This is a genomic window from Leptolyngbya sp. PL-A3 (assembly GCF_039962325.1).
In the GTDB taxonomy this organism is placed as follows: Bacteria; Cyanobacteriota; Cyanobacteriia; order Elainellales; family Elainellaceae; genus Vacuolonema.
In genome coordinates this window covers 346,029-403,699 of sequence record NZ_JAMPLB010000001.1, presented here as the reverse complement: position 1 = coordinate 403,699, position 57,671 = coordinate 346,029, and the positions used below count along the sequence as shown (strand labels likewise).

The 57,671-nt window shown below is 51.1% G+C and carries 48 protein-coding genes and 2 tRNA genes (2 of these 50 cut by a window edge); 19 read left to right on the top strand and 31 right to left on the bottom strand.

The annotated features are described in order from the left end of the window. A protein-coding gene (gene argF / locus NDI52_RS01690) for an ornithine carbamoyltransferase (protein ID WP_190774114.1) crosses the window boundary here: on the top strand, positions 1-734 show its 3' portion. 190 nt of this gene lie to the left of the window's left edge; the window shows 734 of its 924 coding nt (coding positions 191-924); its start codon lies beyond the left edge, outside the window; its stop codon occupies positions 732-734. A gap of 97 nt (positions 735-831) precedes the next feature. Here the strand turns inward: argF and ispD are convergent, their stop codons facing one another. The 8 genes from ispD to murC all read right to left on the bottom strand — a co-directional run bounded on the left by ispD (position 832) and on the right by murC (position 10,906). Beyond that, positions 832-1,524 (bottom strand): 2-C-methyl-D-erythritol 4-phosphate cytidylyltransferase, encoded by a 693-nt coding sequence (gene ispD, locus NDI52_RS01685; RefSeq protein ID WP_190774088.1) that lies wholly within the window; start codon positions 1,522-1,524, stop codon positions 832-834. Positions 1,525-1,868: 344 nt separating this feature from the next. Beyond that, positions 1,869-3,050 (bottom strand): zinc-dependent alcohol dehydrogenase, encoded by a 1,182-nt coding sequence (locus tag NDI52_RS01680; RefSeq protein WP_190774087.1) that lies wholly within the window; start codon positions 3,048-3,050, stop codon positions 1,869-1,871. Between the two features lie 105 nt (positions 3,051-3,155). Then, positions 3,156-3,848, bottom strand: a complete 693-nt coding sequence (locus tag NDI52_RS01675; RefSeq protein WP_347280093.1) for an SRPBCC family protein — start codon at positions 3,846-3,848, stop codon at positions 3,156-3,158. A 282-nt stretch (positions 3,849-4,130) separates the two neighbouring features. Then, positions 4,131-5,777: an acetolactate synthase large subunit gene (locus NDI52_RS01670; RefSeq protein WP_190774086.1), complete on the bottom strand. Its 1,647-nt coding sequence runs from the start codon at positions 5,775-5,777 to the stop codon at positions 4,131-4,133. Positions 5,778-5,879: 102 nt separating this feature from the next. Continuing rightward, positions 5,880-7,271: an NAD-dependent succinate-semialdehyde dehydrogenase gene (locus NDI52_RS01665; RefSeq protein ID WP_190774085.1), complete on the bottom strand. Its 1,392-nt coding sequence runs from the start codon at positions 7,269-7,271 to the stop codon at positions 5,880-5,882. Between the two features lie 406 nt (positions 7,272-7,677). After that, the gene (locus NDI52_RS01660; RefSeq protein ID WP_190774084.1) at positions 7,678-8,031 is read right to left on the bottom strand and encodes a YbaB/EbfC family nucleoid-associated protein; all 354 of its coding nucleotides are present in this window, start codon (positions 8,029-8,031) and stop codon (positions 7,678-7,680) included. Between the two features lie 214 nt (positions 8,032-8,245). Beyond that, entirely contained in the window at positions 8,246-9,280 is a 1,035-nt protein-coding gene (murB, locus tag NDI52_RS01655) for a UDP-N-acetylmuramate dehydrogenase (RefSeq protein WP_190774083.1), read from the bottom strand. A gap of 186 nt (positions 9,281-9,466) precedes the next feature. Next, a complete protein-coding gene (gene murC / locus NDI52_RS01650) occupies positions 9,467-10,906 on the bottom strand; it encodes a UDP-N-acetylmuramate--L-alanine ligase (RefSeq protein WP_190774082.1) in 1,440 nt (479 codons plus the stop codon). Between the two features lie 285 nt (positions 10,907-11,191). Between murC and nadD the strand changes: the two genes are divergently transcribed. The 3 genes from nadD (at position 11,192) to NDI52_RS01635 (ending at position 15,012) form a co-directional block, all read left to right on the top strand. After that, positions 11,192-11,893 (top strand): nicotinate (nicotinamide) nucleotide adenylyltransferase, encoded by a 702-nt coding sequence (gene nadD / locus NDI52_RS01645; protein ID WP_190774081.1) that lies wholly within the window; start codon positions 11,192-11,194, stop codon positions 11,891-11,893. 597 nt (positions 11,894-12,490) lie between these two features. Beyond that, complete coding sequence (locus NDI52_RS01640; RefSeq protein WP_190774080.1) at positions 12,491-13,507, top strand: type I glyceraldehyde-3-phosphate dehydrogenase; 1,017 nt, start codon at positions 12,491-12,493, stop codon at positions 13,505-13,507. Between the two features lie 110 nt (positions 13,508-13,617). Next, on the top strand, positions 13,618-15,012 hold the full coding sequence (locus NDI52_RS01635) for a hypothetical protein (protein ID WP_190774079.1): 1,395 nt from the start codon (positions 13,618-13,620) through the stop codon (positions 15,010-15,012). A gap of 357 nt (positions 15,013-15,369) precedes the next feature. Here NDI52_RS01635 and leuD read toward each other — a convergent pair whose 3' ends face one another. The 5 genes from leuD to NDI52_RS01610 all read right to left on the bottom strand — a co-directional run bounded on the left by leuD (position 15,370) and on the right by NDI52_RS01610 (position 20,326). Beyond that, a complete protein-coding gene (gene leuD / locus NDI52_RS01630; RefSeq protein WP_190774078.1) occupies positions 15,370-15,969 on the bottom strand; it encodes a 3-isopropylmalate dehydratase small subunit in 600 nt (199 codons plus the stop codon). A 63-nt stretch (positions 15,970-16,032) separates the two neighbouring features. Next, positions 16,033-17,232, bottom strand: coding sequence for a signal peptidase I (gene lepB / locus NDI52_RS01625; protein ID WP_348256312.1), 1,200 nt, complete (start codon positions 17,230-17,232; stop codon positions 16,033-16,035). 81 nt (positions 17,233-17,313) lie between these two features. Continuing rightward, positions 17,314-18,126: an SDR family oxidoreductase gene (locus NDI52_RS01620; RefSeq protein ID WP_190774076.1), complete on the bottom strand. Its 813-nt coding sequence runs from the start codon at positions 18,124-18,126 to the stop codon at positions 17,314-17,316. Positions 18,127-18,140: 14 nt separating this feature from the next. Then, positions 18,141-19,544 (bottom strand): 3-isopropylmalate dehydratase large subunit, encoded by a 1,404-nt coding sequence (gene leuC / locus NDI52_RS01615; RefSeq protein ID WP_190774075.1) that lies wholly within the window; start codon positions 19,542-19,544, stop codon positions 18,141-18,143. Between the two features lie 347 nt (positions 19,545-19,891). After that, entirely contained in the window at positions 19,892-20,326 is a 435-nt protein-coding gene (locus NDI52_RS01610; protein ID WP_190774074.1) for a pentapeptide repeat-containing protein, read from the bottom strand. Between the two features lie 459 nt (positions 20,327-20,785). Here NDI52_RS01610 and NDI52_RS01605 point away from each other — a divergent pair, with 459 nt between their 5' ends. The 4 genes from NDI52_RS01605 to folE all read left to right on the top strand — a co-directional run bounded on the left by NDI52_RS01605 (position 20,786) and on the right by folE (position 24,650). After that, the gene (locus tag NDI52_RS01605) at positions 20,786-21,172 is read left to right on the top strand and encodes a hypothetical protein (RefSeq protein WP_190774073.1); all 387 of its coding nucleotides are present in this window, start codon (positions 20,786-20,788) and stop codon (positions 21,170-21,172) included. A 535-nt stretch (positions 21,173-21,707) separates the two neighbouring features. After that, on the top strand, positions 21,708-22,691 hold the full coding sequence (gene accA / locus NDI52_RS01600) for an acetyl-CoA carboxylase carboxyl transferase subunit alpha (protein ID WP_190774112.1): 984 nt from the start codon (positions 21,708-21,710) through the stop codon (positions 22,689-22,691). A gap of 477 nt (positions 22,692-23,168) precedes the next feature. Continuing rightward, positions 23,169-23,891: an SDR family oxidoreductase gene (locus NDI52_RS01595; protein ID WP_190774072.1), complete on the top strand. Its 723-nt coding sequence runs from the start codon at positions 23,169-23,171 to the stop codon at positions 23,889-23,891. Positions 23,892-23,933: 42 nt separating this feature from the next. Further along, positions 23,934-24,650: a GTP cyclohydrolase I FolE gene (gene folE / locus NDI52_RS01590; RefSeq protein ID WP_190774071.1), complete on the top strand. Its 717-nt coding sequence runs from the start codon at positions 23,934-23,936 to the stop codon at positions 24,648-24,650. A gap of 58 nt (positions 24,651-24,708) precedes the next feature. On the opposite strand, the gene NDI52_RS01585 is transcribed toward folE, so the two are convergent. Next, a complete protein-coding gene (locus NDI52_RS01585; protein ID WP_199308075.1) occupies positions 24,709-25,353 on the bottom strand; it encodes a phosphoribosylanthranilate isomerase in 645 nt (214 codons plus the stop codon). Positions 25,354-25,737: 384 nt separating this feature from the next. On the opposite strand from NDI52_RS01585, the gene psaK reads away from it, so the two are divergent. The 3 genes from psaK (at position 25,738) to bchD (ending at position 29,698) form a co-directional block, all read left to right on the top strand. After that, positions 25,738-25,998, top strand: coding sequence for a photosystem I reaction center subunit PsaK (psaK, locus tag NDI52_RS01580; RefSeq protein WP_190774070.1), 261 nt, complete (start codon positions 25,738-25,740; stop codon positions 25,996-25,998). A 218-nt stretch (positions 25,999-26,216) separates the two neighbouring features. Beyond that, a complete protein-coding gene (locus NDI52_RS01575; protein ID WP_190789576.1) occupies positions 26,217-27,425 on the top strand; it encodes a site-2 protease family protein in 1,209 nt (402 codons plus the stop codon). 194 nt (positions 27,426-27,619) lie between these two features. After that, positions 27,620-29,698 (top strand): magnesium chelatase ATPase subunit D, encoded by a 2,079-nt coding sequence (bchD, locus tag NDI52_RS01570; RefSeq protein WP_190774068.1) that lies wholly within the window; start codon positions 27,620-27,622, stop codon positions 29,696-29,698. 297 nt (positions 29,699-29,995) lie between these two features. Here bchD and NDI52_RS01565 read toward each other — a convergent pair whose 3' ends face one another. The 5 genes from NDI52_RS01565 to gshB all read right to left on the bottom strand — a co-directional run bounded on the left by NDI52_RS01565 (position 29,996) and on the right by gshB (position 35,792). Further along, a complete protein-coding gene (locus tag NDI52_RS01565) occupies positions 29,996-31,369 on the bottom strand; it encodes a cytosine deaminase (protein WP_190774067.1) in 1,374 nt (457 codons plus the stop codon). Positions 31,370-31,475: 106 nt separating this feature from the next. Further along, a complete protein-coding gene (locus tag NDI52_RS01560; RefSeq protein ID WP_190774066.1) occupies positions 31,476-32,360 on the bottom strand; it encodes an ABC transporter permease in 885 nt (294 codons plus the stop codon). Between the two features lie 142 nt (positions 32,361-32,502). Then, positions 32,503-33,312 carry an ABC transporter ATP-binding protein gene (locus tag NDI52_RS01555; RefSeq protein ID WP_190774065.1) on the bottom strand — a complete coding sequence of 270 codons (810 nt, stop codon included), beginning with the start codon at positions 33,310-33,312 and terminating at the stop codon, positions 32,503-32,505. A 50-nt stretch (positions 33,313-33,362) separates the two neighbouring features. After that, positions 33,363-34,460, bottom strand: a complete 1,098-nt coding sequence (locus tag NDI52_RS01550) for an ABC transporter substrate-binding protein (protein WP_190774064.1) — start codon at positions 34,458-34,460, stop codon at positions 33,363-33,365. 351 nt (positions 34,461-34,811) lie between these two features. Further along, positions 34,812-35,792, bottom strand: coding sequence for a glutathione synthase (gene gshB / locus NDI52_RS01545; RefSeq protein WP_190774063.1), 981 nt, complete (start codon positions 35,790-35,792; stop codon positions 34,812-34,814). Positions 35,793-36,101: 309 nt separating this feature from the next. On the opposite strand from gshB, the gene NDI52_RS01540 reads away from it, so the two are divergent. Continuing rightward, complete coding sequence (locus NDI52_RS01540) at positions 36,102-37,142, top strand: thiamine phosphate synthase (RefSeq protein WP_190774062.1); 1,041 nt, start codon at positions 36,102-36,104, stop codon at positions 37,140-37,142. Between the two features lie 127 nt (positions 37,143-37,269). After that, positions 37,270-37,593, top strand: coding sequence for a Grx4 family monothiol glutaredoxin (grxD, locus tag NDI52_RS01535; protein WP_190774061.1), 324 nt, complete (start codon positions 37,270-37,272; stop codon positions 37,591-37,593). Positions 37,594-37,889: 296 nt separating this feature from the next. Here grxD and NDI52_RS01530 read toward each other — a convergent pair whose 3' ends face one another. Beyond that, positions 37,890-38,138: a DUF6761 family protein gene (locus NDI52_RS01530; protein WP_190774060.1), complete on the bottom strand. Its 249-nt coding sequence runs from the start codon at positions 38,136-38,138 to the stop codon at positions 37,890-37,892. Between the two features lie 606 nt (positions 38,139-38,744). On the opposite strand from NDI52_RS01530, the gene NDI52_RS01525 reads away from it, so the two are divergent. From NDI52_RS01525 to NDI52_RS01515, 3 genes are all read left to right on the top strand, one after another. After that, the gene (locus tag NDI52_RS01525; protein WP_190774059.1) at positions 38,745-39,527 is read left to right on the top strand and encodes a response regulator; all 783 of its coding nucleotides are present in this window, start codon (positions 38,745-38,747) and stop codon (positions 39,525-39,527) included. 307 nt (positions 39,528-39,834) lie between these two features. After that, positions 39,835-41,082: a glycosyltransferase gene (locus tag NDI52_RS01520; protein WP_190774058.1), complete on the top strand. Its 1,248-nt coding sequence runs from the start codon at positions 39,835-39,837 to the stop codon at positions 41,080-41,082. Continuing rightward, positions 41,079-41,819, top strand: coding sequence for a 4'-phosphopantetheinyl transferase superfamily protein (locus NDI52_RS01515; protein WP_190774057.1), 741 nt, complete (start codon positions 41,079-41,081; stop codon positions 41,817-41,819). The genes NDI52_RS01520 and NDI52_RS01515 overlap by 4 nt, the downstream gene beginning before the upstream one ends. Before the next feature lie 229 nt (positions 41,820-42,048). Here NDI52_RS01515 and NDI52_RS01510 read toward each other — a convergent pair whose 3' ends face one another. The 5 genes from NDI52_RS01510 to NDI52_RS01490 all read right to left on the bottom strand — a co-directional run bounded on the left by NDI52_RS01510 (position 42,049) and on the right by NDI52_RS01490 (position 46,891). Next, positions 42,049-43,257, bottom strand: a complete 1,209-nt coding sequence (locus NDI52_RS01510) for a class I SAM-dependent methyltransferase (protein WP_190774056.1) — start codon at positions 43,255-43,257, stop codon at positions 42,049-42,051. A gap of 46 nt (positions 43,258-43,303) precedes the next feature. Next, positions 43,304-43,498, bottom strand: a complete 195-nt coding sequence (locus tag NDI52_RS01505) for a hypothetical protein (RefSeq protein WP_190774055.1) — start codon at positions 43,496-43,498, stop codon at positions 43,304-43,306. Then, positions 43,498-44,601, bottom strand: coding sequence for a transposase (locus NDI52_RS01500; RefSeq protein WP_190774054.1), 1,104 nt, complete (start codon positions 44,599-44,601; stop codon positions 43,498-43,500). The genes NDI52_RS01505 and NDI52_RS01500 overlap by 1 nt, the downstream gene beginning before the upstream one ends. Before the next feature lie 422 nt (positions 44,602-45,023). Further along, positions 45,024-46,031, bottom strand: a complete 1,008-nt coding sequence (locus NDI52_RS01495; protein WP_190774053.1) for a hypothetical protein — start codon at positions 46,029-46,031, stop codon at positions 45,024-45,026. A gap of 188 nt (positions 46,032-46,219) precedes the next feature. Continuing rightward, a complete protein-coding gene (locus tag NDI52_RS01490) occupies positions 46,220-46,891 on the bottom strand; it encodes an Npun_F0813 family protein (RefSeq protein WP_190774052.1) in 672 nt (223 codons plus the stop codon). A gap of 302 nt (positions 46,892-47,193) precedes the next feature. Between NDI52_RS01490 and NDI52_RS01485 the strand changes: the two genes are divergently transcribed. Then, a tRNA-Arg gene (locus tag NDI52_RS01485) sits at positions 47,194-47,267 on the top strand. Between the two features lie 455 nt (positions 47,268-47,722). Here the strand turns inward: NDI52_RS01485 and NDI52_RS01480 are convergent. Then, positions 47,723-47,794, bottom strand: a tRNA-Thr gene (locus tag NDI52_RS01480). Positions 47,795-47,965: 171 nt separating this feature from the next. On the opposite strand from NDI52_RS01480, the gene NDI52_RS01475 reads away from it, so the two are divergent. After that, a complete protein-coding gene (locus NDI52_RS01475) occupies positions 47,966-48,910 on the top strand; it encodes a pentapeptide repeat-containing protein (RefSeq protein ID WP_190774051.1) in 945 nt (314 codons plus the stop codon). Positions 48,911-49,607: 697 nt separating this feature from the next. Here the strand turns inward: NDI52_RS01475 and NDI52_RS01470 are convergent. The 3 genes from NDI52_RS01470 to NDI52_RS01460 form a co-directional block, all read right to left on the bottom strand. After that, positions 49,608-49,970 (bottom strand): ribulose bisphosphate carboxylase small subunit, encoded by a 363-nt coding sequence (locus NDI52_RS01470; RefSeq protein WP_190774050.1) that lies wholly within the window; start codon positions 49,968-49,970, stop codon positions 49,608-49,610. Between the two features lie 68 nt (positions 49,971-50,038). Further along, positions 50,039-50,437, bottom strand: coding sequence for a chaperonin family protein RbcX (locus NDI52_RS01465; protein WP_190774049.1), 399 nt, complete (start codon positions 50,435-50,437; stop codon positions 50,039-50,041). Positions 50,438-50,513: 76 nt separating this feature from the next. Then, positions 50,514-51,944: a form I ribulose bisphosphate carboxylase large subunit gene (locus NDI52_RS01460; RefSeq protein ID WP_190774048.1), complete on the bottom strand. Its 1,431-nt coding sequence runs from the start codon at positions 51,942-51,944 to the stop codon at positions 50,514-50,516. An 842-nt stretch (positions 51,945-52,786) separates the two neighbouring features. Between NDI52_RS01460 and NDI52_RS01455 the strand changes: the two genes are divergently transcribed. Next, positions 52,787-53,878 (top strand): hypothetical protein, encoded by a 1,092-nt coding sequence (locus NDI52_RS01455; protein ID WP_190774046.1) that lies wholly within the window; start codon positions 52,787-52,789, stop codon positions 53,876-53,878. Positions 53,879-54,145: 267 nt separating this feature from the next. Here NDI52_RS01455 and sigC read toward each other — a convergent pair whose 3' ends face one another. Further along, the gene (gene sigC / locus NDI52_RS01450; RefSeq protein ID WP_190774045.1) at positions 54,146-55,408 is read right to left on the bottom strand and encodes an RNA polymerase sigma factor SigC; all 1,263 of its coding nucleotides are present in this window, start codon (positions 55,406-55,408) and stop codon (positions 54,146-54,148) included. Positions 55,409-56,304: 896 nt separating this feature from the next. Further along, positions 56,305-57,671, bottom strand: the 3' portion of a protein-coding gene (locus NDI52_RS01445) for a hypothetical protein (RefSeq protein ID WP_190774044.1). The gene runs 226 nt beyond the window's last position; the window shows 1,367 of its 1,593 coding nt (coding positions 227-1,593); its start codon lies off the right edge, out of view; its stop codon occupies positions 56,305-56,307.

Sequence of the window (57,671 nt, the reverse complement as noted above, 5' to 3'; positions counted from 1 at the left end):
AGATGGGCGGTCAGGTTATTGACCTGAACACCAGCTTGACCCAGGTCAGCCGAGGCGAACCGACTCAAGACACTGCCCGTGTGCTCGATCGCTATGTGGATGTACTCGCCATCCGTACGTTTGAGCAGGCAGAGGTGGAGATGTTCGCCCACTATGCAAAAATTCCAGTCATCAACGCGCTGACGGATCTAGAGCACCCCTGTCAGGTCCTCGCAGATTTGCTGACCATCCAGGAGGAGTTCGGCCCCTCCCTGGAAGGACTAACTCTAACTTACGTAGGCGATGGCAATAACATGGCCCACTCTCTCATGTTAGGAGGGGCAATGATGGGGATGAATGTGCGGATTGCTTCCCCTGCCCAGTATCAGCCCCTTCCTGATGTTGTGGCGCAAGCACAGGCGATCGCCGGCGATCGCTCTCAGGTGATCGTGACGCAAGACCCAGTGCTGGCGGCGAAGGAAGCGCAGGTGCTCTACACCGATGTGTGGGCCAGCATGGGCCAGGAAGGGGAAGCCGAGGATCGCGTGCCGCTCTTCCAGCCTTATCAAATTAATGATGAGTTGCTAGCCGTAGCAGATCCAAAAGCGATCGTCCTGCACTGCCTCCCGGCTCACCGTGAAGAGGAAATCACTGAATCGGTACTGGAAGGGCCACAATCTCGCGTATGGGATGAAGCGGAAAACCGGCTCCATGCACAGAAGGCCTTGTTGGCCAGCTTGCTGGGTGTGAGCTAAACGTCTGGAGGCTGTGATGTGAAAGGCTGAAACGTTTGCGGGAGGGATGTTGTATACAATGCCCCTCCCACAAACGTTTCAGTCTTTTTGATCATCGTTAGCTGCGATCGAGGCGCTGTTGCAGAATGAAGTCGGCGATCGCTAAGTCCACTGGAGTTGTCACCTTCAAGTTTGTTTCCTCACCCGGCACGATGGTTACAGGCAGACCGCATTGCTCGAACAAAGCCGCATCATCGGTAACTTCCCAACCCTTGCGGATCCCTTCTTCGTGGCATTGCAGCAGTTTTTCCACCTCAAAGCCCTGAGGGGTTTGAGCGGCCCAAAGGTTCTGGCGATCGGGGGTACTTTCAATCACATGGGTACCCGCTTTCACGACTTTGATCGTGTCCTTGACGGGAACAGCCGCAATTAATCCCTGACAGGTCTGAATTGCTTCAGCACAGCGGTTAATTAAAGTAGGCGTGACCAGGCAACGAGCACCATCATGAATCAGCACATGCTCGGCAACTCCTGGCAACTCGCGCAGGCCGTTGTAAACCGACTCCTGCCGCGTCTTTCCACCCGGAATAAACCGGACTACTCGATTCAAAGACAGTTCTGAGACAATTTCCTTAAACTCAGGCCATTCCTCAGGCTGGGCCACAATACCAATCCAGTGAATGGATTCAGCGGCTTTAGCAGCCTTTAGGGTCCAGGCCATGATGGGTTTATTTTGCAGAGACATGAGCAGCTTGTTACGATCTCCGCCCATCCGTTTCCCTGAACCTGCTGCCGGAATTAAAAAATACAAGGTGTGGCCCTCCCATCACAGCCAATGCGTGCTCTATTGTCGGCCGTGGGATAAAAATTTACCGCCTCAGCCATTGCATTTCACGTTCAAATTTTATAGCCTTACGTCATCTGATTAAGACGGTTTAGTTTTTGAAAAACCACGCTCCACATGCTTTTTCAAAAACTAGATGGACGGATTCTGAGTGCGTAGCACTATACGCGGTTCATTAGCTTTCTAAGCAATGGCTTCAAGCCGCTCAAAATGAATGTTTGATTGAAGATGAGATCGCCAATACCCCCTAGCGACGAAAAAAAGTGCGGAGCGAAGCTCCGCACTTTTTCATAAAGACTTAAAGTTTGAATTTAGCTGGCGTTTTCCCAGGGTTTCAGCACGACTTTGATGCAGCTCTCCTGCTTGTCGCGGAAGATCTTGTACCCTCGGGGTGCTTCATCCAGAGGCATCGTGTGAGTAATGATGAATGACGGATCAATTTCACCATTCTGAATTCGTTCTAGCAAGGGGCCCATGTACTTCTGCATATGAGTTTGTCCCGATCGCATGGTCAGGGCTTTATTCACAAATGCTCCCATCGGCATCTTGTCGATGAAGCCGCCATACACGCCGGGAACGGACACCTTACCCCCCTTCCGACAGGCTACGATCACCTCCCGCAAAACGAGGGCGCGATCGGTTTCCATCCGGAAGGTCTGCTTCACCGCGTCATAGGCGGCCATGAATCCGGTACCGTGAGCTTCCATCCCTACCGCGTCAATGCAGCAGTCGGGGCCACGGCCTCCAGTCATTTCCTTCAGAGCAACGCCAGTTTCCACCTCTTCGTAGTTAAGGATTTCGGCACCACCGGCTTTTGCCAGTTCTAAGCGTTCAGGAATGCGATCGATCGCAATGACCCGCTCAGCTCCAAACATGAAGGCACTGCGAATGGCAAACTGACCGACTGGACCACAACCCCAAACGGCGACGGTATCCCCCGGCTCAATATCGCAATAGTCTGCTGCCATATAACCTGTGGGAAACACGTCCGTCAGGAAAAGTACCTGCTCATCGGTCATGCCATCGGGAACTTTCATGGGCCCGATGTCAGCATAGGGTACGCGGGCATATTGGGCCTGCCCTCCCGCATAGCCCCCCAGCAAGTGGGAGTAGCCAAACAAACCGGAAGGAGAATGGCCGTAAAGTTTCTCAGCCATCCACGCATTCGGGTTGGAATTGTCGCAGAGTGACCACAAGTCTTTCTGACAGAAGAAGCAGTTGCCGCAGGAAATGGTGAAGGGGACGACAACGCGATCGCCAATCTTCAAATTCTTCACAGCCGAACCCAACTCGACCACTTCCCCCATAAACTCGTGACCCAAAATGTCACCAGATTTCATGGTGGGAATGTAGCCATCATAAATATGCAAATCTGACCCACAGATGGCCGTCGAAGTAATTTTGATGATGGCATCCCGGGGGTTGAGAATTTTGGGATCTGGAACGTTATCGACGCGCACGTCTCCCGCTCCATGCCAGCACAATGCTTTCATAGAATGACTCCTGGAGTGTTTTGTGAAAATAATCAGTTTTGATCCCCCCAGTCCCCTCGTTAAGGGGGGTCGGATCTGACTCCCCCTTGGTAAGGAGTGAGGATCTTATGCACCTCGGGGCTGACCTTCATTCGTGGCAATTTCGCCCGCTTCCATCAGCATCTTGAAGCGAGCCAACTCATCGCCAATCTGCAGTTCGGGTTCTTCCCCAAAAAGGCGGGCCAACACTGCGGTTACCGCACCACCCGGAGGGCTGTATTCCATTACCACTTTCACCTCGGTGCCGCGATTCCCGGTAGCCGGCTGAAACCGCACAAATCCCGAGTTCTCGATATCGGCTCCAGGCAACGATGTCCAGGCAATTAGATGATTAGGCTCATCCGTAATAATTTCCGCGTCCCATTCCACTTCGGCATTGAGAGGCGCACTCGCCACCCAGTGAGAACGGTGCTCATCCGTTACGGTCACCGACTTCAGGTGCCGCATAAAGTGGGGCAAATTCTCAAAATTCCGCCAGAAGGAATAGAGCTCGTTGGCAGGGCGGTTGATGGTTACAGTCTTCTCGACACGAATAGCCTTATCTAAGCCAATGGCTTCTTGAATCTGGCCCAAAGCACTATCCCCTTTCGCACCCTGGTAGAGTAGTCCACCTCCAGCAACAGCGGTCAGCACGCCGCGCAGTGAGCGATCGCGCAATCCCATCAAGACCAGGGCTCCACCACCCAGTAGGGAAGCCCACCGTTCTACCTCACCCGCCTGCGGGTTTGTTGTCTGATTCTGCTTAACAGTCTCTTCCACGCGTTGTCTCCCATGTGGATGTTCGGGCGATCGCCCTGCTCACGAACACAGCAACGATCGTCTCTGCGATCACTATAGAAAGCCACTTATGGAGATACTTCGGTCAGAAGATAGAGAAAAGGTCATGCAGCGATCGCCACAGCTGTTCAGACAAAAACAGGACTTACACAAGCCAACTATACGTGGTGTATTTGTGTTGTGGGTGGGGTGCTTCGCACCCCACCCACAACACAAACGCGTAAGTCCTGAACTTTTTGTTCTAAGACAAAGCCCGAGTTGCTATTAAGTGATACAGCTCAGATCTCCAGCACGCTTGCTAAAACGAAGGTTCTCACTGTAATCAACGGGGCAGTCGATGATAGCAGGGCACTCATCCGCCAGAGCTTGCTTCAGTATGGGCACAAAGTCTGTGGCTGATTCCACCCGGTATCCTTTCACACCCATACTTTCCGCATATTTGACAAAATCGGGATTGCCAAACTTGATGAAAGACGACGAGCCAAAGTGGTTGTGCTGCTTCCATTCAATCAGGCCATAGCCGCCATCATTGAAGATGATGGTGACAAAGGGAGTTCCAACTCGCAAGGCCGTTTCAAGTTCCTGGGAATTCATCATAAAACCGCCGTCGCCCGTCACCGCAACAACCTTGCGATTAGGAGCCACCAGCTTCGCAGCGATCGCCCCGGGTATCGCAATTCCCATGGCAGCAAAGCCATTCGAAATGATGCAAGTGTTGGGGCGATCGCAATGGTAGTGTCGCGCCATCCACATTTTGTGGGCACCTACATCGGAAATCACAATATCCTCTGGCCCCATTACCTGACGCAGATCGTAAAGAAGCTTCTGCGGTTTTATAGGAAAGCCAGCGTCTTGGGCATGTTCCTCATAATCTGCCAGAATTTCGGGGCGCAGGCCAATAGCATAAGGTTCGGGACGACCGGAGCGATCGGCTCGCTTCAGGATTTCATTCAGAGAGTCGGTAATATCACCAATCACTTCTGCTAGCGGAATATAACTGCTATCAATTTCTGCCGGACACATATTGATGTGAACGATAGGAATATCGTGATTGGGATTCCAACGTTTTGGAGAATATTCGATCAGGTCATAACCAACGCAGATGACTAGATCTGTGCGATCAAAGCCGCAATTAATAAAATCTCGCTGTTGCAGACCCACCGTCCACAATGCCAACGGATGCGTATAAGGAATGACCCCTTTCCCCATAAAGGTATTCGCAACAGGAATATTGAGCTCAGTTGCAAAGGCCGTTAGCGCCTCGCTGGCGTTGCCCCGAATGGCTCCATTCCCGACCAGAATGAGGGGATTTTCGGCATTAGAAATAGCGTGGGCTGCCCGTTCAATGCTCTTGAAAGAGGCGTAAACCTTCTCAATTTCCTCTTTCCGCAAAGGCTGCCCCGTAGCCGGCATGGCCGCAATATTTTCGGGCAGATCAATATGGACGGCTCCCGGTTTCTCGCTCTGGGCGATTTTGAATGCCTTACGAACAATTTCAGGGGTGTTCGTGGGGCGCACAATTTGACTGTTCCACTTCGTCACCGGGGCAAACATCGACACCAGATCGAGGTACTGGTGTGACTCAATGTGCATACGATCGGTGCCGACCTGGCCCGTAATAGCCACCAGGGGCGCTCGATCCAAATTGGCATCCGCTACACCGGTCATTAAATTTGTGGCCCCCGGCCCCAGGGTAGAAAGACAAACCCCAGCTTTACCCGTTAGCCGCCCGTATACATCCGCCATAAATGCAGCCCCCTGCTCATGGCGAGTCGTGATGAACTGGACGGAGGATGTTTTCAGTGCTTCTAGCACATGCAGGTTTTCTTCGCCGGGGAGACCAAATACATACTCAACCTGCTCATTCTCCAGACATCGAATCATCAGCTCGGCGGCATTTTGATCAGTCATAGAAATTCCTTGCTATTCCCTAAAGTGAAGTGAAGCGAGGAGATAGGCTGAGGCCGCTTAGCACACATAGCAGCCTTAAGCCCATCTCCTAACAGATGGGGCTTATTGAATCCAAACGGTTTTGATGTTGACGAACTCGTGGATGCCCTCCCGACCCAGCTCTCGTCCATAGCCCGAGCGCTTGATGCCACCAAAGGGGAGGCGCGGATCGGACTTCACCATACTGTTGAGAAACACACAGCCTGACTCAATGTCGTTGACCAGGCGATCGCCCTCCTCGGGCACTTGAGTCCAGGCACTCGCACCCAACCCGAAGGGGCAATGGTTGGCCACTCGAATCGCCTCATCGACATCAGCCACTCGGAATACCATGGCGACGGGGCCAAAGAATTCCTCCTGGGCAATGGGAGCATCGATCGGCACCTCACTGAGGATGGTGGGAGGATAAAAGGTGCCAACCTTGAGGCGGGGATCAGCCTGAGTAGGGAGCTGGGAGCGATCGCCCCCTACTATTAACTGTGCCCCCTGTTCCACCCCAAGTTTCACTTGATGATCCAAATCTTCTAAAATGGCCGGGGTCGCCAACGGTCCAATCTCCACTTCAGGCAGCAACGGATCGCCCACCTTTAACGCCCGATAGCGTTCCGTCAGTTTTTCCAGGAATGTATCGTAGATAGAATCCTGCACAATAAAGCGCTTGGCCGCAATGCAAGATTGACCACTGTTAATCATGCGCGCCGTCACCGCGGTTGCTACAGCGGTTTCTAGATCCGCGCTTTCCATCACCACAAAGGGGTCACTACCACCCAATTCCAGTACGGTCTTCTTGATCCGCTGGCCACATTGGGAGGCAAGACTGGCCCCGGCCGGTTCACTGCCCGTTAGCGTGGCCGCTTTCACCCGCTCATCGGCCACCACTTGCTCGACCTGATTGGCACTAATCAATAACGTTTGAAAGACGTTGTCTGGGAACCCTGCCTGACGAATCACCTCTTCAATCGCCAGAGCCGACTGCGGCACGTTTGACGCATGCTTCAAAATCCCGACGTTCCCTGCCATTAAAGCCGGAGCGGCAAAGCGAAACACTTGCCAGAAGGGGAAGTTCCATGGCATCACCGCGAGGATAATTCCCAACGGTTGATACCGCACAAAGCTACGGCTGGCATCGGTGGCAATGGGAACGTCCGCCAAAAACTCAGCGGCATTGTCCGCATAAAAGCGGCAAACCCAGGCGGATTTTTCCACCTCTGCGATCGCCGCTTTAATCGGTTTCCCCATCTCCAGGGTCATCAGTTTTCCAAATTCCTCTTTGCGATCGCTCAAGACCTGAGCAGCGGCATTCAGCCAGCGAGCGCGATCAGCCATGGGCGTGTGGCGATACTGCTGAAAGGCCCGCTCTGCCTGGTCTAATTTGAGGGCGATCGCGTCGGAGGTCAGCGCATCAAATTCCTTCAGGGTTTCTCCGGTAGCCGGATTAATACTGGCGATCCCCATCGGCGCAAACTCCTTTAATTCTGCTGTTCGTCCCTATTTCTCAACTGTAACGCTCGGAATTGTGGGCCATGGGGAATGGGTGACAAGCAGCAACAAAAGTTCCAAAAACGTCTAGAAATGACTATATTCCGCAACTTCTTCAATATTTGTTAATAGGGCGATCGCTATCATTACCCGCAGGAGCGGGTTTAGCAAATCACCTCAGCCTGTGGCATTAACTTGCCAGCAAAACCCGCCCTTGGCAACGATTGGGTCCATGGAGAGGGCGGGTTCGAATGATGCGCCTGGTTGCGTGGTTTAGATATCGGCAAAACCCGCCCCTACAAGCGTTGCAAAACATTCAATATGCAAAATTGGGGAGGGCGATCGCACCCTCCCCAATCTCTGTAATCAATCTCAAAAAACCTTACATGCCAGGCATGTTCAGACCTAGACCGCCGGTCAATTCTTCCATCCGTTCGCGCATCGTGGTGGTGGACTTGTTGTAAGCATCTTTAGCAGCTGCCAGCACCAGATCCGAAAGAACTTCAGCTCCCTCACCCAGTACATCTGGAGAAATTTCAACGCGACGAGGTTCCTGGTTTCCAGTGAGGATAACCTTCACCATGCCACCACCTGCTTCGCCGGTGATCTCCATGACTTCCAGCTCTTCTTGCAGCCTCTTCGCGCCCTCTTGAACCTGTTGGGCTTTTTTGAAGGCTTCTGTCAGTTCCTTCATCTTGCCGAGGCCGAAGCCACCGAATCCTTGTCCTTTCGTCATAATGTCCTGTTCGCTCGTGATTGCGTTTGTTGGAATGCTAAAACCTTAGCACTTCTCCCAATGTAATTCCCATTTACCCGGATAGGGTCTGTATTTAAAGTTGCCTTTTCATGCACTGAACGCATAAAAGTCAACTCCCATTGGGAGGTTTGGGTTAAAAGCTGAGGACGCGATCGGAGCGATCGCTTAGCGTTTTTAGCTTGCCCTCTAATTCCTAAATAAATTCAAATTCCCCGATAACTTTGACCTCAGGCTCCAGCAACAAATTCCAACGGTGATCCACCTCTGTCTGAACGTGGCGAATCAGCCGCAAAATATCACTGGCGGTTGCCCGCCCACAGTTCAAGATGAAATTGGCATGGCGATGGGCCACCTGAGCATCTCCAATGCTGTAACCTTTTAGGCCCGTTTGCTCAATAAGCCAGCCCGCCGCCTGAGTGCCCGGATTGCGGAAGACGCTGCCACAACTGGGCATGTGATAGGGTTGAGTACGATGACGGTGCTCCTGGTGGGTGCGCGTGCGCGCCATTACCGTCTCCGGATCATGACCTGGCTGTAGCTGGAACGTCGCTTGCGTTACCAGGCGATCGCGGGTCTTTTGCAAACTCGATGTCCGGTAGGCATACCCCAACTCCTCAGGCCGCAGAATGCTCTGCTCTCCATCCAACGCCAAAACGTGAGTTTGCAAAAGCACATCGGCTGTACTGGAGCGATGCGCTCCCGCGTTCATCACCACAGCCCCGCCTACATTACCGGGAATTCCAACGGCCCATTCCATCCCACTCCAGCCCCGTTCTGCCACTTTCCAGGCCAGGGAAGGTAAGGGTTCTCCGGCCGCAACCGTGACCTGAGCCAATTTATCATCAAACTCAATATGACGCAGATGGCGGGTACAAATTACCAGCCCCGGCAAACCGCGATCGCTCACCAATAAATTAGACCCGGCTCCCAAAAGGGTTACAGGAATGCTGTGATCTTTTGCCCAGGCCACACTCATTTGCAACTCTTGCAAATTGCGCGGCATCGAGAACCACTCAGCAGGGCCACCCACGCGGTAGGAGGTGTAGCGTGCCAACGGTACATTCGGCTGAATGGTGAAATCAGAATGCGGTATTTTAACGGGCGATCGCTCAGCCCCCAGCACCCCTGCTGAAGATTGAGAGAGGGGCCGCAGAGCAGGCTCCGTCAAAACCGAAAGGGAAGCAGGAGCGGTAGGGAGTTCAAGGTCGGTAGTTTTGGGGGGAGTCATGGGTACGCCTGCAAGAAGTCTGGTGAGAACCGTAGGAGGAGGCTTCAGGGGTCAATGACAACGGTTAAGGGAGGAAGTTGAGCTTCAGTGTAATACCATCCTCCGGAAACGATTCAGTTCCGAAGTATTGATTTTTACGATAGAGATGCCATTCCCAAGGGACTATTACGGGGAGAATGCCCCGGTTTAAGTCAAACTCATCATTAAAGTTCCCGAATCCAGGTTTTGGTAATAGGTCAACAGGTCGGGAATGATGCGATTGAGATTACCAGCACCGAGAAATAGAACCAGATCACCGGGTTTTAACACCTGCTTTAGATGCTCAAAAACATCCTCAAGGGTTGGGCAGAAGTGGGCATCGGGTTGGTGTTGAGCGATCGCCTCTAACAACTGCTGACCGCTGATAGTGCCGGGGTTGGCTTCCCCTGCACTGTAAATATCGGTGGTGATAACAAGGTCAGCATCCTTGAAGGAATGCGCAAAGTCATTCAAGAAAACTTGAGTTCGACTAAACCGATGGGGTTGAAACACCGCCACCAGTCGTTGATGGGTTGTATCTGGGGAGTCTACACGCAACCGTGCTGCCGCCAAAGTTACCTGAATTTCGCTGGGGTGATGAGCGTAATCATCTACGAATAGAATGCCGTGGTATTCTCCCCGTCGTTCAAATCGCCGTCGTGCACCTTCAAACTCTGGCAAGATAGCAGCGATGGTAGCGAAATCAAGGCCTACTTTTCGGCCTACCGCGATCGCTGCTAAAGCATTGCTTAAATTGTGACGCCCCAACAACCGCAGGTTCAATACGCCCAGAACTTCACCCCGCTCCCAAATGCGAGCAGTAATACCATCAGCATGGTAGTCAACTTGGTCGGCGGTGTAGTCAGCTCCAGAGGCAGGATCGAGACTATAGGTAATGGCGGGACGAATGCGATCGCGAATGGTTTGACAATCCCAACTACCAATGACTACATCACATTGGTGGCTGAATTGTTCAAAAATTTGTATGACTTGATCAAGACTGGTGTAATGGTCAGGGTGATCAAGTTCGATATTGGTAATGACGCCAATGCTGGGGAACAACTTGATGAGCGAGCCGTCTGATTCATCAGCTTCTGCAACGAGATGAGAGCCTTGACCAACATGGGCATTCCCCTCCCAGGCTGCAACCTCACCTCCCACAATAATGGTTGGGTCAAGGCCTGCCTTTAAAAGCAAAAATCCAACCATGCTGCTGGTTGTGGTTTTGCCATGGGTACCTGCGATCGCAATTCCTTCAGCCTCTCGCACCAGAGCAGCCAATACATCTGAGCGATGATAGATCGGATAACCCAGACGTTGAGCCGCTAAAAATTCGGCATTATTCGGATTAATTGCTGTTGAACAAATAACTTGCGGAAGAGAGCCCGAAGACAGCATCTCATCTGTGGAGAAATTCGTTGCATCCTGGCTTGAAAAAATACGAACGCCTTGAGTTTCAAGCCGCTTCATGATGTCATTCAGACAAATATCTGAGCCAGAGACCGGCAGATTTCGCTTCGCCAGAACATGGGCGAGAGCGGACATCCCAATTCCACCAATACCAATAAAGTGGAACGGTCTCCCGCTGAGATCAACAGGATTCAACATCCGTGCTCCTTGCTTATCACACACCACACACCACACCAATATCACGCGTAATCATACCGTGAATCTATTAATTCTCAATGTTTCCCTATGGAGTTATCCTTCTTTAGAAGGAAATCTCTATCTTTAAGGGAATGCATCAAGATACCCTTTAATCGCATAAGAAATCCGGCATTTTTCACCTACTTTTCTAAAAAATTAAGTGAAATATATCAGCTTCCGGCAAAATACTGAGATTTACAGAGCCTGTCATAATGATGGCGACCTAAGTTAACGCTCTCTTCGAGCATGGCTGTTGATCATTTGCCTCACCCGTTAGAGCCGAATAACGTATCACCGCAACACCGAGGCATTTTTGGAGGCACGTTTAATCCACCCCATGCCGGGCATCTTCAAGTCGCTCAGGCTGCCCTGACTCAGGCCGGCCTAACTCAAGTTTTGTGGGTACCCACCTATCGACCTCCGCATCGTCGGGTAACGTCTCTCGTTTCTTTTGAACATCGCCTTGAGATGGTTCAACAGGCGATCGCACCCTTTGCTCCCTTCCATGCCTCTGCTGTCGAAGAGCAGCTGGCGTATTCCGCAGGAGGACCGTCCTTCGCTATCCACACCCTGACGCATCTCCAGCACCAATATTCCAAAAGCCATTGGTATTGGATATTAGGCTTGGACGCCTTCTGCACCCTACCCCGATGGCGACATCATCGAGAGTTAGTACCTCAATGTACCTGGCTGATTGCACCCCGCTCTGCTTCTTCGACAACAGTGCAGAATAAACCAGACGATTTTCAGCAAATTGAGGCGATCGCACACCTGTTCAAATCAGAAGGAATTTCTCTACGCTGGCATTTATTATCGATGCCCTCGATCGAAATATCGTCCAGTCTGATTCGACGGTATTGCGGCGATCGCCTTTCAATTTCTGGGTTGGTACCCATAGCCGTTGAGGACTACATCCATCGCTACAATCTCTATGGGGCAGATTCCTGAAAAATCAGATCAACTTAATCGTTTTATTACTGAGTTGGTATCCTCAGGTCGAAATGCTCTGAAATGCCCATTTTTGCACGCGCTTTGCGTATGCAACATGAGCGTTGTCGAGTGCCGTGCAACACGCGGCACTCGACAACGCCCTAAACCCGAATTTAAATTTGGTAATGGTTCTAAACCTGGAAATGGCGTGTGAACCCAAGGGGTTTGACTGACCTTTACTTCATACCCTATTTCCAAGTTTGAACTGCTTGCCAAGTTTTGGGCTTTCGTTGACAAGTGCAAGGACTCAGTCAAGCCGTTACAACAAGACAGAAGATGGGCATGGAAGCTAGAATTTTCCAGCATTACGGAGCATTGATAACACAAAGTTATCAATTAAACGGAGACTCTTTAGAAATTTGCTGAGTAAATTTACTCATTTATCTACGGGGATCACCATACCCATTTTTCGTCATTTTCCTACGATTTACTCCGGTTTTCTCGCTTTTAAGCTAGATTTCAACCTATTTTGATTACTCTTGAGAGCGTAAACCTTAAGAGTGTATGATCTGTTCCATTACAGGCGAATCATGAGAGATTTGAGGGCAAGACGCAGTGATTAGAGTAGCTATTAACGGTTTTGGGCGCATTGGCCGTAACTTTCTGCGGTGCTGGCTGACCCGGGAAAACAGTGGAATCGACCTTGTGGGGATCAATGACACCTCCGATCCTCGTACGAATGCCCACCTGCTGACCTATGACTCCATGTTGGGCAAACTGGATGCAGATGTTCAGGCTACCGATGACACCCTGATCGTCAACGGCAAAGTGATCAAGTGCGTCTCTGACCGCAACCCCCTCAACTTGCCCTGGGCTGCTTGGGACGTTGACCTGATCATCGAAGCAACTGGGGTATTTGTCAGCCATGAAGGTGCTTCAAAGCACATCCAGGCTGGGGCTAAGAAGGTTCTGATCACCGCTCCTGGTAAGGGTGCTGATGTTGGCACCTTTGTAGTAGGTGTTAACGAAGGCCAATACAAACACGAAGAATACGACGTCATCAGCAACGCCAGCTGTACCACCAACTGCTTGGCTCCTGTGGTGAAAGTGCTGCACGAAAACTTTGGCATCGTCAAAGGCACCATGACCACCACCCACAGCTACACCGGTGACCAGCGGTTGCTGGATGCCAGCCACCGTGACCTGCGCCGGGCTCGTGCGGCTGCACTCAACATTGTTCCAACCACCACTGGAGCTGCCAAAGCGGTTGCGTTGGTTATTCCCGAAATGGCTGGAAAGCTGAACGGTATTGCGTTGCGGGTACCCACTCCTAACGTTTCTGTTGTAGACCTGGTGGCTCAAGTTGAAAAGCCTGTGATTGCCGAGCAGGTTAACGAGGCTCTGAAGGGCGCTTCCCAGAATGGGCTGAAAGGCATTCTGGAGTACAGCGAGCTGCCTTTGGTGTCCTGCGACTACCGTGGAACCGACGCTTCCTCCATCATCGATGCTAGCCTGACCATGGTCATGGGTGGCGACATGGTGAAGGTTGTTGCTTGGTATGACAACGAGTGGGGCTATAGCCAGCGTGTTGTGGATTTGGCCGAAGTTGTTGCCAAGAACTGGAAAGCGTAAACAACGCATCATTACCATCTAAAACTTAAGCCTTCGACGCTCTCACAGGGTTTTTGTGGGAGCGTTTTTTGGCTATTGAGAGAACTTCCTCCACCCAGGAGAATTCGACCATGGCAAAAGAGCGTCAGGGATTGTCTTGTGCTTCCTTCGGCAAGGTAAATATGGGATGGTTCTGCTTCGTTAGCCTCTTTGTTGGCATGATGAAACGTTTTCTCCTTAGACTACTCTGTGTTGCCTTTGCAATCCTTTCAATGCTCTTGCTGGTAGATGGGCGATCGGCCTCCGCCTTGGGTAACAGCTTTGAGCTACTCACTCGCTACAACATTAGGGGTTCAGTCGCGGAAATTCTAGCAGCCAGCCCTGATGGCAATATTCTGGTGTTTACCAATGCAGGGGATTCTCAGATTGGTTTTATCGATATTTCCAATCCTGAAAGTCCAATACCTTTGAGAACTATTGAGGTACGTGGAGAACCAACCTCAGTCACGATTACACCGAATGGGCAGTATGCGATCGCCGCTGTCCTCGACAAGATTGACGTGAATGTTGGAGAAACAATTGCCGATCAAGCTCCTGGCACCCTAGTTTTTATCCGCTTGAGCAATCAAGAACTTGTAGCCCAAGTGCCGCTGCTTGGCATTGGCCCTGACAGTGTGGATATTTCACCGGATGGTTACAAACTTGTGGTTGCCATTGAGGATGAAGAAGATGTCGATCATCTGCCAGGTAACCGTCCTGGCGCCATTAACTTTGTCACTATTGACTACGACAACCCGGCTCATTCCCACGTAACGCCAGTTTCGATCAACCTGGCGGGGGTTGCTGGTTTAAATTATGTGGAGGATCCGCAACCTGAGTTTGTGAAATTTAGCCCTACTGGGGAAATGGTGGCGGTAACACTCCAAGAAAATAATGCGATCGCCCTCATTGACGTTAATACTGAACAAGTCGTGCGCATTTTTTCCGCAGGTATCAGCAATCATTTGGCCGACCTAACTGAGAATAGGAAGATTCGTTTGACGGAAGCTTTTGCAGGTCGTCGAGAGCCGGATGCGATCGCTTTCACTGCCGATGGAAATTATTTAATTACAGCAAATGAGGGGGACACTAAATACGCCACGTTTGGAGACGATCTCTGGTCTGGAGGGCGGGGATGGAGCATTTTTGACTTACAAGGAAATGTAATTTACGACAGCGAAGATGTTGAACTGCTGGCTGCACAGAAGGGCCGCTATCCCGACAAGCGTTCTAAAAACCGGGGGGTTGAAATGGAAGGTGTGGCTGTTGGTAACCACAGCGATTGCCCTGTAGCGTTTATAGGAGCTGAGCGAGGGAGCTTTTTGGTAGCTTACGACCTGAGCAATATTCGGACTCCCCAGCTGATTGGTTTTATGCCTACGGGTCAGTCGCCAGAGGGGGTGCTGTTTATTCCGTCTCGCGGTCTGGTGTTAACGGCCAATGAAGGGGATGGGACTGTAGATATTTTTCAGTTCAATGGGTGTTAGGGGCGATCGCTACGGAAATATTACGAAGTCTCTATCGCTTTTTGGGAAGGGTGGTTTGGTTGCAAGAGTGTGGCTTGGAGGCGCGTCGCCCTCCAAACCTCCCGACTGGGGGACGGGTTGTCCCTCCCCCAGACCCCCCAGACAAGGAGGCTTTGCAGGGGAGGTGTTAGGCCGCTTCGCATCGGTGGGGTTTGGATCAGGTCTGGGTGATGTAGTTGCACTCGGTTAGATCTAGCTTCTAGACAAAGAGAGCATGCGGTATCTTCACCGCACGCTCTCTTTATTTTTGATTACAGGAGTATTTTGGTGTCCCCTTGGGAAGGGGTGCTTTATCTGAACAGGAACAAAATAACGAAATTAGGCAGTTGCCTTCCAGGTCATGTAGGGTAGGTGTGCTGCGGTGGCCTTAATTTGTTCGCCCTGGGCTATCAGTTGGCCGGTAGCATCCCAGCTTCCAGATAGGAACATTTGCCGGGGGCCAGCACCCATTTCTACTGCGACGGTGAGGTCGCCACAGGTGGCTTGCATAGTGTCCAGGTTTAAAGTGACGGGTGCTTGGGGATTGGCAGCGATCGCCCCCTGTAATGCTTTCACCCCTTCAGCATTGGCAGTAACGCAGGGAATTCCCATCGCTACGCAGTTGCCAAAGAAAATTTCAGCGAAACTTTCGCCGATTAGGGCTTTGATGCCCCATTTGGCGATCGCTTGAGGAGCGTGCTCCCGGGACGAACCACAGCCGAAGTTACGATTCACAACCAGAAGTTCGGCTCCCTGATATTGGGGTTGATCGAAGGGGTGTTCGCCCTGAAGCTGGGCGCGATCGTCTTCAAAAGCATGCTCACCCAGGCCGTCAAACGTCACGCATTTGAGAAAGCGAGCAGGAATGATGCGATCGGTGTCGATATCGTCTCCAACTAAAGGAATGGCACGACCAGATACGGTAACAACTTGGCTCATCGTTCAATTCTCCAATTCAACAAAATAAGATGAAATCTCTGAATATCCAGCCCGAATTTGGCATTATTCCAAACTGGATTTTAGGCTCCGTGATCGATGTAAAGGCCAGAAAATTTTGCTGGCTCGACCTATAATGTTCTCGCGCGGAACATATCCCCAAAAGTGACTATCGTAGCTGTTATTGCGATTGTCACCTAAAACAAAATAAGAATTTTCTGGAACAACTTCTGGCCCCCATTCATAGGTTGGTGCATAGTCAGCAGGAATATAATTCTCTTCAAGGGGCTGGCCATTGATATAGACTTTTTGGTCTTTCACTTGAACCTGCTCACGGGGCAAGCCAACAATCCGTTTAATGAGGTCATCCGTTACAGCAGGATTGGCTTGCTTGAGCCCTTCTGGCGGTGAGAAAACGACAACATCACCGCGTTGTGGAGATTGAGTTTGATAGGTAACTTTTTCAACAACTAGGCGATCGTTAACAGCCAACGTTGGAAGCATCGCTTCCGATGGGATATAACGTGCTTCTGCAATATTTCTTTGAAGTTTAGAGGCCGAGGCAAAAGGTAATAGACCTGTCAAAACTACAAACAAACAAATCAACGCAATTGTTTTTTTAGAACGTTCTCGACGAGCAGGAGCAGCCGTATAAGTAATGTATGCAATGACCGCAAACCATAAAGGAGTCAGGACTGGATTGACCAATTCAGAGATAGCAATAATGATGATCGACAGAATAAATAATCCCAACCCAATTAGAATCTTGCGGAAATAAAGGTGTCCTAAGCCAGGAATCAGGTTCGATAGAAAGACTCCTAGCCAGGGATCTTTAACACCTTTTCGTTGTTGTTCGAATGCAGTTGCATTGGCCCGTTTTGCGCTGGCGTGGGCGTCAAACAGGTTAACGAACCATAGAAGAAGGGCGGCCCCTATCCCAACTAAAATCGTCAAACCATTGCCAGCATCACTGATTAAAGCCCAGAGGAAAATTCCTATCGAAAGTATATAGGCCAGTAAAAACACAAGACCCCGTACCCTGGCTCCAGCATAGAACTGTCCAATCCCTGGTAGAGCATGGGACAAAAGAACCGCAAGCCAAGGTTCTTTACCTTTGACCGTCGGTACAGATGCTTCACTAGACGCACTCATGGTCTTACTTGGAAGGAGGAAAAGTTTAGTTTTTTTGATGAAGTCGGGATTTTTACGGAGTGCTTTGAGATAGTCGAGTCGAGACAGCAGCAAGCAGGGCAATACACCCAGCAAGCTGACCAGGAAGGGGAATCAGCAGATAAAGAGCGCAGGAAGCGCAATCGCGATCGCCCCTCACCCGATCAAATCCTGCCCCTACCTCGTCATAATTTGACGCACAAGCCACCGACGTAAACTATCCGGCAACAAGCGTGTCAGTAGGAGAGCCCCCGCATTACCCCCAGCAGGATAGCGGAGGCGATCGCTCCCATCCGTTGCAGCCCGATAAATTACCCGAGCCGTAACCTCTGGCAGTGATCCCTGCTCCCCTGAACGACGCAGGTTGGGCATGACCCGTTCGACAAATTGGTCATAGGCGGATAGCCCCGGCTGATGAGCGATGTCTGCTGAGCGATCGTAAAAATCCGTTTTGATTGGTCCAGGCTCAATTAGCTTGACGCGTATGTTGAACGGTGCCAACTCGTACTGCAACGCTTCCGAGAAGCCTTCTACAGCCCACTTGGTGCCGTGGTAAAGGCTATAGAGCGGAAAGGCAAGACGACCACCAATAGACGAGACATTGATCAGTAGACCTGACTGGCGATCGCGCCAGTGGGGTAATACCGCCCGTGTCACATTCATCAACCCAAATACATTCGTGTCGAATTGCCGTTGAATTTGTTCTGGAGATGTGGCCTCAAATGGCCCCAATAGACCGTATCCAGCATTATTGATGAGCACATCAATGTGCTGAAATTTCTCCAGGGCAGTGGCGATCGCCCCTTCCACAGACTCCGGTTGGGTGACGTCCAGGGGCAGGCAGACCACCCGCTCCAGGACAGCTAAGTTGGTGGCTTTGTCAGGCGATCGCATGGTCGCCGCCACATTCCAGCCGTTTTGCTGAAACAACTTAGCTGTCGCTAATCCAATTCCCGAGGAAGCTCCTGTAATCAGAACCGTTTTAGGCATGGAGCGGGCTCAGGCTACAGCAGTTCACGGACATCTGTGACTTGACCTGCGATCGCCGCTGCTGCCACCATCGCCGGGCTCATCAACAATGTCCGCCCCGAGGAAGAACCCTGCCGCCCCTTAAAGTTGCGGTTTGAGGACGACGCACTGATTTGCCGCCCAACCAGCTTGTCAGGATTCATAGCCAGACACATCGAACAACCAGCTTCTCGCCATTCAAAACCGGCCGCTTCAAAAATTTTGTCTAAACCTTCCGCTTCGGCTTCCTTCTTCACACGCTCAGAGCCAGGTACGACAAAGGCTTTGATCCCTTCAGCTACGGTTCGGCCTTTGGCAACCTTAGCGGCTTCCCTCAGATCGCTGATGCGGCCATTGGTGCAACTGCCAATGAAGCAGACATCCACTTTCGTACCTTTAATCGCGACACCCGGTGCCAGATCCATGTACTGATAGGCTTCCTCGGCAACAAACCGATCCTCTTCGGGCAACGAAGCAGCAGCGGGAATGGTTTCGCTCACGCCAATACCCTGGCCGGGGGTGATGCCCCAGGTGACAGTCGGTTCAATCTCAGCGGCATCAAAGACGACAACATCGTCATATTCAGCATTGGCATCGCTAGCGATACTGCGCCACCATTCGACAGCCTGATCCCAATCAGCGCCCTTAGGTGCAAAGTCACGGCCTTTCAGGTATTCAAAAGTCGTGTCGTCGGGGTTGACGTAGCCGCAACGAGCGCCGCCTTCGATCGCCATGTTGCACACGGTCATCCGCTCTTCCATGGTCATCGACTCAAAGGTGGTGCCAGCAAACTCGTAGGCATAACCCACGCCACCTTTTACACCCAGCGTACGGATGATATGCAGCACAACATCCTTCGCATAAACACCAGGACGCAGCGTCCCGTTCACTTCTACCTTACGAACTTTCAGCTTCGCCAGAGCTAGAGTTTGGGACGCCAATACGTCGCGGACCTGACTGGTACCGATACCGAAGGCGATCGCCCCAAACGCGCCATGAGTAGACGTATGGCTATCTCCACAGGCAATGGTCATGCCTGGCTGGGTCAACCCCTGCTCCGGTGCAATGACGTGAACAATACCCTGATTTCCCGAGCCAATGTTGTAGAAGCGGATGCCATTATCTTTTGCATTACGCTCCAGTTCCAGCATCATTTCTTCTGCCAGACTGTCTACAAAAGGGCGGGCCTGATTTTCAGTTGGAACAATGTGGTCAACGGTGGCAACGGTACGCTCCGGAAACATCACCTTCAGCCCCCGCTCCCGCAGCATGGCAAACGCTTGCGGGCTGGTGACTTCGTGGATCAGGTGCAGACCAATGAAGAGTTGCGTCTGCCCGGAGGAAAGGGTGCCAACGGTATGCAAATCCCAAACTTTATCGAATAATGTACCTTTGCTCATAACCGTGGTGCCAGTGTCTCAAGGATTCGGATGGGGTCTCAGCCAATCGATAGGTGCGATCGGGTATAACCCATGCTAATCACAGTAGACGAGCTTCTGAAGGATGTCCAATATATGGTTTTTAGTGTATTAAGATCTTATAGATATTAATGTGTTTTTCTTGGGGTTGTTTTTGCGATCGCTTCATTGCTCCTGCACAGCTCTAGGTTCTGTCTTAAAAGTGCCTTGAAGCCCTGTCTACTCCTACAAGCAGAGCTTAAAGGCACTTCTAAAAGACAGCCTAATAAGAGAAAACGCGGCGCTTTGCACCGCGTTTTCTCTTATTAAAGTGATGAAATCAATGCCGATCAGTCGCTACCGATGCTGATACCACTACCACCAACCTCGGCTCCGGCCAGATTGACGTTAGTCAGGATAGTACCTTCGGTCTGAGCGTTATAAGCGACCGCATCGGTCATATCGACATTAGCCAAGTTTGCTCGATTGAAGACCGCATTGCTGGCGAATGTCCCTGTCATCGTAGCCCCTTGCAGGTTTGCCCCCGTAAGATCGGCTCCTTCTAAATTCGCATCCGACAGATCTGCACCCCGTAGGTTGGCATTCCGCAAATCGGCCCCAATCAAATGAGTACCACTTAAATTAGCACCACTGAGGTCGCAAGATGCACAGGCCCCTGTCTCCAATAACTGTTGCAAGTCCGCGGGGTCTTCGGCGCGAGCAGATTGAGCAGTCATTAACAGCCCTGTAGAGAGAAGGGCAACCGCCAAGATTTGAGTTCTCATAGGAACCTCCGAAGAATTCAGCAGGAGGTGGAGGTGTCAACTCCACTATTAATGTGGCACACCCTCAAGGGGACCGCCGTCCTGCCAACGGATGAACCAGTCGAGCCCAACCGATAGAGCTACGGTCCCCCTAAAGCACTACCGCTTGGCACTTCCCGATTACAGACTTTCATAAAAAACATCACTAATTGCTGATGCCCTTTAGCAGCTCGTGCTTCATCACACCAATTTTGCCAAGGGAAATGTAGCGAACGAAGCCCGCCACATTTCCCTTGGCAAAATTGGTGACCCGTCAAAATTCTTATGGTGGGCTATTAGTACTCGGCGGATTTAAGTTTGCCCCTGTCTAATGGTGTGGAGTGCGAAGTACCCATATCACCATACAGAGGTTGACTTCTAGTGGTGGCATAAAGAACTATTACAATCAATAAAAGTTGTTTACCAAGCGATCGCATCCCTATGTTCCGCGAGTTTCTCCCCTTTGACCTATCGGTTGACAAGGTAACGCTGGCTGGACTTGGGTTATGGTCATTAGCTCTGTACCTGGCGTTCTCCCCCGTGAGTGATTGGGTCATGGAACAGCTGCAGCGCTGGTTCAACTTTGCGGAGCGATCGCTCTACACCTCCGAGGAGGAGTTCGAGCGTACTCGGCTCGCACGAGAATCTCAGAATGCCTTCTACGCCTCTATCTTCAGTATTGTTCCTTTTCTTATTGTGGGCGGGGTCGTGAATTATGGCGTTGAGTTGGGTTTAGGCCGCAGTTGGGCCGTGAGTATGGGCATTCTCTCCTGTATCGGAGCAGGCGTTTACGAGTTGGGTCGCCGTGATGGGCAGTCATTAGACTAATGTGCCTCATGGAGCCTCATCTTCTAGGAGCTGCTTAAAAGTTGTTCTTCGTGCACTTCATGCACGAAGAACAACTTTTAAGTAATCCATAGAGCCGGTTGAAGGGGAACTACAATGTCGTTCTCCCCCAACCGCACCCTAAAAAAGATCAGCAATTCTCATTTTGAAATCAGGCCCGAAAACCGCGCTAAAGGCGCGCGGTTTTCGGGATCAAAGCCAAGAGTTCACGCCCGTAGGGCGTGAACTCTTGGCTTTGATGCCCATACTGAGAATTGCTGAAAAAAGATAGATGAAGTATGAGCGGGAGACGCGCCAGTGATATGGTGTTTGGGAGGTTTTAGTTAATTTCACGCTTGCTCTCCCTTCATTCGCTGGGATGCGAATCAAACAGATTAGGGATATCCGCCCCTTCCTCAGGGGAAATCCCTCAGGTTTTAATGCGCTACAGGGGGTCAGCGATTGCTAGAATCTTTTACGAAACTTTATGATTTCTAAACCTGGTTCTAGCCAGGATGTCGTTTCTACCCCCGGGTCTATGAGCACCGCCGAACGTCGCACCTTACTGCTGGATTTTGAGAAGCCCCTCGCTGAACTGGAGGCTCGCATTTTCCAAATCCGCGAGCTGGCAGAGGATAACGATGTCGATGTGTCCGACCAGATTCGGCAGCTTGAAGACCGCGCCGTTCAACTACGGCAGGAAATTTTTCATAGTTTGACTCCGGCCCAGCGGCTCCAGGTCGCTCGTCATCCCCGCCGCCCCAGCACCCTTGACTACATCCAAACCATGACGGATGAGTGGATTGAGCTGCACGGCGATCGCTCTACGGGTACCGATGATAAAGCCCTCGTAGGGGGCATTGCCCGCCTGGATGGTCGCCCAGTGGTGATGCTGGGTCACCAGAAAGGCCGGGACACGAAGGATAACGTGGCCCGCAACTTTGGCATGGCTTCTCCCGGGGGCTACCGTAAGGCAATGCGCATGATGGAGCATGCCAACCGCTTCAACATGCCAATTATTACCTTTATTGACACACCAGGGGCCAATCCTGGGGCTGAAGCGGAGCGTTTAGGACAGGGGGAAGCGATCGCCTACAACCTGCGAGAAATGTTCCGGTTGGAGGTGCCGATTATCTGCACGGTCATTGGGGAAGGGGGTTCTGGCGGAGCACTGGCCATTGGGGTGGGCGATCGCCTGAATATGTTCGAGCACTCAGTTTATTACGTGGCCAGCCCCGAAGCTTGTAGCGCCATCCTTTGGAGAGATGCAGCCAAGGCACCTCAAGCGGCTGAAGCACTGCGCATCACTGCGACGGATTTACGAAGCTTAGGAGTGATTGACCAGATCCTGCCTGAACCCGTGGGGGGTGCTCATTCTGATCCTCTCGCTGCCACCGCGACCCTTAAGCAAAGTATCTTAAGCAGTCTGGCTGAGCTGGACGCCTTGACCCCCAACGAACGGCGGGAACTACGCTACCAAAAATTCCGTAAGATTGGTGTCTTCCTGGAAAGTACAGTGTGATTTGAATGGCATCAAAATGTGCCGAAGTGAACTATCCTGGCTGGGGCATTGGCAAATAGTGATATAATTTGGTTAACAATTCTTAAAACAGCTCTCAGGATATTTTTTTGGAGTTTATCTTTTCGAGATTTAAGTATTTCCGTTTGTCTATTGAGCTCGGTCACATGAGAACGGTTTTGTTTGCCCTCGTCTCCCCGCCACATTGACCGTGAAGTGATTGATTCACCGTTCTTGAATATTGTTTTTCAATGATGACGGCACTATCCGCAGCAATATCTGTTGATGATAGTGATTTGAATATGGGCATGTTACAAAGTACATCGCCAAAATATTCATACCTGTTGAATTGAATAGTTCTTCTAGCTCTTCATCAATGTAGAGCTATCCCAGAACTATGTGATGGAACTTGCATCCACAATCTCTTCCGTGTTCGTAATGTCTGCTGTCCGTGTGCATTCTGAGGTTTAAAGAGCATTCATGACTGCTTTCTCCCACGGTTATGCCTTAATTACTGGAGCTAGTAGCGGCATTGGTCAAGCAACGGCGATCGCCTTTGGTCAAGCCGGAGTTCCCGTAGTCCTGGTAGGTCGTTCTAAAGATCGCTTAGAACAAACCGCTGGGGCTGTTCGTGCCACTGGAGTAGAGGCTTCTATTGCAGCCATTGATCTGGCTCAATTGGAGCAAGTAAAACCCCAGATGGCGGCGATCGCCGATCAATTTCCCATCGATATCCTGGTCAACAACGCAGGGCTCGGTTATACCGGAAATTTGCTAGATACTCCTCTGGAAGACTGGCAAGCGGTGATGAACCTGAATGTCACGAGTGTGTTGCAGTGCATTCAGGCCATTGTGCCTGGGATGCGCGATCGCAAACGGGGCACCATCATCAATGTGTCCTCGGTTGCAGGATATCAAGCGTTCCCTGGTTGGGGAGCGTACAACGTTAGCAAGGCTGGGTTAATTTCTCTCTCCAAAACCCTGGCTGCTGAAGAGCGCTCCAACGGCATTCGTGTGGTAACAGTTTGCCCCGGTGCGGTGAACACTCCCATCTGGGATACCGACACCGTCCACGCTGATTTTGACCGCTCGAAAATGTTGACTCCCGAGATTGTGGCTAGCTCGATTGTGCATACCGCTCTGCTGCCGCCCCAAGCGGTGATTGAAGAGTTAACGGTGATGCCCAGCGCGGGTGCCCTTTAAGGGGTTGTGTCTATCTCCTTTGCAATTTATCGAAGGCTTACTATGACTATTGCTTCTAGTGGTTCGAATGGCAAACTCTCCCCCTCATCGGCTGAAGGGAAAACCAAATCCTCACCCACCGTTAACTTAGATGTGCGTCCTGACCGGGAGCATACCGAGCACGACACTACCGCGCCTAAGCCAGAAGTGGGTATGGAAGAAATGATGGATGCGGTTCGGACAATGCTGCTGGCTGTGGGTGAAGACCCTGAGCGGGAAGGCTTGCTAAAAACTCCCAAACGGGTCGCGGAAGCAATGCGTTTCCTCACCAGTGGCTATAACCAATCTCTAGAAGAATTGGTGAATGGTGCCATCTTCGACGAAGGGCACAACGAGATGGTGTTGGTGCGCGATATTAACTTCTTCAGCCAGTGCGAGCACCACATGCTGCCGTTTATGGGGCGTGCCCACGTGGCTTACATCCCCAATCAGAAGGTTGTGGGTCTGAGCAAGCTTGCTCGCATCGTTGAGATGTATTCCCGTCGTCTTCAAGTGCAAGAGCGCCTAACCCGCCAGATTGCGGAAGCCATTCAAACCATTCTGGAACCCCAGGGTGTTGCTGTCGTGCTAGAAGCTACTCACATGTGCATGGTCATGCGTGGAGTTCAAAAGCCAGGTTCCTGGACCGTTACCAGTGCCATGATCGGAGCCTTCCAGGAAGATCAGCGCACTCGCGAAGAGTTCCTCAGCCTGATCCGCCATCAGCCTGCTTTCTTCTAAACAGCTTGTTTCAATCTTCATAAAAAATGTGCACAGTGCAAAGCACTGTGCACATTTTTTATGAAATCAACCCCTCACACCGCAAGCGGGTAAACAGTTGATTCACTTTTTCGAGATCCTTCTGGCCTGGGGAGTATTCGACACCACTGGAGAGATCAACGCCATCAGGACGCGCCACGGCGATCGCCTCCACCACGTTATCGGGAGTAAGCCCACCGGCGAGATACCAGGGCACTAGCGGACGAAACCCCTGGAGGGTGGACCAGTCGATCGATCGCCCTGTTCCGCCATGCTGGGTTGGGTGATAGGCATCCAGCAGCACACTATCCACAACGCAGGTATAAGTTTCAACCTGGTTAAGAACCTCCGGTTGCCGGACTCGAAAGGCTTTCATGACCTTTAGCGAGGGTATTTGTTTTCGAAGCTGCTCACAAAACTCGGGAGATTCTTCACCATGCAGTTGTACCGCCGTGAGAGCAGCTACTTCAACCACCGAAAGAATTTCCGGAATACTGGCATTTACGAAGACTCCAACCCGTTCTAACGATTCGGGGAGAGTAACCGCGACGGCTTTAATTTGCGCAGGAGCCACATAACGGGGGGACTGACGTGCGCAAATAAAGCCAAGCGCTGTTGCGCCCTGCTGGGCGATCGCCTGCCCTTGTTCGGGTTGTGTAATACCACAAATCTTAATTTGAATCATTACACAACATTACTCTATAGGGTCGGGGCTGATGCAAGGGCCAGTTATGGTGCCTTGATGTTGGGTGAGCGAGTGAACCCAGCACATTCAGCGTTAAGACATTCATTCTGTACGCATTCAGTTTTGTTGCACGAAGAATAACCTTTCATCAAAATCTACGCATAAAACCAACACTCTTAGGGAAGAAATATTCAAAGTCTTGTTAATCGAATATTACGTTTTATTTCAATCTGGGTGTTTCGTGTTAACTCTTCAAACAAACCCTTGATTACAAGCATCCCCTCTTGCATCCTGAAAAATCAGGATTCCTGGCTCATTTACAGGGCGCAACAACAGGTTTCTGCTGTGTCTGGTTCGGAATTTAGGAGGATAAAGTTGTTTAACATGACCGCATTATTAGGCGCAATGGCCACCACTAGCCCCTGGTCGTTCAATACGGCTCTTGTGATGATCGGAGCAAACCTGTTCGCGATCGCCATTGGCTACTACGCCATTCAAAAGCGTGGAGTTGGGCCTAAGCTGCCCGCTGACATGCCCGCGATGTTTACGGGGTTTGGCGTTCCTGAATTGCTGGCAACCATGAGCTTTGGGCATATCATTGGCACCGGCTTGATTCTGGGCCTGTCGAACGCTGGCGTACTTTAATCGTTCTCTGGGATAAAATCCCACGACGAACTTGGCAATAGATTACTCGGGGGGGAGGAATATTGTATTCCTCCCCTTCGTTTGAGGCAGGCGGTTTCCGTGAAAACACAGTAGAATCGTTGAATATCCCGCTGTGTAGGCGTCGCAGAGCTTGTCTATATCCCTGCTGCTGACTGCGAGGAATTCTCCCTTAGCCATACAAAGTTTGAGCACTCTCTATGAAACCAGGCTGGCAGGTTGGCTCTATCTTTGGCATCCCGTTGCTGATTGATTCTTCCTGGTTTATCATTCTGGCTCTGTTTACCTTTTCAAACGCGACCCGTTTCTCCGCTGAAAACTTATCCACAACGACCGCCTGGGTTGCTGGTTTAGCCTTGTCTCTGTCCTTGTTCGGCTCGGTATTACTACATGAATTAGGGCATAGCTTGGCAGCGCTTTCCCAGGGCATTAAAGTCAATTCCATCACCCTGTTTCTATTTGGTGGTGTTGCCGCAATCGATCGGGAATCGAAAACACCAGGACAGGCGTTTCAGGTAGCGATCGCTGGGCCAGCCGTCAGCCTGGGTTTATTTATTCTCCTGGCCACCCTTGATCGACTCATTCCTCTGGGCATACCAACCGGCACCATCGTTCGAGAATTAGCCCAGATCAACATCGTACTGGCCATTTTCAACATGATTCCTGGCCTGCCCCTGGATGGTGGGCAGGTGCTCAAAGCCTTGGTCTGGAAAGTAACCGGCAGCCGCTTAAAGGGATTGCGCTGGGCCGCGAATACGGGCAAAGCGTTGGGTTGGGCTGCGATCGCCTTTGGCCTGCTGCTCTACTTCCAGGGATCTTTTGGCGGGCTGTGGATTGGTTTGATTGGTTGGTTTGTGGTGAGTAATGCCACCAACTACACCCGAGTTGCAGATTTGCAAGAAGCAGTTGCGGGTCTGAATGCCAGTAATGCGATGACCCGTGACTTTCGTGTGGTCGATGCGGATTTATCGCTACAACGTTTCACAGATGACTATCTGCTCAAGGAAGAAGGTCAATATCCTGCCTTCTTCGCCGCTTCTGACGGACGTTACCGGGGTCAGGTATATCCGGATGACCTGCAGCAGATTGAGCGGAGCGAGTGGCGTACTAAAATCCTCCACCAAATCGCCCATCCCCTGCCTGAAGTGCCTTCCGTATCAGAAATGACGCCTCTGACCGAAGCCATCGATAAGTTGGAGCGCTTGCAGCTTTCCCGTATCACGGTGTTAACTCCCGCCGGAGCGGTTGCTGGAGTTATTGATCGGGGGGATGTCGTACGAGCCTTGGCTGAGCAACTCAAGCTTCCTGTACCCGATGCCATGATTCAGCGCATCAAGGAGGAGGGCAAGTTTCCGCCAGGGTTACCGTTACAGGCGATCGCTCAATCCCTTTTAGAAGAAGCATCCTAATCCGAAACAAGCATTAGCGACGAATGCCTATACCATTCGTCGCTAATGCTTTGAAGCCCGAAAATAGCCCGCCTTCGGCGGGCTATTTTCGGATTGGATTCCAAAATGAGAATTGCTGTGAATGTGTGGTTGAGCTATCGGAAGCCGCCGTCAACCTGTTATCCTGAGAGACTGGAAACCCCTGAATTTGAACGATGTCTGCGATCGCCTCCGTAACACCCCTCAGCTTTCCATTAACCGCCGTCATCGGCCAGGATGCCATTAAGCTGGCTCTTTTGCTGGCGGCTATCGATCCAGCCTTAGGTGGCGTCGTCATTGCAGGGCGGCGGGGAACCGCCAAATCCGTCATGGCCCGTGCGCTTCATGCTCTGCTGCCGCCCATTGAGGTGGTCCAGGGGTCATGCTGCAACTGCGACCCGCAGCGTCCCGGAGATTGGGACGACGAGACAACAGCCCGTTTTGCTGAGGTTGATCTAGATTCACCCGATGGTTTACCGGTGCCAACGGAGGTCATCCCAGCTCCCTTCATTCAGATTCCTCTCGGGGTAACAGAAGATCGTCTGTTGGGTTCGGTGGATGTGGCGCAATCCATCAAAAAAGGAGAGACCGTCTTCCAACCGGGTCTGCTGGCGGAAGCTCACCGGGGAGTGCTGTATGTAGACGAAATCAATCTTTTAGACGATCAGATTGCCAACTTACTGTTGACGAATCTGACCGATGGCCGCAACCGTATTGAACGGGAAGGCATTAGCTTTCAGCACCCCTGCCGGCCTCTGCTGATCGCCACCTTCAACCCCGAAGAAGGAGATTTGCGATCGCACCTGCTCGATCGAATTGCGATCGCCCTCTCTGCCGACGCCGTCTTAGGACTTGACCAGCGGGTTACTGCCGTAGAACGGGCAACGGGATACGCTGAGTCGCCCAAGGCATTTCTGGAGCTTTACGCGGAAGAACTAGACAACCTCAAAACTCAAATCATCCTGGCACGAGAATGGCTGAAAGACGTTACCATTTCTCCCGCACAGATCGAGTATTTGGTGCAGGAAGCCGTGCGCGGCGAAGTTCAGGGACATCGGGCGGAAATTTTTGCGGTACGCGTTGCTAAGGCTCACGCGGCACTGGAAGGTCGTACTGAAGTCAATGCAGATGACCTGCGTTGTGCAGTAGAACTTGTGATTGTGCCTCGCGCCACCGTCATCCAACCGCCGCCCGACGAACAAAATCAGCAACAACCGCCACCACCGCCGCCGCCGCCTCAAGATCAACAACCTGAAGACTCCGACGAGGATGAGCAGGAAGAGGAGGACGAGAACGAAGAAGACGATACCCCGCAAGAGCCACCTAACCTGCCGGAAGAGTTTGTTTTTGACCCAGAAGGGGTAATCCTTGACCCATCGGTGCTGTACTTTGCTCAGATGGCGCAAAAACGAGGTAAGACGGGTTCTCAAGGGCTCATCTTCTCAGAAGACCGGGGCCGCTACATCAAACCAATTTTGCCGCGTGGTCAAGTACGCCGAATTGCAGTGGACGCGACAATGCGATCGGCAGCGCCCTACCAGCGATCGCGCCGTCTCCGTTATGAGCAGAGCAATGCTGCCAACAACGCCCCTGCCAAGCGCGTTTTCATCGAAGAACCCGATATTCGCGCTAAGCGACTGGCTCGTAAAGCAGGTTCCCTGATTGTCTTCGTGGTGGATGCTTCTGGCTCTATGGCGTTGAACCGGATGCAATCTGCAAAAGGGGCAGTGTTGCGCCTTCTCACAGAGGCGTACCAGAATCGTGACCAGGTCGCCCTCATTCCCTTCCGGGGTGAGCAGGCTGAGGTCCTCTTGCCGCCCACTCGCTCCATTGCCGCCGCTCGACGGCGATTAGAACGGATGCCCTGCGGAGGCGGTTCGCCTCTAGCTCACGGTTTGACCCAGGCCGTACGAGTGGGAGTGAATGCTCGCCAATCTGGAGACGTGGGACAAGTCGTCGTCGTCGCAATCACCGATGGTCGAGGGAATGTGCCATTGTCGCGATCGCTGGGTGAACCCGTCCTCGACGACAAAAAGCCCGACATCAAAGCCGAACTGCTAGACATCGCTGCCAAAATCCGCGCCCAGGATATTCAACTGCTGGTAATCGATACCGAAAGCAAATTTGTGTCCACAGGCTTCGCGAAAGAATTGGCAAAGAACGCAGGTGGCAAATACTACCATTTGCCAAAAGCAACCGATCAGGCGATCGCCGCCATGACCATGGGTGCACTACAAGATGCGAAAGGACGCTGATTGGGTTACCCCTTTCAAACAGCGCCCTGTTAGGTAAGCAAAGCACTCGGTAGAAGGCGTAGATTCATAGAACAACCTGCCCTATGAAACCTCAGTTCGGGATAAGCTGAAGTGCCCATTTTGGTGTGCGCAAAGCGCACGCCAAAATGAGCGTTTTCGAGTGCTGCGCGTTGCGCGGCACTCGAAAACGCCCTTAACCCGAACTCAGGTTACCTAACAAAATACGTTAGTCTTAACACTCCTAAACTGGCTGAAAAGATTGTTTTTTGTACACAAAATACCCAAAACAATCAATACTCAAGACTTAAAAATAAGGTGATCTAGCTCAGCATAATCCGGCAAAGTTGTATCGATGGAAATACCATTGCGCAGAACTATGCGATCGCTCTGCGGCCTCGACAACAACTCACTAAAATACCGAGCCTTAAACACAACCAAATCTGCCGGCAACCCTACACCAATTCGCCCCACCTCTGGCAGCCCCATTAAATCAGCAGGCGTCATCGTCACCGTCCGGCACCAATCCCCATAGGGCATGTCAAAGTGAGCAATACGGCTCGACTCTCGAAACACTTCCACCATGTCGTGATCGCCATAGGCATGGAACGCATCACGGCAATTATCATTTGCCACCGCCACCGGTACCCCTGCCTGCTTCAGCTCATGCAGTAGCGTCACCCCGCGCCAACGAGGCGTACGTGACGGCATATCGCGAAAATAAGCCAGGAAATTGCCTGATAGATTCTGAAGTAATTGCTTTGAGGCTTCCTGATTGCGATCCTGCAGAAATATATTGCACATCGGCAAACTCACTACCCCAATGTTTGCCCCTTTAACATCCGCAATTACCGCCTCTGCTTTTTCTGAAGTTTGGAGAGACAAACTACAGCAATGCCCACATACAATCTGCCCCGAAAAAGCATGACGCTGAGCCACTTTAGCCACTTCATGGAGGGCATCTGAAGCCGGATCGGGACTTTCATCCACATGAAAATCCAGGTCCAAGCCACGCTCATGAGCCAAATCAAAGACCCGCTCAACTTGAGCTTCTAAATCTGGATTGGGAAAAGCAACCCCGGCCAAAACCCCACCGGATTCGGCCACTAAATCCGCTAGTGCTTCGCCATCCGGTGTGAGGAAGTAATCCAGAGTCACCAAAGATGCTGCTTGGAGATGAATACGATCGCTCCACTCCTTCTGCAATTGCCGAAACACCGCAAAGCTAACCTCACCTTGGGGGGCAATCGCATCCAAATGGGTACGCAGAGCGCGAGTACCGTGCGCATAGGCACACCGTAGCCCAAACTCCATACGCTGATAGAGATCCTCAAAATTCCAGTGGGCTAAGCGATCGCTCTGGATCGTCGTTAATGCATCATCGAAGTGCCCCGTGGGATTGGGCGATCGCTCCCAGGTATGGCCCTTGTCTAGATGAGTATGTAAATCTGCAAAACAAGGAAACACCAGACGGTGCTGCAAATCGATAATAGTACCCTCTGTCGGAAGCTCTACACTGGATGGTTGAATTTGCTGAATGCACCCATTTCGAATTTCCAAATCCACCAGGGCCAACCCCTCCTGGGTTTGGGAACTCAGAGACTGCACTAGTAGTGCTACAGGCACATGGGCACGGTGCAGCCAGTAGTGGCCAGTCTCAGGAATTTCGATCATCTCGCATCCTCACTTCGGTCAACGAACAGCTTTATAAACGGGTTAATTTTGCAGGAAAACGACACCTCAGCAAAATTAACCCGTTTACAGAAAAATCAACAAGTCCTTAGTTTTCGCGTTTAATAGCGCTCTCATGCCAGTGCTGCAACCAGTAATCCGATAGCAGAGTTAGTACTACAAAGATCAAAACACCCAGGACAGTTGTGAGAAGCAAAGCCGCGAACATTTTAGGAATTTGCAAGTTAAAGCTGGCCATCAAAATCTGGTAAGCGATGCCGGAGCGTGTTCCCCCTGTTCCAGCCACAAACTCAGCGACAACCGCCCCAATAAGAGCCAATCCACCACTAATACGCAAACCACCCAGGAAGTAAGGTAACGCATTCGGCAATCGCAGATAAAGCAGGGTCTGCCAGCGATTGGCATTGTATAACTGAAACAAGTTCAACAAGTTGTGATCGGCACTGTTGAGCCCCAAAGTCGTATTTGAAAGGATGGGGAAAAACGCAACAATCCAGGCACAAATGACTAAAGACACAAAGGTGGCCTGCTCGCCCTGCACAATCTGCCGGACCCAGAGAATGATCAGAGGAGCGATCGCCGCGATCGGCGTCGTCTGCAGAATCACCGCATAGGGAAAAAAGCTGCGCTCAATCCACTTACTCTGAGTAAATAGGATAGCGATCGCCAACCCCGATACGACTGCCAGAAGAAATGCTACAACAGTGACCTGAAGCGTAATCAACAGGGCCGGGAACAACGTGCCCCAATCTTGCACCAGGGATTTCAGTACCAGGGAAGGGCCTGGCAAAATATAAGGCGGTGTTTTGGTCACCTGTACCCCAATTTCCCAAAGCAGGAGAATTGCAACTCCAACAATCAAGGGTGGCACGACATCGGATGAAACCAGCGCTCGCAACGAGAACTTACCTGAGGGTTGAGAACCCTCAGAGGAATCAGGTTCAGGCCAGAGCTTGCTGAAGTAGTTCGTCATAGGGGCGGCCAAACAACAAAAATACAGGCAACAAACAGGTATCCAACGCCAAAAAGCTGCAATTTTAAGTATTGGATATCAAGCTCTTAAAGATCGCTTTTTGAAACGTCGAAGACGCCTCAAAAAATTCTTTGCCAATCTGTTAAGGTCTTAAATCTATCAAATTCGCATAGTGAGAGCCTGGGAGGGACGCCCCTCCAGTAGACTGAGCCGCCTGGGAGAGATAGCCCGAGATTTGGCGACAGTAGTCGTTGAACATTGGTGACATGCGAAACGCCTCAGTACGGGGATGCGGTGCATCAATGGGTACTTCCGCAACCACCCGCCCCGGACGAGATGCCATCACAACAACTCGATTTGAGAGGTAAACCGCTTCGTAGATGTTGTGAGTCACAAACACCACCGTCCACCGCTTCTGATGCCAAAGGTTAAGCAGGTCTGTATTAAGGCGGCTGCGCGTCATCTCGTCCAGAGCCCCGAAGGGCTCGTCCATCAACAACAGATCGGGGTGGGTTACAAGGGCACGGGCGATGGAGACTCGCATTCTCATACCCCCCGAGAGCTCTCGGGGATAGGCATGTTCGAAGCCTTGAAGGTCAACGAGGGCGATCGCCTCTGCCACTGCTGCCTGCGCGACAGCTTTAGGAACCTTGGCCAACTTCAAAGGCAACCGCACATTATCCTGCACAGTAGCCCAGGGCATCAATGCGGCTTCTTGAAAGACATAAGCGAGTTTGCGTTTGGAGGACTCTCCCCAATCCAGACGCCCCGTATTCATCTGACCTAGCCCCGCAATCAGACGGAGTACTGTGCTTTTACCACACCCCGACGGCCCCAATAAACTGACAAATTCACCATTCCGAACTGCCAAGTTCAAGTTCTGAAGGGCAACTGTCCCATTGGAATACACCTTACTGACATCCGCCAGGGTAAATGCAGATTCGGAACTCATAACGTCAATACTCCGATGGCTGAGCCAGGCACAGACAATCCTAACGTTCCCTAACTTTTATAGTAGTCAGCACCTTTATTCACAAATTCCAGCGTGTAAGCCTTGGTGTAATCGGTATCTGCCTTAAAGAGCCCTTCTGACGACATGGTATCGAAAAAGTCTTTCCATCGGGCATCTGTCATGGCACCAATACCCATAGATTGCGCATCGCCAGAATCTACAATGCCATACTCCTTTATCTTCTCAATGCCGTAGGCAAGCTGCTCGTCAGTCATCTCGGGGTTATCCCGTTTAATCAGAGCATTTGCCGGGGCCGGATCACCATACAAGTAGCTGTACCACCCTTTAATCGACGCATCCACAAACCGCTGCACCAGATCAGGGTTTTGCTCCGTCAATTCCCGCTTACACTCAATGGTCGTGGAGTAGGGACTATATCCAGCATCAGCCAGCAAAAAGACAACGGGCTCAAACCCACCTTCCTTCGAAATCTTGAGAGGTTCAGAACTGAGATAGCCCTGCTGAGCCGAGTTCTTATCAGCCAGAAAAGGTCCAGAATTGAAGTTGTAGGGCCGTTTCATGTCATCTGTAAAGCCAAATTTAGCTCTCAGGAAGGGCCAGTAGGTTGCATTGGCTGCAGCAGAAATAAAGATGGGTCGCCCTTTCAAATCCTCCAGGGTACTGGCGCTACCAGGATGCACCATCAGGACTTGAGGATCCTTCTGGAATAGAGCGGCTACGGTGACGGTAGGAATATTTTCTTCCACAGATTTGATCGCCTGGGATGCGTATCCCATGAAAAAATCAATAGCTCCTCCCGTCAACAATTGCACACCATTCACCTGAGGGCCGCCCATTTGAATTGTCACATCCAAACCGGAATCTTTATAAATGCCCGTTGCCACGGCTTGATAGAAGCCACCGTGTTCAGCTTGAGCGTACCAGTTGGTGCCATAAACGACCTTGGTTAATCCGGAGGAAGCAGCCGGTGAAGCACTACCCGACGGTGACGCTGCTGGATCTGTAGGAGTACGTGATGAGGTACAGGCCGTCACCAGACCCGTTCCTAGAGTCATGGCACCATACTGTAAGAAGCGACGGCGTTTGATGCTTCCTAATCCCTGCTGAAAATGGCGTTGATCGCCCATGGTTGATTCTCCTGAATCCCTCTATAGCTAAACAATTGATAATGAGCCGCTCAAAAAATGGGTCACACTTGCCGCCGTAATTTTATTAGACCCTGTTCAAGAAGTCTTTGAAAAGACTAACGATTTCGTGCCTTGAAGAACGAAATCTAGAGTTCAAACAAGGTTTGAAGACGACTATCCCGTATTGTGATATGCAGTTCAAAAAATATTGTCGGAGAGGATACGGAACTTGAGGGGAATTAGAACAGGCGGCCGAGGCAGGTACACTGAATGACTTCGTATTTTCCGTGATTCTTCTGATTTTCGCGGTCCTTCACTTAGCCTTTGATCCGTCTTTCTCCTACCTCTGCTTCACTTCATCTCAGGTTTGTTGCAGCGGCCCACAACCCACTCCATGACTTGATGACCTAGCCGTAACCCGCTGAGGCGATCAATCTCGCGAATCCCTGTGGGGCTTGTGACATTGACTTCAGTGAGGTAGCCACCAATGATGTCGATACCCACAAAAAAGAGGCCGTCTCGCTTGAGAGTAGGAGCGAGCTGGTTACAGATGTCGCGATCGCGCTCTGTCACGTCCACTCCTGCCACGCGGCCCCCCACGGCCATGTTGCCCCGAAAGTCACCCCCCGAAGGAATACGGTTCACTGCACCCAGGGGTTCCCCGTCTAATAAAATCACTCGCTTGTCGCCATCTTTAGCGGCAGGTAAATAGGTTTGCACCATGATGGGATATTGACCCTGCTGGGTGCTAATTTCGACCAGGGAGTTGAAGTTGCGATCGCTCGCCTCTACAAACAAAATCCCTTCGCCGCCTTTACCTCCTAAAGGTTTCAGCACAGCGGCCCCATGTTTCTCTATAAACTCACGAATTACGGCTTTTTCTGTCGCGACGATAGTGGTGGGAATCGCCTCGGTAAATTGCAACGCGTACATCTTCTCGTTGGCCAGCCGCAAACCATTAGGGCTATTGACCACCAAAGTTTTTGTGGGATCAACGTAGTCAAGAATGTAGGTGGCATAGAGGTAGGGCACATTCACGGGCGGATCGGTGCGCATGAAGATGGCATCCATCTCGTCGAGGTAGCGAAAATGGCGATCGCCCACTTCAAACCAGGGGTTCGCCGCCACCCAACGTCCCTCTACCAAATCCACCGGCACCAACTGGACGGGCTGCATCGAAGCTGCTGCCCGTCCATCCAGTACACTCAACCGCCCAATCTCGGTAATCCAAATTTCATGGCCCAATTGTTGAGCCGCTTCCATCAGAGCGACGCTCGTATCATGCCCCGGGTCCAATTTCTGGATGGGGTCAATGATGAATAGGAACTTCATGGCATCGTCTCCGATACGTCTGCTAAGCCTTTTCCAAAATACCGCGCATCACCTAGCATATGTTGATCTTGCAGAAGGATGCCCACGCAAGATCAACGTCAGAGCTTGATGCATTTTTGCCGGTTGCCGCGAGTAAAATTTCTCACAACTAACAAAAATGCATATCCCCCTTCGAGATCGAATGAGGTACGAGAGGAGGGTGGGACAAAGTCCCACCCTCCTCTCGTACCTCATTCGATCCGAAAAGGCTGTAAGTTCTATGAGTATTAAGATGGGTATCTGCGAAATATCAACGTTCATCAATCGATCATGGAAACTGTCCCGGATTTTACTTCATCCGCTATTCTCCGTATTTTGGATGCCAATCTCGACCGCGCCCGCGAGGGTGTTCGCATCATCGAGGAATGGTGCCGCTTTGGGCTGAATGACGCCCAGTTGACGGAGGAGTGCAAGCAAATCCGGCAGGAGCTGGGTCGCTGGCATACCCCCGAAATTCGTGCTGCCCGGGATACACCTGGTGATCCTGGAACAGAGCTGAGCCATCCTCAAGAAGAACATCGCAGCGGTCTCACCCAGGTGCTGGTGGTCAACTTCAGCCGAGTTCAGGAAGCACTGCGGGTGTTGGAGGAGTACGGGAAAGTAGGGCATGGAGAATTAGCAAGTTCCGCTAAGCAGTTGCGCTACCGCACCTATACGTTGGAATCGCAGTTGGTGGGGCAACAGCGGTTGCAGAAATTGCGGCGATCGCCCCTCTACCTCGTCACCTCCCCCGTCGAAAATATTTTCGCTACCGTAGAGGCCGCACTTCGGGGCGGCCTGACATTGGTGCAGTATCGTGACAAAGAACGGGACGACGAGAGCCGCTACCATGTTGCCAGCAAGCTCTGCCAGATCTGCCATCAATACAACGCCCTGTTCATTGTGAACGACCGGGTAGATCTCGCTCTGGCTGTGGATGCCGATGGTGTACATTTGGGCCAACAGGATATGCCCGTTGCCTTTGCCCGCAGACTCCTGGGGCCAGAACGGATTTTGGGCCGTTCGACCACGAACCCTGACGAAATGCACCGTGCCCTTGACGAAGGGGCCGACTATATCGGCGTTGGCCCCGTCTATGAAACTCCAACTAAAGCGGGGAAAGCTGCCGCAGGGTTAGACTATATCCGCTACGCTGCCGAGAATTCTCCAGTACCATGGTTTGCGATCGGCGGCATTAACACTGAGAACGTAACCGCCGTAATTGGAGCCGGAGCCCAACGAGTATCAGTCGTGCGGGCTATCATGGAAGCACCGGATCCAACCCTGGCAACGCAGTTTTTCATAGCGCAGTTAGCCCGGCATGGACGGTAAGGCACAAGACAACCAGTAAAAGTAAATGGCTTGGGTCATCCACTCAGAGATTACAGAAGAATTAAACTTGTGCAGAGGGCTTGATTAAAGACGCTATTCTATTACAGTGAGAGCGATCGGAAAGACTATGACTCCAGAAATAAAGCAAAAGATTGACGAGATCGTTAGTAGCAACAAGATCGTTGTGTTTATGAAGGGAACTCGCCTGATGCCTATGTGCGGGTTCTCCAATAATGTGGTGCAGATCCTAAACGTTTTGGGTGTGCCCTATGAGACCGTAAACGTGTTGGATGACGAGAGCATCCGTCAGAGCATTAAAGAGTACTCCAGTTGGCCTACCATTCCTCAGGTATACGTTAATGGAGAATTTATTGGAGGTTCTGACATTCTGATCGAGTTGTATCAGAAGGGCGAACTTCAACAAATGGTAGAAGTGGCATTAGCCTCCTGATACCCATAAAGGGGGGCGTGGCACAATGTGCTACGCCCCCCTTTAGTTTGTCAATTTTCAGGATGTAAGGGTTTTTGCCCCTACCTCTAATAGCAAGTCAAGTTAAATACTTATGATGAAAAGTATTTAACCCGACATGATAAAAACTGAATACAACAAAAGGGGTCACTTCTTTGGAAACGGGAAGTGCCCCTTTAACATGCCACAGCAATATTCATCGAAATATTTCGGAAACAATCACTCTGATCTGGGTTGGAGGCCGACCCCCAACAAGTAACGTCCCTCGGGGGAATATGTTAGTAGTAATCAGGCTCAGACTGGGTTTGAACCATCTCGAAGTTCGAGGGGTCGTAAAGGTATCGGAGCGTTTCTTCTTCTAGACGATGGATCAGGTAAGGCTCGATCGTGTTGGCATGGCGGAGGGCCGCTAGATACCCTTCTAGATAAAGCCTCAGGTCATCAAACCGGTATCCCCGGTTCCACTGCTCATGGAGAGCATCGGTAATCCGCTGGTAGTAACGGATTGTCTGGGCGTCTTGCAGCATAGACTTAGTTAAACGTGGACCTTAGCTACGAAACGTGCAGTTATCTTTCATTAGCAAGCATCTCACGCAATTCTTTGAACAGAGAACCTGTAACAAAATATTGGGCTACGATGATTTGCTATTCCTATTCTACCCTTAACCCACCGGTACAGCTTGTCTCTCCGGGGGAGGTGTTCAAAATTAAATAAATCCCTCAGAATTACGGATCGGGGAGTCTGAGCCGTATTCGTTTTTACAAGTGCAGAATATTGCAGCTATTTCGAGGGTTGTGGCCCTGTAGCTTCTCCAGCAGTGCCTATTCAAAGGCATTCATGCTGTGTGTGGGGTACTTCATACACTACACACAGCATGAATGCGTAAGCCTTAAACCAATATTTTGGGGGAAGGATGAGGGAGGCGCTAAGAATCTTCCCCCATCTTTCGCCCTAATAAAATATTTATCGGTCTACAGTTAAAGCGTGGATCTCTACAGGATTTTGAACTGGGATTCCCACATTTTCTTGAGGTATACCCTTCAGCGAATCCAGGGTGGGTAACGCTAGTTACAAAACCTTGACAAGTGCTCTGTTAAGTTAACCATACTGATTCGAACAGGAATCGGGTACTGTGACTTCATTTGCAATTCAAATTGTTGAAGGAAATCCGCATTTGCGATCGCTCCTAGGCTGGCATTTGCAGCAGGTCGGTTGCACAGTGCATCAGGCGGCCAATTTACAGCAGGCGCGGGACATTTTTCAGGTACGCCAACCCCGATTGGTTGTGCTTGACCTGGATTTGCCCGATGGGGATGGGCTGGAGTTTTGCCGCTGGCTGCACCAGCACTATCAACCCCTGGTGCTGATTTTGTCGGCTCGGGTGTCAGAGGCAGATGTTGTAGCCGGGTTACGAGCTGGGGCAGACGATTACTTAACGAAACCGTTTGGAATGCAGGAGTTTCTTGCCCGCATCGAAGCTCTGACTCGCCGGAGCCGTGCTGCGGCTATTCCGGTCTGTTTAGATTATGGGGATCTCAAGATCGATCTGATCCAGCGGCGGGTATTGCTGAAGGAGAACACAGTCGATCTGACTCCTCAAGAATTTAGCCTGCTCTATGTATTGGCACAGGCATCTGGGTCACCGCTCAGCCGCTCGGAGCTACTGCGGAAAGCTTGGCCAGACGAAATTGATAACCACCGCACGGTGGATACCCATATCCTCTCGCTTCGCAAAAAAATTGAGGTCGATCCCCGGCAGCCGAATCTGATTCAGACGGTGCGTAATGTTGGGTATCGCTTCAATATGGATCTTACGAGTGCTTCATCGAGCTCAACACCATCCAGTAACGGCAGTCATGAGCGCAATAATGGTTCAGCAACGCGTTCCTATTCTCAGATAGGACCACGGCGTTAGTGATTTACGTATTGAGTGCTTGATGACTTGAGTTCACCTATGTTTGGTGGTGTGGAGTGCTTCGCACTCCACACCACCAAACATAGGTGAACTTAAACCAGGAACATTTTCAAATTGAAAATATTAGGACTGACGCAAGTCCACTATGGGGTGTGCTTCGTACACCCCACACAACAAGAATGCGTAAGTCCTGAATATCGTAGCTCTTAAAATTTTAGCTGTGACAATAAAAACGCGAGTTAGGACTTCGTCCGGTAGGATGAATGACGATGAGCCGTTTCATCTGTTCACTTCTAGGGGGGCGGTCATGAAAATTTCGATTGTGACCTCAGGATTTCTTCCCGTCATTGATGGGGTAACTGTCACGGTGGCTGAACGCATCAAGCGCCTGAGTACTCTCGGACATTCAGTACAAGTGTTATGTCCTGATTATCAGGCGATCGCCACCGTATACCCCAACTGGCAAGACTATGTAGGAAATCTATTGCCCGGAGTACAGGTGGTTAGCCTTCCGAGCGAACCCTTTATGGGGGTGGAGTTTGAGCGTAACATTAGTGGGAAGGCAGGTTCGGCCCTTGAGGCAGCTATCCAATCTTTTCAGCCCGATATTATTCATGTCGATGAACCCGATCGTATCTTTTTGGGATTGGGCAGCATTCCAGCCGTGAAGTTGGCGAAGCGCGATCGCATTCCCTGTGTGAGTTTTTACCACACGAATTTTCTAGAGTACATGGAGGATTTTTTGCCATTGCCCACAGGGGCGATCGCTCCCCTCCGCTGGCTTGCCAAACACTTCATTACCCGCCGAGTTTATAACGCCTACGACGCTACTCTGGTAGCAAGCCCGACAACCTTGCATAAGGTCCAGCACTGGGGATTGCATAATGCCGTGTATGGGCCATTTCTGGGCGTAGACCCGGTAGCCTTCGGCAAAGTGATGCAGGAAAGTAACTTTTGGCAGACCCACTATGGTCTACCAGATCTATCCAACTCCCTCAAGCTTTTATTTTTGGGCCGGTTGACTCCCGACAAGGGCTGGGGCTTTTTGTTGAAGGCACTGTCAGGTTGGGAGCCGCAAGGAGCATCAACGCGGAAGCTGGCCGTTATTATTGCTGGGGATGGAGAATTAAAGCAGAAGATTGGCGATCGCCTTCAACAATCAGGAATCGCCGTCTATTTTCTGGGACGGGTTCCCCCAGAACAGGTACCGGCCTTATTAGCCCATAGTGATATCCATGTCAGTGCTTCCCGCAAAGAAACCTGGGGGCTAACCGCCTTAGAAGCCTCCGCCGCTGGCATTCCCGTACTGGCTCCCCGAGCAGGTGGCTTTATTGACAGTGTGCAGGATGAAAAGACGGGATTGCTTTTCGAACCAGAAAATTCCAAGAATTTCTTGACTAAGCTTCAGCGCTTAGCAGACGATCCAGCACTCCGTCATGCTCTCGGGCAGCAGGGACGGCACTATGCCAACGAGCTGAACTGGGATCGTGCGGTGGATGCCCTGGTACAGTTTTGGCAAAGCCGTATTGACGCCTACGCAACTTCTCGACCATGATGCAACCCGATTGGAGCCACCCCCTTGATCCTCAAACCCTGGCGGAGGGGCAGGTTCATATTTGGCGGGCCTATTGTGTGCGATCGCCCGAGTTTCTAAACCAGACCAAATTATGGCTCTCCGCTGATGAGCTACAACGGGCAGCCCGGTTTCGGTTTGAGAGAGATCGCGATCGCTTCATCACCGGACGAGGCTTTCTGAGACAGATTCTCGGGGCCTACCTGAACCGACCTCCTGAAAGTCTGCAATTTGACTACGGCAAATATGGCAAACCCAGTTTAGTCAATGCCTCAGGTATCCAGTTCAATCTGACCCACTCCGAGGATTGGGCGTTGTATGCGATCGCCCTCATCCCCGTCGGCATCGACCTGGAAGCGATGCGCCCGGTGCCTCAAATGGAAAGCATCGTACAACGCTATTTTTCGCCCCAAGAGCAAAAAACATTTTCAGCCCTTCCTGAGCGGGATCAAGCCCTTGCCTTCTTCCGAGCCTGGACATGCAAAGAAGCCTACCTTAAGGCAACGGGACATGGACTGACTCTCCCACTCAACCAAATTGATGTGGAATTAACTCCGAATAAGCTACCCAAATTCCACCAATTGCCAGATGGTCAACGTCCTTCTCACTGGCCTCTCTGGAGCTTCAACATCTCCTCCCAATTACAAGCAGCTGTTACCGTGCAGTCCAAAGCCGGAAAGTTACCAGCCTTGGCTTTTGGAGAGTGGTCGGAACGATGAAGCAGGACGTTTAGTTTTGAAAAGCCATACGGAGCGCGGCTTTCCAAAAACTAAGAATCAAGCTTAATTGATGTCGTTGTATTCAACCTCAGTTTGGGATAAGCTGCAGTGCTCATTTTGGCGTGCACTATGTGCACGCCAAAATGAGCGTTTTCGAGTGCCGCGCAACGCGCGGCACTCGAAAACGCCCTTAACCCGAACTCAGGTTATTCAAGACTGTACCAGGGTTCTAAGCTTCCAGCACCTGGCAAACAAATCCTTTCAAGTAAAAACTTTCGGGGAAAGACAGCAGGATAGGATGGTCTGCTGCCTGGGCCAAGCGTCGAATAATTTGGGCTTCTCGATGAGCATCCAATGCCGCATCTGCAACGATTTTCTGAAACAAGTCAATGGGCATTAGCCCAGAGCAGGAAAACGTGAATAGCAAACCGCCGGGTCGCAGCAGCAAAAATGCCAGACGGTTAATGTCCTTATACCCCCGGGCTGCGCGGTTGAGGCTGGCCTGAGATTCTACGAATTTTGGGGGGTCGAGGATAATCATGTCAAATTGCCGCCGCTCCTGGTGAAACTGGCGCAACACCTGAAACACATCCCCTTCCTGATGGGTGTAGCGATCGCGCTCAATCCCATTCAACTCATGGTTCTTCTCTGACAAAGCCAGAGCTGCCGCCGATGCATCAAGATTCAACACATGGGATGCTCCTCCGGCCAGGGCTGCAACGGAGAACCCCCCTGTGTAAGAAAAGCAATTTAAGACGTTACAGCCCGCTGCGGATTGCATGGCGATCGCCCGGTTCTCTCGCTGGTCAAGATAAAACCCGGTTTTGTGCCCCTGTCGGACATCTACCCAATACTGCCCATTGCCCTCCTGGATCGCTAGCAATTCAGACGGTTCTTTTCCGGCCAGCAATCCTGAGCGCAAAGGCAAACGCTCCTTACCGCGAACATCTACATCCGAGCGCTCGTAAATATCCAATCCTGGTAGGAGAGTTTGCAACTGCTCCACTAGAGTTGAACGCCAATATTCTGCTCCGGTTGCCAGAAATTGACAGACGAGTGTATCGCCATAACGATCCACAATAACCCCAGGTAACCCATCACTTTCAGCGGCAACCAGGCGGCAAGCAGTATGGCTTTCATTCAACAGGCGAGTCGTGCGGTAAGCGATCGCCCGCTTCAACCGATGAGCCATCCACTCAGCATCCACCGTTTCCGACGGATCAAACGTCCACATGCGCACGCGAATCTGGGAGCGGGGGGAATAGCTGCCCCAGCCTAAAGGACTTCCATCCTGAGCTGTTACCGCCACCGTCTCTCCAAACTGAGGGTCGCCACTGACACGGGCGATCGCCCCTTCAAAAATCCAGGGATGGCGCCGCCGCAGAGACTTCTCTCGCCCCGGTTTAAGGGCGATCGCAGGCACAGATTCCTTTACCATGGGTCAAACCTATCGAAGAGAGCGACCGAAACCGTCGGCCCGCGGATCAGTCATCAGGAAATTGCCAGCAAGCAAGATACTGTACAGAGCGACTACCGCAGGAACAGGGTTCCTCAGTGGAGGCGACCCATTCGCGATCGCACCGTCGGCAATGACAGAGAATGTTAGCCCAGTTGGCAGCCTCCAAAGTTTGTTGCCAGGCTGCCAATTCTTCTGGGGTGAAGGATGAGGATCCCTCCATTAGTCTTCATCCATCAGATCTAACCCATAGATCTGACCATCTACCAGTAACCGTGTAATGCCCTTAGCCTGGAGATAGGGGCTGGCCTTAAAGAACATTTGCGTATCGGGGATCTTCACAATCCGCTGCATTCGCCGCATAAAGCGCTTGGCGACCCGATGGTTATCAAACACGGGTAGAGTACGGGCCTGAGCCTCGATTTCAGGGATTTGCCCCAGATCAGCAAAATCACTCAAAGGACGGGTAATGAGTTCAGCGGATCGATCCACCACCAGGTAGCAAGTCCGTGGCAATGTGGCCTGAGCCAGGGGCAGAATTTCGACCTCCCGTCCAGACTTCAGGTGAATTGAAGAATAATCTGCTTCCCCTTCTTCCCCTAAGTCATCATCATCGTCATCCTGGATGTCATCATCCAAATCGTCGAGGTCTTCCTCGTCGAGGTCTTCCTCTTCATCGAGGTCTTCCTCTTCCGCCAAAACCACATCTACGGGCTTGTTTAAGTTCTCAATAGTGAGGTCTTTCGCAACGGTTTCAACCACGTGAACTAGAGGATCTTTGTGACCGGCAGAGGGTTCGTCAATGTTTTCGTAAACAGAATGGCGAATCTCTTGCTGAATTTCCTTCTCTAGCTCTTCCAATTCAATCAAGACAGGATTTTCATCGACAGGCGCGGCTCCGGCGGCAGAGGAACGGCGGCGACGGGAACGGCCAGCCGTTGTATCAGCACCATTGCCATCCTCTGCGGAAGCTGATTCCTTCACAAGAACTGGCTTAGCTGGCTTTGGACGGATAGAAGGGGGAGGAGGGGAAACAACCTCAGGTTCGTCATTTGCAAGAACCGAAAGTTGCTCTGCTTCCACATCATCGTTATTGTCATCGGGTTCATCGTCCGACGATGCAAGGCTCAAACCTTTGCCAGCAGCGCGCTTGCTTTGAATCAGGGCATCGTACTCGTCCTCTGACAAGCTCTGTTTCAGTATGCGGCTAACCGTCGACGTACTAACACTAAAACGCCCCGCCAACGATGATGTCGTTTCATCGGTGGTGCGGTAAAGTGCCAAAATTTCCTGCTTGTCCGCCTCAGTTAACTTTTGAGGAGCCATAGGTCTTAGTCCGCCTGGTTGCGATCGCCCAATCCATTACTGATGGTAGCTTTCACGGTGGAAAGCTGCATCATTCTCAACCGATCAATCTTAACGCACAACTTGGTTAAACCCTGCTTACAATCGCAAACAAATATAGTCTGACTGCAATTCCTTCTAGCAACTATCCGTTCAATCAGGCGCAAAAGGATAGGATTCCATCCTTTCATGCCTGGTTGAACTGACTATAGATCACCAATCAGTTGTCTTTAAAGGGAGCAAGAATTCCGCCCTATTCTCTAGCCATCGCGATAACGACCGATGCCGTGTCGCTATCTCTATTGAACTAGTACGCTGAGGCGGAAATCCATCACCCATGTTTTTGTGTAGGGTGCTTCGCACCCTACACAAAAACATGGGTTGCGAACTTAGGCCGCAGCCTACTAGCCCCGTCTCCGGCTGGTACGTCGGGAGCGACCTGACAGGTCATACTCTAGCGCTGCCCCCATTGCAAACAAGCAGGCACTGAAAATCCAGAATACCTCGGGCAATGCACCAGTCTGGTAATCCGTAATGTAAGTAGTTGCGTAAAGGAACCAGGTATCTGCAATGTAGAAACACAAGGCTCCAGCAGCGATAAACCGCCAGGATAAGGAGAACCGCCCTCCCCAAAAGGCCAGTAGCAATGAACTGGCTGCCATTAGCAATAACAAATCTCCAGCTACGTAGGCCACGCTGATTGCATCACTGAAAGGTTCTAGTTGCTCCGTCATAGCGTTTGCCCAACCAGGAATATTGCTGTTTTCCTCTTGGGGAGCGTCAGCGGCGGGAGCGATTGGAGCAGGCGTGGGAGCTACCGATGGGTTAGGCGGTGCAGTAAAGGGAGCTGGAGATGAGGTCGTTGCTGGCACTTCCTGGGCGATCGCTGGAGCCTCCAGTAATGCTGCTGTACTTCCCACACCGTTGTAAATCACATAGGACAAACCAGCCCCTGCAACGGCAATCCCAAGCACAAGCAACCACTGCAAAAGGGTCAGGTTCAGTTTCCGAGAGGTAATCGCCAACCACATCCCGATTCCTACTAATACATACATGAGCAGGAAGAAGAAGTCTCCAGGGGAAACATCGGGAGATTTACCCCACACAACTTCCCACCAAAACAGAATCAGGTTGCCAATGAAAAAGGAAATCATGCCCAACCCAATGAGCAACCATACAACCCGTCCGCTGACAATTTGGGAACTCCGCCAGTTACGAAAACAGAGCAACCCTGCCCCTAAAAACGCCAGGTTTTCCAGGATGTAGGTCGTGACGTTGTACCAGATGGGCCGCCCCTGCCCCGGTAGAGGAACGCTGAAGAGCAGAAAAAACATCAGGGAGATGACGGCCCATGCGATCGCCACAATTAGAATGGCTTGAATAGAGAGGGAAGCAGAGGCTTTCTTAGTCACAACACGGAACCTCGGCAGACGTAGGATTGTTTTTTGAAGTATAGAGAAAAAGTGTAATGAACAGCCTCAAAGGACTCTCACACCAATGAATGTAGACAATAAACCTTATCTCAAAATCTGGCAAAGCGTTTCAAGTTTTTGACAAAGTTAGCATGGTGGTAACGTTCTGGCCGATTACCAACTCTGTCTTACTTCCAGCTTTGACCTGTCGGAGATTGCTGCAACCAGTGCATAAACTGCTTGCGATCATTGCTGGACATATCCTGAAGGGCATCCAACACTCGGCCTGTAAAGTTAGCATTGCCGAAGTGCTGCTTCCCTAGCCGATATAGCTCCTGAAGCAAGGTATTGAGGTGGTGTTCTTGCCACGGAGGCATTTGTAGGGAAGCCAGCGGATCAACCGTCAGCAGCTGATTAATAGCTTCTGGCGTATCGGTATGAGGAAAACGCCACTGCTGAAACATGGTGACGACTTCCTTCTGAAACAGGCTGGCCTGCCGCGCTCCCAACAAATCCTCAATGTCAATATAAACAGCTTGTAAGAGTAACAAACACGCCTGAATGAACGAGGAAGCTGCAGTATCACCTTCTGCTGCATCGTTTCCCTCGCCCCCAAGCTGATCCAGACGCACTTTCCCCCAAACGCTATAGCGATCAGGCTCTTCTAACAAGACGCAGGCTTTGCCACGGTTATCTGTTAAATCCCGCCAAAAGGCTTTGGCATCTTCTTCTTGAGCGGCATTGAACACGCTGATCAAGCGGAAATGTTGCCCCTGGTATTGCAAGATTGGGATCTGTTGATCCTTCTTTGGGTGCGGAATGCTGGTTATTTCTACATCTTGCCGCTTGAGGATAAACATGACGCTGGCAAACTACTCCTGTCTGGGGCGAAGGGCTAGAGCACAGCCCAAAGGCGATCGCAAGGTTCAGGTAGCCTGACTCAACTAAGAAGACACCCGGACTAACACAGTCAGTGTATCTCGGTTTTTGCCGGGAGGTACGGTCTGGATTTACCGTTCCCATCCGATACCTTGTAATATATTGAGAGTCAACCGTCTATGCTGACTTTTAGTCTTCCCATCCTATCGGGGAATGCAACGATTCCTCGTAAGATGTCATAGAATAGTTTCTCTGTTAGCATTGCTGCTTTCTCATCGTCCGTGCTCCAGTAGCTCAGTTGGATAGAGCAACTGCCTTCTAAGCAGTCGGTCGCAGGTTCGAGTCCTGCCTGGGGCGTTTTAATTTACAACCCTTAAGTCAGCAGAAGCCCTAGCACGCGAACGTTTTACAACATACCGCATGTTGTGAGATATAGAACAATGTTCCAGAATAAAGACTAGGGCTCGCTTTGAAGAGTGTTTTTGGGGATCACAAGGCGGATAGAAAAGCAACCCTTGAGACAGCTTTAAAGCACCCCCGAGAGTTATAGACAGGATATGGAGAAAAGAGCACGTATTACTCTTTTCTCCATATCTCATTTACAGATGTGAAACATAATCTAGAGTCACAGATTATTTATCTTGAACGCACACTGCCTGAACAAGTTTTACCTCGACAAACATATCGCCACAAACAAATAAAGAACTGCTGTCAAACAAAACCTCGGAGAAGGAGGATATGAACAAAGCTTGCACTCTCCTCAGAGATTTTATTTCTTTGCTAAGCCCTAACTACGTTTTTCTGTCTAAATAAGCCGATGGCGGGATTTGAACCCGCGACCGCTCGATTACGAATCGAGTGCTCTACCACTGAGCCACATCGGCGTACCGATTAAATAGTATAGCACTTCTTGAATAATGTTGAACCTGATTTGAAGTATCCGAAAGATTGCCCTTCCGGATATTCCTCTACGTAACCGAAGATAGCAGTAGGCTATCCGATAAGTCCCCATCGGGAATTTGGCCGATTCTGTTTCCCGACGAAGAGACGTTATCATGGCAAATTCGAATCATTTAACGTTATTGCAAGAGAATGTTGAACAGTGGAATTGCTGGCGTCAGAGAAGTGACGAGTCTCCGGATCTAAGCGGCGCGGCCCTGAGCGGTCTAGATCTAAGAAGGGCCAATTTAAGCTATGCCGACTTGAGTGGGGTTGATTTGCAAGGGGCGAACTTGCAGGAAGCCAATTTGGAGTCTGCCATTCTGGTGGGGGGGAATCTTTGCCAGACTAAGTTACAACGAGCTTCCCTACGGCAGGCCTACTTAAGCGAAGTCATGTTGCAGGGAGCCGAGCTGAGTGACACGGATCTATGCGAGGCCATTTTGAGCGAGGCTGACTTGCAAGGGGCAGATTTGCGGCGATCGCGCCTCTGCAACGCGATACTGAGCCTGGCTAACCTCACTGAAGCCGCTCTTGGAGAAGCAAATTTTTCCGATGCAGTTCTGAATGAAGCCCGATTAGATCAGGCTGATTTAACACTGGCCATATTGACAGGCGCAAATTTGGTACGCGCCAGTTTATGTGATGCGAATCTGCGCTGGGCCAATTTGAGTTACGCCAACAGCAGCTATGCAATTATGCGCGGAGCCAACCTAAATCTGGCTACCCTTTGTAACGCAATTCTGGATGGCGTCGATGCACAGCAGGCCGTTTTCAGTCTGGGAGATCTGCATGATATTTCACTAGCTGGAGCTCACCTGGTGGATTGCACGTTAGTGGGGGCAGATCTGCGAGGTGCAAATTTGCAAGATGCAGATTTACGACGTACCGATCTTGCAGGAGCACGACTAGGAGAAGCAAATTTAACGCGCACGAACCTGTGTGGCAGCAATTTGGATGGTGCTGATATGCGACAGGCCATTATGACGGATACACTGCTTGATGCTACGCGTATGACGGCAACAACGCTGATTATGCATCCACTTCTGGAAGAAGTTTAAAGGGCCTTTCTCCCAACCATGAGTTCGGGCAGTTTTTCTGAAACCCTTAATTTTGCGTGCGCGAAGCACACGCAAAATTAAGGGTTTCAGAAAAACTGCCCAGAGTTATTTAGCTATCGCCGGAAGGCTTGTACCAAAAGGAGAGAGGCGGGATTTCGCCCCGCTACTTTCCTTTTGATATAACTTTACGCAATTTAATTAGAAGCAGCACTATACAAGCGTTGTGGCCGCTGCTGTAGCACTTCGTGCTGCACATTATGGCACTGCTTAGTCAACGTGAGTACTGGCATAGCGTCGATTTTTAACTAAAAAAAGAGGGAAGATAGCTTCCCTCCGTCAACACGGAATCATGATTAGGAATAAAGTTCTAGTCTTTCATGCCGCACTTTACCTCACGTTCCCTTCCAAGCAACCCTGGCAAGTACAGAATGAAAGGCTAAAACTCCAGAAAATTGACTTTATAGCAATGTGCAAGTGCGTTAAGCACAGCAACGGTGATGTGGGGCACTTCGTGCCCCACATCACCATACTTAACCAACGTGCACAGCGCTATAGAGATAAACTCTCTCAAAACCAAGCTTTCATCTTGGAAATAATTGCTTCAAAGAGGTTGCTGAGCACTGTGTAGTTCAGCAACCTCTGATGTGAGATTTTACTTATTTATGGTTTTGAAACGCAAAATAAGTAACCGATCTCTCTAGTAGCGGTAGCCGCTGCCGCCGCCGTAGTTGGAGTTAGCACCGGGCTTGTGCACGATGAAGAACATTACCTGGCACTGCTTGATGTTGTCGAAACCTACAACACGCACATAGCAGTTGGAGTACTCAGAGCGGCACTGCTGAACTTCAGACAGTACTTCTTGAGGGCTCTTGGCATTGAACAGGGGCAGCTTCCACATGGTCCAGTAGTGAACCTCGGGGTCAGAGGTTTCGTTGAACTCAACGCAGGGGATGTAACCCTGGTCAAGCATGTACTGGATCTGACGGTTGATTTGGGCATCCGTCAGGGGAGGCAGGTAAGAAAAGGTTTCGTAACGAATCTCTTTGGGTAAAGTCTTCATGGTTCTCTCAATGTCGTGATAGAGGAAAAACGGGTTTGAGTTTGAATGCAACAGGTTCGTGAAACCCTCTATGCATTGCCCTCAGATTCAGAGGAGGGTTCATCAGGAGGCCGGGCGATCGCCCCTTCATCCACCTGCGTCATCCGTTCCAATTGCTCACAGCGGAGTTGCAAGTTAGATTGCTGAATGCCTGTTTGCACCATTTCCGGCAGGAAATCGCAGACTTCTGCAGCCAAGTGCTCTCGTACAGTCAAAATTCGAAAGCCGAGAGTCGCCTGTTCCCGGAAAAGGGCCTGCAAATAGGCTTCGCCATCCTGAACCTTTTCGCGTGAGGAAAATTGTTGCAACCAGATTGCTCTGGGAGGATCTGTTTCACTCAACTGAGCGATAACTGTCCGAACAGCCTGGTAGGTCAAATAACTAATGACTGTCTTTGCCGTATCCTTTGCAATCTGATTGAGATTCATAACCTCACTCTGGATAGGGATCTGAAGCTGGAGTAGAGAGGCCCATTCCGACCTCAGAATCCCCCATCCATCAGCATCAGACGGTATCAACCGCTTCAAACTCGAACTTGATTTCCTTCCACAGTTCGCAAGCAGCAGCCAGTTCAGGAGACCAACGAGCGGCTTCACGAATGATGTCGCCACCTTCACGCATCAGGTCGCGGCCTTCGTTCCGAGCTTGAACCACAGCTTCCAGAGCAACCCGGTTAGCGGTTGCACCCGGCGCATTACCCCAGGGGTGACCCAGCGTACCACCACCGAACTGTAGAACAGACTCATCACCGAAGATGTCAACCAAAGCAGGCATGTGCCATACGTGGATACCACCGGAAGCCACTGCCATTACACCGGGCATAGAAGCCCAGTCCTGGGTGAAGTACACACCACGGGAGGGGTCACGCTCGATGTAGTTTTCGCGGAGCAGATCGATGAAACCGAGGGTAACAGCCTTGTCACCTTCCAGTTTGCCCACAACGGTACCGGTGTGGATGTGGTCACCACCCGACAGACGCAGACACTTTGAGAGTACGCGGAAGTGCATACCGTGATTCTTCTGACGGTCGATTACCGCGTGCATCGCACGGTGGATGTGCAGCAGAACGCCGTTGTCGCGGCACCAGTGAGACAGGGTGGTGTTCGCGGTAAAACCTGCGGTCAAGAAGTCATGCATAACGATGGGCATGTTGAGTTCTTTCGCATACTCAGCACGCTTCAGCATTTCTTCGCAGGTAGCAGCGGTCACGTTCAGGTAGTGACCTTTGATCTCACCAGTTTCAGCCTGGGCTTTGTGGATGGCTTCAGCAACGAAGGTGAAGCGATCGCGCCAACGCTGGAAGGGCTGGGAGTTGATGTTTTCGTCGTCTTTGGTGAAGTCCAGACCACCACGCAGACACTCGTAAACCGCGCGGCCATAGTTCTTAGCAGACAGACCGAGCTTAGGCTTGATGGTGCAACCCAGCAGAGGACGACCGTACTTGTTCAGTTTGTCACGCTCAACGGTAATCCCGTGAGGAGGACCTTGGAAGGTCTTCAGGTAAGCAATGGGAATCCGGAGGTCTTCTAGACGCAGAGCTTTCAGAGCTTTGAAACCGAACACGTTCCCCACGATGGAGGTCAGCATGTTGGTTACAGAGCCTTCTTCGAACAGGTCGAGAGGATAAGCGATGTAGCAGATGTACTGGTTGTCTTCACCACGTACGGGCTCGATGTCGTAGCAACGGCCTTTGTAGCGATCCAGGTCGGTGAGAAGGTCAGTCCACACCGTGGTCCAGGTACCGGTGGAGGATTCTGCCGCAACAGCCGCGCCTGCTTCTTCGGGGGGAACACCGGGTTGGGGTGTCATCCGGAAGGCAGCCAGAATATCGGTATCTTTTGGAGTGTAATCAGGCGTGTAATATGTCAGGCGGTAATCTTTTACACCGGCCTGAAACCCAGCACCAGCCTGGGTTTTCGTTTGCGAGTAAGACATCAGTTTCCCTTCCTGTGAACTTGCAATAAACGTGCCTAAACCACTGTACACTGCGCTGCAATGTACATCGGCTGCCTTAACGGCGAACTAAAACTGATAAAAATCAGCCAAGTCTTTTTTATCAGGCTCTCCCCAGACGGCAACGAGCTGTAGAACCTGTTCGTTTTGCCCTGATCTGAGCTCAACACAAACTATATCAGGGAATGAATTCACCCAACGTTGAATCTTCTTTGACTCTCTATAATAAGGATTTATCTTTCTTAAGGTATGTGAATGAGACACACCTGTGGTAAGGCAAAAAATATGACTAAAAAATTAAGTTCTGAGATTATACCAGACCCGTCTATATCACAAAATAGCACGTCTTTTTCAAAGCTTGTAAAAGCTTTGTGAATCGGAACTCTAGAGTTTTGAGAACGTCATTGACGGCATAAACGTGCGCTATTTTCAGTAAAAAGGATTGATTTTGGAAACACTTTGTGCAGCAGCAGTGAAACACTTTCAAAGCCCTGCAGGAGATAGAACTATCTATCAATTTCTTGAGCAGAGCTTGTGAAAATACTCTAGTTAGAATCATTGCCTTTCAGAGGTCGCTATTATAAAACCAGGCCACGGAGAAATTGATAGTATTTACTATCATTGTTTGTAACGTTTTTGTTATGTTTCTGTCGGGGTTGCCGTGATGGACGGACGACGTAATTCCTCTAGGGAGGGTACAAACGAACGTCACACTTCATCGTTTCAGGTCTGGCTGTCCCGCATTATTAATTTGCCTGAAAATATTGTTGTGCAATTCGTCAACACTGCCAGTGTCGTCCTCGGCGCAGGAGGTGTTTGAGACTATGCCCCCCCTCCTTAACATGGATATATCCCCCCGGCTTTCATCCGAACGCTTTCGTTACCAGCAACCGAAGCGATTTTGGTTAGGATTATTTGCCGGTTCTATGGGGTTGCACTTGGCAGCGTTATGGTTAGCGCCAGTATGGTGGCGATCGCTCTCCCCTCAATCTACAGGCACAGGCACGGAGCCAACACCCATTGAACTGGTTGACGCTTCTCAGTTGGGAGGGGTTGCGTTGAATGATGCTACCACCCCAGCAGACCCAGCACTTGCGGGTGCATCTGCTGCTGGAGCACCTGCCGCTACTGCTCCGGCCGCAGCCCCTCAACCTTCACCCACTGTTGCTCCTCAACCAGTTCCACAACCCCTCACACCTCAACCGAATCCAGTTTTTACGGATACTACACCTGCTTCTCCCCAACCCCCGGCCGATTTTTCTGACGTGCCAGATCCGTCTCCCCTTCCTCAGGAGCCCTTACCCACTCAAGACCCTGCTACAGAGCAGCCTCAGCCGAACCAGGATTTACCATCCAGTCCTCCAGAAACCGGACCTCCGGTCGTATCAGGTAACCCACTTCCTTCGCCTGGGCCAGTGCCTAATCCATCTGATTCCGCTGAGGGAGCTGGGTTACCTGGAGAAAATGACAGCGTTACGTCCGGTGGAGCAGAGGGTACTTCGGATGGTTTACCAGATGTTGGAACGCCACAACAGGTATCGCCTAGCCGCGGGTTAGCAAGCCTCACGCCTGGGAGTGCATTACCTTTGGATGCAACGGCTGATATTCCTGAAGTCCCGGCTCAACCTGTCCAAACATCCCTCGACTTCACGTCTGACCCCACAGACCCAAACTCCTGTGTGATAACACCGGAGAGCCAAGTCTCCTTTGGAGAACAGATCTCGCTACGACTGGTAATCGATACGGATGGACGTGTGATCGATGCTTTTGAAGAAGGCGCGTCCCCTAATCCTGTTTACACAGACTTGGCTCGCTGTCTAGTGCTTCGTAATTGGACATTTACCCCTGCTACAACAAGTGGCATTCCCCAGCAGAGCAATCTACTCGTTACCCTGAGCATCCAGGCTGTGCCTTAGTATGTCGCTACTGAATAACCTCAGTTCGGGATAAGCTGAAGTGCTCATTTTGGCGTGCGCTTTGCGCACGCCAAAATGAGCGTTTTCGAGTGCCGCGCGTTGCGCGGCACTCGAAAACACACTTAACCCGAACTCAGGTTGAATAAAAAAGGGGTTCCCAAAGGGACCCCTAGTTCTGTTCTATCCAAACGGTTTTATACGGCTCAGAGGAAAGCCTCATAAGTTAAACCGTCGCGTCTTGTTTTTCAATCAAGACGAACTAACCTATTAAGTGAGGGATTCTAGATAGTCGCGTACACGGTTGCGTCGCTTGGGTTGACGCAGCTTTTGCAGAGCTTTCGCTTCAATCTGGCGTACCCGTTCCCGTGAGAGGTCGAGGGCGCGACCGATTTCAGCCAGGGAGTAAGGCTGACCATCACCCAGACCAAACCGCATTTGGATAACGTCACGCTCACGACTAGTGAGGTCGGTGAGGAGTTGTTGCAGGTCTTTCTGCAACGACTCGCGCATCAGCAACTCTTCAGGGGAAATGCCTTCTTCGGGGAGCAGGTCACCCAGCTCGGTGTCACGCTCTTTGCCCACTTTGGTTTCTAGAGAAACGGAACGGGGAACGCGCAGCAGCACTTCGCGTACCTGGGGTGGGGTCATGTCCAGTTCTTTGGCGATGTCTTCCACCGTGGCGGTACGGCCTTTTTCCTGAGCGATCTTGCGCTGGGCCTTTTTGATTTTGTTGAGCTTCTCGGTGATGTGCACCGGGAGGCGAATGGTGCGGCTTTGGGTGGCGATCGCCCGTGTAATCCCCTGGCGAATCCACCAGTAAGCGTAGGTGCTGAAGCGGTACCCCTTGGTGGGGTCAAACTTCTCGACGGCCCGCTCCAGGCCTAAGGTACCTTCCTGGATCAAATCCAATAGCTCCAGACCCCGATTCTGGTATTTCTTCGCCACGGATACTACCAGACGCAAATTGGCTCGGATCATATGATCCTTGGCAGCGATGCCTTCGGCCTGCATAGTTTCCAGTTCTTCCAGGGTTTTGCCAATCAACTCAGCCCACTGTCGCTTGCCTTCCGACAGGGTGGGTTTGAGGTCAGTCACAACAATATTGGCTTCCGCGGCCCAGCGTTCCAGAGAAGGGCGGTGACCCAGGATAGAGGTCAGGCGATCGTGCGCTTCTATCAGAGTCAAATAGCGTTGTAGGACGGCATCCCCTTCTTCGGCAGCTTTGCGGCACTGCTCAAGAGCAGCCATGTGGCGCTGCACTCGCTGTGCTTCTGAAACTTCCTCGTCACGCCCGAGCAACCGTACGCGGCCAATTTCTTGTAGGTAGAGGCGTACCAGGTCGGTGGTGCGTCGCCCTGCTGCCTGGCCTCGGGGGTCAGATTTGCCATACTCAACGTCTAGGGTTGCCAGGTCGTTGTCAATCTGACTCTCTAAATCTGAGGGCAACAGGTCGGGACCGTTATTCGATGAATCAAGTGTATTCATCGAATCCTCATATTCAGCATCGGCAAAGAATGTTTTTGCTGGCATAGTGATCGTCTCAGTGGCTCCAGAGTTGGCAAGGGGGCGTTCGAGTTCGCTACGGTTAGTGTTCCCGCAAATCAGGGCTAAGTCATCAAGACTGTAGGAGAATCTTGAAGTTCCACGTTTTTTGACCTGTTTACGAGATGAGATGCAAGAGCCCCGAATCTTCATTGATATACAGGGGGTTACCGGAGAATTCCCGAAATCCCTCTTAAAGAGATAGGAGGCTTTTGTGAAGCTTTTATGAAAGCTATGACACGGTTATGGAATGGGAATCAGGATGGTAAATCCGAAGTTGTGGACTTCGTTTGTGGAGGGATTTTCTATCAAATCCCTTTGCAAAGCGACAGCAGGGAACTTATCAGGTAACTGCGCACTGTATAAGTTCCCTTTTCAGGTTTAGAGAAACTTCATCAGAGTAGATTTTGGAAAAAATAGATGGTTCGATGTTTTTCTAGGCTTTGAACTAAATTGTTTTTTAACCTCAGTTCGGATTAGGGCGTTTTCGAGTGCCGCGCAACGTGTGGTACTCGAAAATGCCCTAATCCGAACTCAGTTTTTTACGTTGATAGGAGCTCTTTGCAATAGCTTTTTGGAATGAGCTGTGGGTATGGTAGGTATTCAAAACCTGGCTTGGGGACGCATCGCGCCTCAAATCCCTAGCCTGGAGGACGGAGCACCGTCCTTAAACCCCCTCAAGCAAAGGGCAATCGGTGAATGATGAGTGTGGCGCTTCGCATCGGAGGGTTTGAATTAGATTTACGCGCCAAAGAAAACAAATCTTTAGGATAGACAGTACCTTCGCCATTCTTCTCAAGCCCTTGATTTTGCGTGAGCGTCGCGCACAAAATCAAGGACTTGAGAAGAATGGCGAGCATGTTGATAGAGCTCTGTCTTTTTTGTTAGAGCTGGCGTTCTAGTTTGAGAGATTGATTGGGGGAGAGTTGGCGGACTTCATCGGTGAGATCGAGCCAGGGTTGGAGTTGGCCAGATTGGAAGGTTCGACTCATGACGACGTAGATGGAGGTCTGGTCGGCTCCGATACCAGCAGTAAGGACGTTGTCCCAAGATTCGGCTTTGAGTTCGTCGGAGACATTCCAGTGGCCGTTGAACCAGTGGAGGCGGCGAACGAAGCGGAAGGGAGCGGGCTTTTTGCCGACGATGAGGATTTTTTGGAGAAGCGATCGGATCAGGTTGGGGAAGAAGCGACCGACTGTCAGCATGACGATTCGCAGAATCATCAGGTTGAGAGGGGTCATTTGTTTTTGTTTGGCCCAGCCGAGGTTGCCACGAATCGTAATTGTGTTCGGTTCGACCTCGACAATATAGCCGCCAACGAGGTGGCCGACAGCATTTTTTAGCTTCTTCCCCTGACGGGCCTGAAGGGAGAATTGGGTGTCAGAGACAACAAGCTGGTTGTTGCGGAAGAGTTTGAACACACCGCCTTTATTGAGGGCCAGATATAGTTCAGTTCCTTCACGACGATCGATGAGAATTTGCGCATTTTCTAGCCAGACCCGACCATCCGGATGAGGCCAGACGGGGGGGCGTTGTTCGATAAAGTCTTGCCAGGCTAGCAGATAGTTCCAGGTGTGGTGGCCGATGATGTGGTCGTCGGCGTAGCAGGGAGCTTTACCTGTAGCTAAGCCTTGGAGGAAGCGATCGTTGATGGAAAGGGCTTCGGGCATCCACTTACCAACGCGCTCAAAGCCGTCGGGGAAGAAGTTGTAAGTGTTGCGGCTGGTGTATTCGCCGCCAAAGGAGCCATCGGGATGGACAAACTGGGCTGCCAGGTTGACAGCTTTGATTAAGGCTTCTTTGATGCGGGGGTCTGGATTTAGTTCGTAAATCCACGCCAGACAAGAAATTGTCAGTGTATGGTAGCCGGGGTCGCAACCTTCGTATTCCTGAAACCAACCTTCAGGATTTTGCCAGGAGAGTACCTGCTCTAACCGCTGGGCCTTGGCACGATCCCATTGGTTGGTGTTGAGCATGGGCGATAGGATTTCCAGACACAGTACGATTAATGCCTGGTGATTGGTCAGTTGGCCGCTTTCCTGGTGGTGGGCAAGCCAGTCGGCACGGCGCGTAAAGAAGCGGAGCATGCGATCGTCTTGCAGGCCCAAGCGGCGATAACTCTCTAGACAGGCCAGCAACGAGAAAGCAGCAGCTCCACCGGCCCGTTCGAAGGGGAAGTAGTCGTCGCAGGAACCATCAGAATGAGCACTGCGAGCAGCAAAGAGGATTCCAGCTTCTACCCAGTCGCGAA

Excerpts from the sequence above, each read along its gene's own strand:
- folE (WP_190774071.1), top strand. The coding sequence starts at position 23,934 with ATGACTATTGCTTCTAGTGGTTCGAATGGCAAACTCTCCCCCTCATCG.
- NDI52_RS01510 (WP_190774056.1), bottom strand. The coding sequence starts at position 43,257 with ATGGTAAAGGAATCTGTGCCTGCGATCGCCCTTAAACCGGGGCGAGAG.
- NDI52_RS01455 (WP_190774046.1), top strand. The coding sequence starts at position 52,787 with ATGCCCCCCCTCCTTAACATGGATATATCCCCCCGGCTTTCATCCGAA.
- NDI52_RS01515 (WP_190774057.1), top strand. The coding sequence starts at position 41,079 with ATGATGCAACCCGATTGGAGCCACCCCCTTGATCCTCAAACCCTGGCG.
- NDI52_RS01605 (WP_190774073.1), top strand. The coding sequence starts at position 20,786 with ATGTTCCGCGAGTTTCTCCCCTTTGACCTATCGGTTGACAAGGTAACG.
- leuD (WP_190774078.1), bottom strand. The coding sequence starts at position 15,969 with ATGAGCCAAGTTGTTACCGTATCTGGTCGTGCCATTCCTTTAGTTGGA.
- NDI52_RS01560 (WP_190774066.1), bottom strand. The coding sequence starts at position 32,360 with ATGACGAACTACTTCAGCAAGCTCTGGCCTGAACCTGATTCCTCTGAG.
- NDI52_RS01550 (WP_190774064.1), bottom strand. The coding sequence starts at position 34,460 with ATGGGCGATCAACGCCATTTTCAGCAGGGATTAGGAAGCATCAAACGC.
- NDI52_RS01635 (WP_190774079.1), top strand. The coding sequence starts at position 13,618 with ATGGCAAAAGAGCGTCAGGGATTGTCTTGTGCTTCCTTCGGCAAGGTA.
- psaK (WP_190774070.1), top strand. The coding sequence starts at position 25,738 with ATGACCGCATTATTAGGCGCAATGGCCACCACTAGCCCCTGGTCGTTC.
- NDI52_RS01505 (WP_190774055.1), bottom strand. The coding sequence starts at position 43,498 with ATGGAGGGATCCTCATCCTTCACCCCAGAAGAATTGGCAGCCTGGCAA.
- NDI52_RS01670 (WP_190774086.1), bottom strand. The coding sequence starts at position 5,777 with ATGACTGATCAAAATGCCGCCGAGCTGATGATTCGATGTCTGGAGAAT.
- murB (WP_190774083.1), bottom strand. The coding sequence starts at position 9,280 with ATGACTCCCCCCAAAACTACCGACCTTGAACTCCCTACCGCTCCTGCT.
- NDI52_RS01680 (WP_190774087.1), bottom strand. The coding sequence starts at position 3,050 with ATGAAAGCATTGTGCTGGCATGGAGCGGGAGACGTGCGCGTCGATAAC.
- NDI52_RS01475 (WP_190774051.1), top strand. The coding sequence starts at position 47,966 with ATGGCAAATTCGAATCATTTAACGTTATTGCAAGAGAATGTTGAACAG.
- NDI52_RS01470 (WP_190774050.1), bottom strand. The coding sequence starts at position 49,970 with ATGAAGACTTTACCCAAAGAGATTCGTTACGAAACCTTTTCTTACCTG.
- NDI52_RS01465 (WP_190774049.1), bottom strand. The coding sequence starts at position 50,437 with ATGAATCTCAATCAGATTGCAAAGGATACGGCAAAGACAGTCATTAGT.
- sigC (WP_190774045.1), bottom strand. The coding sequence starts at position 55,408 with ATGCCAGCAAAAACATTCTTTGCCGATGCTGAATATGAGGATTCGATG.
- gshB (WP_190774063.1), bottom strand. The coding sequence starts at position 35,792 with ATGAAGTTCCTATTCATCATTGACCCCATCCAGAAATTGGACCCGGGG.
- NDI52_RS01460 (WP_190774048.1), bottom strand. The coding sequence starts at position 51,944 with ATGTCTTACTCGCAAACGAAAACCCAGGCTGGTGCTGGGTTTCAGGCC.
- NDI52_RS01620 (WP_190774076.1), bottom strand. The coding sequence starts at position 18,126 with ATGCCTAAAACGGTTCTGATTACAGGAGCTTCCTCGGGAATTGGATTA.
- NDI52_RS01490 (WP_190774052.1), bottom strand. The coding sequence starts at position 46,891 with ATGTTTATCCTCAAGCGGCAAGATGTAGAAATAACCAGCATTCCGCAC.
- NDI52_RS01585 (WP_199308075.1), bottom strand. The coding sequence starts at position 25,353 with ATGATTCAAATTAAGATTTGTGGTATTACACAACCCGAACAAGGGCAG.
- NDI52_RS01500 (WP_190774054.1), bottom strand. The coding sequence starts at position 44,601 with ATGGCTCCTCAAAAGTTAACTGAGGCGGACAAGCAGGAAATTTTGGCA.
- NDI52_RS01565 (WP_190774067.1), bottom strand. The coding sequence starts at position 31,369 with ATGATCGAAATTCCTGAGACTGGCCACTACTGGCTGCACCGTGCCCAT.
- NDI52_RS01540 (WP_190774062.1), top strand. The coding sequence starts at position 36,102 with ATGGAAACTGTCCCGGATTTTACTTCATCCGCTATTCTCCGTATTTTG.
- NDI52_RS01530 (WP_190774060.1), bottom strand. The coding sequence starts at position 38,138 with ATGCTGCAAGACGCCCAGACAATCCGTTACTACCAGCGGATTACCGAT.
- bchD (WP_190774068.1), top strand. The coding sequence starts at position 27,620 with ATGTCTGCGATCGCCTCCGTAACACCCCTCAGCTTTCCATTAACCGCC.
- NDI52_RS01610 (WP_190774074.1), bottom strand. The coding sequence starts at position 20,326 with ATGAGAACTCAAATCTTGGCGGTTGCCCTTCTCTCTACAGGGCTGTTA.
- grxD (WP_190774061.1), top strand. The coding sequence starts at position 37,270 with ATGACTCCAGAAATAAAGCAAAAGATTGACGAGATCGTTAGTAGCAAC.
- NDI52_RS01660 (WP_190774084.1), bottom strand. The coding sequence starts at position 8,031 with ATGACGAAAGGACAAGGATTCGGTGGCTTCGGCCTCGGCAAGATGAAG.
- murC (WP_190774082.1), bottom strand. The coding sequence starts at position 10,906 with ATGTTGAATCCTGTTGATCTCAGCGGGAGACCGTTCCACTTTATTGGT.
- NDI52_RS01665 (WP_190774085.1), bottom strand. The coding sequence starts at position 7,271 with ATGGGGATCGCCAGTATTAATCCGGCTACCGGAGAAACCCTGAAGGAA.
- NDI52_RS01520 (WP_190774058.1), top strand. The coding sequence starts at position 39,835 with ATGAAAATTTCGATTGTGACCTCAGGATTTCTTCCCGTCATTGATGGG.
- NDI52_RS01555 (WP_190774065.1), bottom strand. The coding sequence starts at position 33,312 with ATGAGTTCCGAATCTGCATTTACCCTGGCGGATGTCAGTAAGGTGTAT.
- NDI52_RS01595 (WP_190774072.1), top strand. The coding sequence starts at position 23,169 with ATGACTGCTTTCTCCCACGGTTATGCCTTAATTACTGGAGCTAGTAGC.
- nadD (WP_190774081.1), top strand. The coding sequence starts at position 11,192 with ATGGCTGTTGATCATTTGCCTCACCCGTTAGAGCCGAATAACGTATCA.
- NDI52_RS01575 (WP_190789576.1), top strand. The coding sequence starts at position 26,217 with ATGAAACCAGGCTGGCAGGTTGGCTCTATCTTTGGCATCCCGTTGCTG.
- leuC (WP_190774075.1), bottom strand. The coding sequence starts at position 19,544 with ATGAGCAAAGGTACATTATTCGATAAAGTTTGGGATTTGCATACCGTT.
- accA (WP_190774112.1), top strand. The coding sequence starts at position 21,708 with ATGAGCACCGCCGAACGTCGCACCTTACTGCTGGATTTTGAGAAGCCC.